We start from the raw sequence: 57,671 nt of genomic DNA, 5'->3' as shown, positions 1-57,671 counted from the left end.
CAGCCACGGCGCACAGCCGGGTGGTTTTTGGACACCAAGCACACCACTTCATCGCCCAACAAGCGGCCCATGTGCAAGTCATCAGGCGGCTTGGGCCAGTTGCCAATGACCACATCGATCTCGCCCTGCGCCAGTTGGTGGCGGTAATCGACACTGGCGTACAGCGGGTGTATTTCCAAGTGCGCCATGGGCGCTTGCTCTTTCACGCGGGCTACCAAAGTGGGCAAAAACAGCGGATCCAAGTAGTCGCTGGCCGCTATGCGAAACGTGGTGCGTGCCGTCGTCGGAGCGAAGCCGCGCACGTCGGTAAAGAGCATTTCTGCAGCGCGCAAGATGCTGGCACTGGGCTCAATCATGCGCAGCCCCGTCACCGTGGGCACCATACCCGAGCCCGAGCGCACCAGTAGCTGGTCATCGGCCAGCATGCGCAGGCGTTTGAGGGCGGCACTGACTGCCGGTTGGTGCATACCCAGTTTGATGGCTGCACGAGAGACACTGCGTTCGGTCAGCACCGTGTGCAGCAACCGAATCAGGTGCAGGTCTATCTTGTCAAACAGCTCTTGGTCTCTCATGCAGGGCATCCGGCGGATTGTTCTTGTCTTGTGCAGGGGCTGTCATATACCCCTATCCATGAAAGGCATATCCTACTGCTTATAAAGCCATGCAAAACCTGCCTGTAGCCTTGCTTGATCCAAGGAATTGCCCTATGACCAGCCACGAGAACAGCCCCACGAGCCGCGATTTGCGCACCACCACCCCTGTGCTGCGCTTCGTGCACCGCAACCGCATCGTCACCCTGCACGACGTGCCTGCCCAGCGCACCGTGCTGCAACTGCTGCGCCAAGACCTGCAGCACACCGGTGCCAAAGAAGGCTGCAACGAAGGCGACTGCGGTGCCTGCACCGTGGTGGTGGGCGAAGCCTTGGGTGGCAAGCTGCACACCAAGGCCGTCAATAGCTGCATCCACCTGGCCCATGCGCTGCACGGCAAAGTGCTCTGGACCGCGCAAGACATCGGTAGCAGCGATGGCCACCTGCACCCCGCCCAAGAAGCGTTGGCGCAGTGCCACGGCTCGCAATGCGGCTTTTGCACCCCCGGCTTTGCCATGAGCTTGTTTGCCCTGTACCGCGACCATGCACAGCAGGCTAAACCCATCAGCCGCTGCGATGCGCAGCAGGCCCTGTCCGGCAACCTGTGCCGCTGCACCGGCTACCGCCCCATATTGGACGCCGCCCAAACCATGCAGCGCTACCCCGCCCTGCCGCTGGATGAAGAAGATTTGCTACAAAAATTAGAGCAGCTCCAGCAAGCCCCATCTGCTCTACAGCCCGATTTGGCTTACAAAGCCCCCACCACCCTACCCGCCCTGCTGCAAGAGCGCGCCGCCAACCTACAAGCCCAACTGGTGGCTGGCTGCACGGACGTGGGCTTGTGGATTACCAAGCAGCAGCGCGAGCTAGGCCCCCTGCTCGATGTGACCCGCGTGCGCGAACTGCGCTGCGTGGAGGACTACCCGCACCACATCGCCATCGGCGCAGCGGTGACGCTGACCGACGCCTGGGCCGCATTGGCGGCCCTGCGCCCGCAGTTGGACGAATTTGGCCAGCGCTTTGCCGGCAAACCGGTGCGCAATGCGGGCACGCTGGGCGGCAACGTGGCCAACGGCTCGCCTATTGGCGACTCTATGCCGCTGCTCATAGCCCTGGGTGCCAGCGTGGTGCTGATGGCTTGGCGCGGCAACAAAGCCGCGCACCGCGAGCTGATGCTGGAGAATTTTTACCTCGGCTACCGCCAAACCGCGCTAGCCCAAGACGAAGTGCTGGCGTGGATCAAGGTGCCCAAACCCGTGGCGGGCGAGTACAGCCAAGCCTACAAAGTATCCAAGCGGTTTGAAGACGATATATCCGCCGTCTGCCTGTGCCTGAACCTGCAGCTTGCTGGTGGCGTGGTGCGCGCCGCCCGCATAGGCGCTGGCGGCGTGGCCGCCACCCCGGCGCGGGCACGCCAGACCGAGGCCGCCTTGCTGGGCCAACCGTGGAACGAGGCCACCGTGCAAGCCGCCGCCCAGGTGCTGCGGCAGGAGTTCAACCCCATCAGCGACATGCGCGCCAGCAGCGACTACCGGCGCACCGTGCTGGGCAATTTGTTGCAACGCTTTTGGCTGCAAAGCCAAGGACATGAGGTGACTGTATGACTGTGAATATGACCTCGCCCGCCGCAGGCCGCAACGTGCTGCACGAAAGCGCCATCGCCCAAGTGCGCGCGGGCGTGAGCTACATCGACGACCTGCCCGAGCTGCGCGGCACGCTGCACGCCGCACCCATCCTCAGCCCCGTAGCGCACGGCCAACTCCAAGCCGTGCGCACCGACGCAGCACTGGCCCTGCCCGGCGTAGTGGCCGTGCTGCTGGCGCACGACATACCGGGTGACCCCATGCTGGCCAGTTTTGCGGGGGACGAACCCATCTTCGCCCGCGATACGGTGCAGCACGTGGGCCAAGTGGTGGGTTTGGCCGTGGCCACCACCATGGAGCAAGCGCGCCGCGCCGCCAAGCAGGTGGTGCTGGACATAGCCCCCCTGCCCGCTGTGCTGGACGTGCGCACCGCGCTGGCCCAGCACAGCTTTGTGCTGCCGCCCGTGCGTGTGCAGCGCGGCGACGCGGCCAAAGCGCTGGAGAGCGCCCCGCACACGCTGCAAGGCCAACTGGAGGTGGGCGGGCAAGAGCACTTTTATCTGGAAGGGCAGATTGCCTACGCCATCCCGCAGGAGCAAAACCAGTGGCTCATCCACAGCAGCAGCCAACACCCCGGCGAGGTGCAGCACTGGGTGGCGCACGCCTTGGGGCTAGACAACCACGCCGTGCGCGTGGAGTGCCGCCGCATGGGCGGAGGCTTTGGCGGCAAAGAAACCCAAGCCGGCCATGTGGCCGTGTGGGCCGCCATTGCTGCGCAGCACTGCGGCTGCCCGGTCAAGCTGCGGCTGGACCGCGATGACGACTTCCTGATCACCGGCAAACGCCACCCGTTTGAGTACGACTACCGCGTGGGCTTTGACGACACAGGCCGCCTGCTGGGCTTGGAGCTGACCATGCTGGCCAACTGCGGCTTTAGCGCCGACCTGTCCGGCCCGGTGGCCGACCGCGCCATCTTCCACAGCGACAACGCCTACTACCTGCCGCAGGTGGACATACGCTCTTACCGCCTCAAGACCAACCTGCAGAGCCACACCGCGTTTCGCGGCTTTGGCGGGCCGCAGGGGGTGATCGTCATCGAGACCATCATGGGTGACATCGCCCGCCACCTGGGGCTAGACCCGCTGGATGTGCGCCAACGCAACCTGTACAGCGACGAACTACTGCCCGACAGCAGCACTGAACGGCGCGACACCACCCACTACCAGATGAAGGTGGAAGACAACATATTGCAGCCGCTCATCAGCACCTTGGCCGAGAGCAGCCGCTACCGCGAGCGCCGCAAGGCCATCGCCGCGTGGAACGCCAGCAGCCCAGTGCTGAAAAAAGGCCTGGCGCTCACGCCCGTGAAGTTTGGCATCAGCTTCACGGCTACGCTGTTCAACCAAGCCGGGGCGCTGGTGCATGTGTACACCGACGGCAGCGTGCTGGTGAACCACGGCGGCACCGAAATGGGGCAAGGCCTGCACACCAAAGTGGCGCAAGTGGTGGCCAACGAACTGGGCGTGCCCTTTGAGCGCGTGCTGTGCAGCACCAGCGACACCAGCAAAGTGCCCAACGCCAGCGCCACAGCCGCCAGCAGCGGCACTGACCTGAATGGCCGCGCCGCCCAGTTTGCCGCCCGCCATGTGCGCGACAACCTGGCCGCGTTTGTGTGCGGGCTGGACAACTGCGGCGCTGGCGCGGTGCGATTTGAGGGGGGGCAAGTCATCACCCCCAGCAGCACCCGCAGTTTTGACGAGGTGGTGAAGCTGGCCTACGCCAACCGCATCCAGCTGTGGAGCGATGGCTTTTACCGCACGCCCAAAATCCACTACGACAAAACCACCCTGACCGGGCGGCCGTTTTACTACTTCAGCTACGGCGCAGCCTGCACCGAGGTGGTGATAGACACCCTGACCGGCGAGAGCCGCGTGCTGGCCGTGGACATCCTGCACGACGTGGGCCGCAGCATCAACCCGGCGCTGGACATAGGGCAGATAGAAGGCGCGTTTGTGCAAGGCATGGGCTGGCTCACCACCGAGCAACTGGTATGGAACGACAAAGGCCTGCTCACCACCCACGCCCCCAGCACCTACAAGATACCCACCGCAGGCGACGTGCCCGAACACCTGACCGTGGCCCTGTGGCCCGAACCCAACCGCGAAGACAACGTCTGCGGCAGCAAAGCCGTGGGCGAACCCCCGTTCATGCTGGGCATCAGCGTCTACGAAGCCCTGCGCGACGCCATCGCCCAAGCGCGGGGGGATGGTAAGGCGCAGTTAACAGCGCCAGCTACGGGGGAGAATGTGTTGAGGGCGTTGGGGTGAGTGCAGGCGCTAGGTGTGGTGATACAGCGAAAAAAGGGCAAAGACGTAAAAAAGCCCGCCGAAGCGGGCTCTGGCAACTAGCGGCCAAACAACTCGGAGTGCGTTCCAGCGCGAACAAAAATCACGCTGTCTGCCTCCAATTTGTAAATCAACAGCAAATCGCCCTTTGCATGGCATTCACGATGATCAGCCCAATCGCCACTCAGCTCGTGGTCTAACCACTCCGCAGGCAGCGCCCCATCATTAGCAATCAGGAGCAGCATGACTTCTTTGAGACGCCCCATATCCTGTTTGCCTGAGTGGGTCAGCTTCTCCCAGTCTTTGCCAAATTGTCGCGTGTAATCAGCCCTTCTTGGCAGAGGCGCGCGCTTTGCCTTTGCCGGCTTGTTTGTCGAGACCATCAAAAAGTTCTTTCGCAGAGCCGTAGCGCGCCGCCGACATTGCGCGGGCCTCCGTCATTGCCGCAACCGTTTCTGGCGTGGGTTTGCGTACCTCAAAAGGCAACCCCCCTACTTCCACCACCTGCCGCAGGAACAACCGGATAGCACCGCTTAGATCCAGACCCAAATCGGCGAGCACTTCGGTAGATTGTTTTTTTAAGTCAGGTTCAATCCGCGAACGGACTTCTGCTGACTTGCCATTCGATACTGCTTGCATAGATAGTGTTTATGTAAGGATAAATTTATATATATCTAAAAATTAATAGTTCATTTAATCGTGTGCATTGGATGGAAATCTAGATTGAATAATGAGCAGCACGTAGCTACATTGTAGCCACAAAAACATTATTGACAATACCCCCATGCCCTTCACCCCCTACCCCCAACTCCCTGCCCTGCTCGCGGCTGAGCAAGCCGCCTACCGCGAGCGCAATCCGCTGTCGGCGGCGCTGGCGCAGCGCAGCAGCGCGCATTGGTTGTTTGGGGTGCCGCTGCACTGGATGCAGGACTGGGGCACGCCGTTTGCGCTGCACGTAGCGCAGGCGCAAGGGGCGCAGGTGGTGGATGCCGATGGGCACACGCTAGTGGACTTTTGCTTGGGGGACACGGGGGCCATGTTTGGCCATGCGCCAGCAGCAGTGGTGCAGGCCATAGCGGCGCAGGCTGCGCGGGGCAGCACCGCCATGATGAGCTGTGCCGATGCCGCTTGGGTGGGCGCAGAGCTGGCACGCCGCTTTGGCTTGCCACAGTGGCAAATGGCCTTGTCGGCCAGCGATGCCAACCGCTTTTTGCTGCGCTGGGTGCGGGCGGCCACGGGGCGCAGCAAGGTACTGGTGTTCAACGGCTGCTACCACGGCACGGTAGACGATGTGTTGGTGGACTTGGTGCAAGGCCAGCCGCAGCTACGCGACAGCCTGCTGGGGCAGGTGTACGACGTGCGCGAGCACACGGTGGTGGTGGAGTTCAACGACCTGGACGCGCTCCGCGCTGCGCTGCAGGAGAACGCGGTGGCCTGCGTACTGGCCGAACCGGTGATGACCAACGTGGGCATGGTGCTGCCTGAGCCGGGCTACTGGCAGGCGGCGCAGGCGCTGGTACGCGAGCACGGCGCGTTGCTGGTGCTCGATGAAACGCACACGATCAGCAGCGGGCCGGGCGGCTATGCACAAGCGCACGGCCTGCAGCCCGATGCGCTGGTGCTGGGCAAACCCATAGCGGGCGGCCTGCCCTGCGCGGTGTATGGCATGAGTGCGGAGCTGGCCGAACGCGCCATGCAAGCCAAGCGCGCAGCGCCACCGGGCCACAGCGGCATAGGCACCACGCTGAGCGGCAACCTGCTGGCCATGGCCGCCATGCGCGCCACGCTGGAGTATGTGGCCACGCCTGCGGCCTACGAGCACATGCTGGCGCTGGCGGGTGAGTTGGCTAAAGGCCTGGAGGCTGTGCTGCACCAACACGGCTTGCCTTGGTGTGTGACGCAGGTGGGCGCGCGGTGCGAGTTCCAGTTCGGGCTACAAAGCCCGCGTGACGGCAGCGAGGCGCAAGCCCTATTTGCGCCGGAGCTGGAGCACTACATCCACCTAGCACTGCTCAACCGGGGCGTGCTGATCACGCCGTTTCACAACATGCTGCTGGTCAGCCCTGCAACCACGCAGCAGCATGTGCAGCAACTGCTGCAGGCGCTGGACGAGGTGCTAGCACCCTTGCGGGTGTAATGGGTGGTGCCGTGCAGGGAGGCGCTAGACACCAGCCAGCAAGCGCAGTCCGCCCACATCCACCAGTTCCACCAAACGGCCAGACCCGGCAATCAGGTGCTGGTCGCGCAGGTGGCGCAACACGCGGGAGAAGGTTTCGGGCGCTATGCCCAGTTGGGCGGCAATTTGGCGTTTGCGCTGCTGCAGCTCTACCGCGCTGCCTTGGGCGGTTTCACGGGCATGCTGCAGCAACCATTCGGCGCAGCGGGCTTCGGCATCCTTGACCAAACGGCTGAGCGCTTGTTCGGTTTGTTTGCGATGGGTTCGGGCCACTTGGTGCAGTACGGCATAGGCCACTTGTCCTTGGCTTTGCAAAAGCTGCAGCAATGCGCTGCGGGCTATAACACGCACTTGAACCGAGGTTTGTGCAATCACGTCCACGCAAGCTGGCAAACCAAGCACAACCGAACTGAGATCCACCCAATCAGGGCCGACCAATGTCATCCACTGCTGATCCATCTCGTGCAACGCTGGGCCGGGGCCAGTGGGGGCAGAAGGATTGGCGGTCAACACGCCGGCAACCAGCGTGCCGTGCTCTAGAAACAGGGCTTCTTGTGGCAACTGGCCTTTGTGTACTAGCACAGCATTGGCACCTACAGTGCGCAAAGGACTGGCTTGTAGCAGTTGCTCCAGATCGTGACAGCTTGAGGTGGGCATGGCGCAACTGTGGCAAGAGCGGGCACTTTGCACCTTGCGCCAAGTCAAAAAAAGCATTCCCAAAAGAGGAGAAGTAGCATGCCGAACACACAATTTGCCAAAAGTGCATCCTTCAATGCAAGCAACTTCTAACCGTGTAACAGGCAGAAAAACATTTCTGATGAAGGCGTAGACTGGGAAACTTTATCTAGACTTAAGCGCAATCATCGTTGGATTCCCAAATGTTTTTCGGTGGCTCAAAATTTTGGTTGATGGGGCTGTTTATCCTGCTCAATGCAAGCCATGCTCTTGCTGCACCATGGCGCTTGTGGATTACGCAACCCCTTGGGCATCCCGCTACTTTAGCCAGTGAGCAGTTTGCCAATGAAGTCAATCAGGCATTGCAGCACAACCACGGCAAAATATACGTCTATCCCAATGCTGTATTGGGTGACAGCGGTAAGGCCGTGCACATGTTGCAAAGCGGGCAACTGGACTTTGCCGAAATCAGCTTGGGGCCTATTGCTGAGCGACTAGATGCGCTGCAGTTGATCAAACTGCCTTTTTTGTTCCGTGATGAACATCACCTGCAGCACGTCATGAATGGATCGGTTGGGGAGCGTTATCGCCACACCATCGAAGGCACCGGCATCGTGGTGCTGGCTTGGTACAGCGGTGGTACACGGTCTTTTTACTGCACAGACAGCACCATAAAAAGTGTGCAGGATTTGCGGGGGAAACGCATTCGGGTGCAAGGCAGTATCCATGTGGAGATGGTCAAACTGCTGCATGCCATTCCACTCGTGGTGCCTTATCAAGATGTGCACAAAGGCTTGTCTATTGGTGACTTCGATTGTGCCGAAAACAACATCGTTTCCTTTGTGGAAAACCAGCATTACCAATTTGCCAAAACGTGGCTTGAGACCAAGCACATGATTTCGCTGGAAGCACTTGTGGTGTCACAGAAAATATGGAAAGACCTCTCCCCATCTGAGCAACAAACGCTGCTGCAAGCAGCGCAAAAATCAGCCACCTATATGCAGCAGTTGTGGGAAAAGAAAGCCAGCGATGCCTTGGCAATAGCCAAACAGCATGGCGTGCGTGTGGTAGTCCCCAAGGATTTACCCAAAGCCATCAAGCAAATGGAGCCTCTGTATCGGCAAGTGGTCGATGACACGGCAAGTCGGCAAGACCTATTGACTATTCTTGCGCCATAAATTCTCGATTCATCATGCATCACAAAGAAAAAAAACCGCCGTATTGGACGGGGCAGTGGTCTCCCATCGGTCTGCTACTGGCATGCATGCTGTGGCAAGTGCCTGTAGCAGAGGCATCCAACACATGGAAGGTATGGACTACCCAACCTCCTGAGCATCCGGTGTCTGCAGGGATCAAACGTTTTGGCCAACTGCTGCGCCTAAAAATGCCACAGATTCGCTTGGACATTGGCTACAACGCCAGCCTAGCTCCACAGAAAGAAGCCATACAGCAGCTACACAAGGGCGACATTGAGTTGGGGGTATTCGGTATCAGCCCCTTAAGCGACACCATTACCGAGATTCGACCGCTGGCACTGCCTTTTTTATTCCACAACAGCACACACTTATTTCGCGTGCTGGAAAGTCCCATTGGCTCGCGCTACGCACACAAGTTTTACGATGCTGGCTACGTGGTCTTGGGTTGGTATGACGGTGGCACACGCTCGTTTTACTGCACAGACCCCAGCATACGCACTTTGCAAGATTTGGAAGGCCGTCGCATACGCGTGCTCGGCATGCAAGTGCCCATGGTGCAACAGCTGGGTGCGACACCTGTGCCGGCACCTTACAAAGAGGTGCTATCTGGCTTGCAACAAGGCATCTTCGATTGCGCCGAAAACAATGTCGTTTCCTACTACACCACTGGCCACTACAAAGTGGCACCCACACTGTTGATGAGCAATCACTCCGTCAGCCCCGAACCATTGCTGATGGCGCGCAAGGTATGGGATGGCTTGACAACTGAACAGCAGAAAATCGTTCTGACGGCTGGTGAAGAGTCTGCACGCTACATGCGCAAACTATGGTCTGAGCAAGTGACACAAAGCATGCAAGCCATTAAAAAAGCCGGGGTTCGCATCACCCCATTAGGCGAGATCACCGAGATGGTCAAAAAGATGGAACCTCTGTACAAATCGGTGCTGCGCACAACCAACGCACGCCAAGAAATGGTGGAAATTCTGTCTTACCAGTGACCTTGATAGGGTCGGTGCAGCGCACGCTGGATGCCAGCATGCACACGATGCTGGACACCCTAGAGAAAATTAAGACGGCAGGCGCAAGTAGTTGCCACCACCGGAAGCATCTTGCACCGAGAAAGCGCCCATGGAGTCGAGCAAACGGTTGGCTTGGCTCTTCAAGCTCTCGGCCGCAGCGTGCGACTCTTCCACCAAAGCTGCGTTTTGTTGGGTCATGTTCTCCAGATCCGAGATCGCCAAACTGACGCGGCCCATTTCGCTGCTCTGACTTTGCAAGGCAGAGGCTACATCGGCAATCAGGCTGTTGACCTTTTGTACCGAGTCCACGATTTCTTGCATGGTGGCACCTGCTGTTTCCACCATTTGTGAACCCGTTTCAATGCTGCGCACCGAGGTACCAATCAGGTTGGTAATCTCTTTGGCCGCTTCCGCAGAACGCTGTGCCAAACTGCGCACTTCGGAAGCAACCACGGCAAAACCACGCCCCTGCTCACCCGCACGGGCAGCTTCCACCGCTGCATTCAGCGCCAAGATGTTGGTTTGGAAAGCGATGCCATCGATCACGCTGGTGATGTCAGAAATCTTGCGCGAGCTGGCAGTAATTTCCTGCATATTGCCCACCACCGATGTCACGACCTCGCCACCACGGCGCGCAATAGCCGAGGCGCTGTGCGCCAATTCACTGGCATTGCGGGCGGAAACAGTGGAGTCGTCCAACGCCGTTTGCAACGCTGTCATGGCGGAGTTGGTTTGCTGCAAGTTGCTAGCACTCACTTCCGTGCGATTGGCCAAATCTTTGTTGCCGGCGGCAATTTCCACACTCACGTGGGTCACGCTCTGGGCACTTTCCTTCACGCCCGAAATGAGGTCATTCAAAGAGCCTTTCATCGCTATCAAGCCGCCTTGAAGTTGGCCGATTTCGTCATGGCGATTGCGCACCACATCCACTCGCAAGTTGCCTTGACCAATTTGCTCCATTTGGGCCACCACTTCGCCCAATGGGCGGCTGATGCTGCGTGTCATGGTCAACCCCACCACCGTCACGGCTATGGCACTGAGCACAATCAAGGACAAGTTCAGATAAATAGATTTTTTGTAAGTGTCTTGGGCTTTGCTTTGCGCTTCATCCGCCCCTTTGGAATTAAGGGTAATGAGGTCACCAATACCGTTGGCCAAGGTACCCATCTTTTTACCCAAGGCACCTTGAAGGTCAGACAGTTCTTTATGGTCTCGCTCGGGACTCTTGCGCATGAATGCAATCACCCCAGTACCGCCATCGAACGCATCCAGAAAACTCTTCTTGATAGAGCCCAAAAGCTGCTTTTCTTCATCCGTTTGGCCTGGAATTTTTTCGTATTCGGCCACGGTTTTGAGGAAGTTATCTTTGTGACGATTGACATCGCCTTCGGTTTTATCCACCACTTCCATCGAAGCCAGTGGGTTATTCAAATTCAACTGCGCACGGCGCATGCTGTGCATATAGTGACGCAGGTCACTGGCGACGCTCACCCCTTGCAACCAACGGTCGCCAATTTCGATAGTGCCATCGTTCACTTTCTTGATTTGGTACAGACTGACCAACGATGTGATCACCGTTAAGAGGAGCACCAAAAAGAAAGACATCATCAGTTTGAAACCGATGGAATGGACATTGAATTTATTCATGAAGCAACCCTTGACTAGAGAAACGGCTCCGCATGGGAAGCCTTTCTCGAACCTTACTAATAATTATGGATTTGGAAAAGAGGAAAAGCGCAAGTAAGGTAGCGCAAACTTTTTTTCAGCGGGCTGAATTATCAATCCAATTCTTAATTTGCTCACGTTCGGTATCGGTAATGCCTGTCGCATTGTTCAGCGGCATCACTTTGGTGATGACGGCTTGCTGGTAGATAGCTTGCAGGTGTTTGCGCACATCTGCCTCACTGTCCAGACGCACCCCTTTCATCTGCACAGCCTCACCATGGCACATGACGCAGCGCTGTGCAAACACAGGTGCCACTTGCGCGTAAGTAAGCACCGGGGCTGCAACGCTTGCTGCACCTGCTGATGCAGCTATATTTTTTGTAGCATCAACTGACGGACGTAAAGCCACGATCAACAACAGCAAAACTGCCACACCGGCCACCGCATAAGGCCAAGGATGGCGATTGCGACCGAGTTTGTAGCCGTGGCGCAGCACAAAGAACTGTCGGATGGCGGCACCAGCGGCCATCATGGCTATTAACAGCGCCCAATTGAAGGCATGGCTGTACACAAAACTGTAGTGGTTTGACAACATTGCAAAGACCACAGGCAGCGTGAAATAGGTGTTGTGCACACTGCGTTGCTTGCCACGCTGACCATGAATGGGGTCGACCGGTTGACCTGCTTTCAGCGCAGCCACCACTTTGCGTTGCCCGGGAATAATCCAATGCGCCACATTGGCCGTCATGGTGCTGGCCAGCATGGCCCCGATAAGCAGGAACGCCGCACGCCCGGCAAACCAATGACACGCCAGCCATGCCGCCAATGCCACCAGCAAAGCAAGCAACAAACCCACTTTGCCCTCCGACCCCGGTTTGCTGCCCACAGTGCGGCAAATGGCGTCATAGGCAAACCAAAAAACCACCAAAAACCCCAACGCCACCGCAATGGCTGCATGCGGGTGCCACGCATGCACCTGTGGATCGACCAAATACATGGTGGGGTTCCACAAATACGACACCGTGAACAGCGCAAAGCCTGTCAGCCAAGTGCTGTAGCTCTCCCAGTAGAACCAATGCAACTTGTCCGGCAAGCTCGGAGGAGAAACGGCGTACTTCACCGGGTGGTAAAAGCCCCCACCGTGCACCGCCCAGAGTTCCCCTGTGACGCCATCACGGCGCAATGCTTCGTCCACGGGTGGAGTCAGACTGCTATCGAGAAAAACAAAGTAAAACGACGACCCAATCCACGCAATGGCCACCACCACATGCGCCCAGCGCAGCAGCAAGTTGGCCCAATCTAACAAATACGCTTCCATGTTCTGGTTCTCCTAATCGTGCGTGCAAAGTGCGGTGGATGCGACAGTTGCCGACACCACTTGCAAAAGTTGGGCCGCTACGGCCACGGCGATCACTTCGGGGCGCTTGTCATGGATACCGGCTACCCCTATGGGGCAAGTCACGGCATCGAGTTCAGTTGGTGTGAAACCCCGTGCCTGCAGGCGATGGGCAAAGCTGGCCCACTTGCTGCGGCTCCCTATCAAACCGATGAAGGGCAAATCAGCCCTTTCGCGCTGGCGCTGCAAACAGGCCGCCAATATTTCCAAATCTTCGGCATGGCTAAAGCTCATGATGAGCACCAAACTGCCCGCAGGCAGATGGGGAACAGCGGCCTGCACCGGGTCACTGTGTTCTGTCTGCACAGCCAAGGAGGCCTCCTCTGCAGCTAGGCACTGCGGTGGAAACACCTCGTCGCGGCTATCGACCCAATGCACCCGAAATGGCAAGGGCTGCAACACCTGCACCACGGCACGCCCCACATGGCCACCGCCAAACAAAGCCACCGTGGGGAGCTGCACCTGCCAGCGCTCTTGCAAGATGGATACATCGGCGGGGCCTACACATTCAAAACGCAAATGCACCTCCCCACCGCAGCACTGGCCTAAGCTCGGCCCCAATGCAAAACGCTGCACCAGTGGGTGGGCCAGTGTGGGCTGCTGGTCAGCAGGTGCGCGCAGCCACTGGCAAGCTTGCTGCCATGCCTGCCACTCCAGTTGCCCACCACCGATGGTGCCCAGCATCTGGGTAGACGGCAGCACCGCCATCCAAGCCCCCACCTCACGCGGGGCCGACCCGCGCACCGCATGCACCGTGACCACTACCGCGACTGGAACGGTTTGGCTAGACAGGGATTTCAGCAGTGTGTCTTTAGCCCGCAACAACATAGGCCCCAGTCGATAATGCACCGCACGGTTTTTGCCCTATCTCTGACTCTGTACAGGACTTGCTATGCAGCATTTTTCCCCCAGCCGACAGACATCGGCCCACGCGCGTGCCTCTCTGTGGGCGCTGGCCATAGCTACCGCCACTTGGCTGGCAGGCTGCAGCACCCCTGCGCCTCAACCCGCCCCTGCTCCAGCCCCCACACCGGCTCCTATCCCCACACCGCCTCCCGCCCCCAAACCGGTGCCAGAGCCTGCGCCCAGCAAAATTTCCCAAGCCACCAACGAACGCGCTTACCGTACCGATGGCGCCAAACACATTTATGCGCGCTGGGGCGACAAGGTGTACTCCGGCAAAATGCCACCCTTGCTCTATGCAGTGGGGGTTTTGCAGGTGCACATTGACCGCCGTGGCAACGTCACCAACGTCACTTGGATGCGCGCCCCCAGCCATGTACCCGCAGTCATGACCGAAATCGAACGCATGGTGCGCGCTGCAGGCCCCTTCCCTGCCCCCGTGAATTTGGGCAGCGTGACCTACACCGATACATGGCTGTGGGACAAAAGCGGCCGCTTCCAGCTGGACACACTGACCGAAGGCCAGCGCTGACCGAGCCGACGCTGCAGCACGCACGACATGGTGCTGCAGCAATCAAGACCCCCGGTAAGTGGAATAACTCCACGGGCTGACCAACAGTGGCACGTGGTAGTGCTGCTGCGGGTTGGCAATGCCAAAGTCCACACTCACCCGACCCAAAAACGGGGGTTCGGGCAATGCCACGCCTTTAGCAGCAAAGTAGGCAGACACCTCAAACACCAGCCTGTACGTGCCCACCTGCAAACTGGCGTTATCCAGCAGTGGGCCGTTGGGGTTGCGGCCATCGGCATTCAAGGTGCAGCGCAGTACCAAGTCTGCGTGCTCGGCACCGCCAGCCGTGGACTGGGTTCGGTACAAGGCCACGGCCATGCCCCCAGCGGGACAACCATGCATGGTGTCCAAAACATGTGTGCTCAATCCCATCAACAGTCCTCCACTGCGCATCTACGCTATCACATGGGCTGGCAGTCTAAACAGGCTGCATGCCGTGGGCATAAGTATTGCTGCATAGCCGCTATGGATTGCCCTTTAAAGCCACAGCACAGGCTCGCACTATCATGAACCGTATGAGCACCACCCAACGCCCCCCCCGCAACACAGCCTTGTTTGACACCACCGCGGCCTACCCCCGCGATCTAGTGGGTTATGGCGAACACCCGCCGCATCCACTGTGGCCGGGACAAGCCCGCATCGCAGTGCAATTTGTGCTGAACTACGAGGAAGGTGGTGAAAACAGCGTGCTGCATGGCGACGCAGGCTCCGAGCAGTTCTTGTCCGAAATGTTCAATCCCGCAGCCTACCCCGATCGCCACATGAGCATGGAAGGCATTTACGAGTATGGTTCGCGTGCCGGTGTGTGGCGCATCCTGCGCGAGTTTGACAAGCGTGGCCTGCCACTCACGGTGTTTGGCGTAGCCACCGCACTGCAGCGCCACCCCGAACTCACAGCCGCCTTGGTCGCACGCGGCCACGAGATCGCCTGCCATGGCCTCAAGTGGATCCACTACCAAAACGTGCCCGAAGATGTGGAACGCGCCCACATGCATGAGGCCATGGCCATCATTGAACACATCACGGGCGAACGCCCCCTGGGCTGGTACACCGGGCGCGACAGCCCCAACACCCACAAGCTGGTGGCCGACTACGGCGGGTTTGAGTACGACAGCGACTACTACGGCGACGACCTGCCCTTTTGGATGCAGGTGAAAAAAACCGACGGCACGCTGGCGCAGCAACTCATCGTGCCCTACACACTGGACTGCAACGACATGCGCTTTGCGCTGCCGCAGGGCTATTCGCACGCCGACCCGTTTTTCCAGTACATGAAAGACACCTTTGACGCGCTGTATGCAGAGGGTGACCCCAACGGCCTGAACGCGCCCAAGATGATGAGTATCGGTATGCACTGCCGCCTGCTGGGCAGGCCGGGGCGCATCACCGCGCTGCAGCGCTTCTTGGATCATATCGGCCAGCACGAGCATGTGTGGGTAGCCCGCCGCATCGACATTGCCCGCCACTGGAAGACCCACTTTCCCACCCCCGCGTTATGAGCCACCCTAGCACCATCACCCTGGAACAGCTCAACACCGCCAGCCCCGCCCAAGCCTTGGCTTGGCTGGATGGGCTGTACGAACACTCGCCCTGGATCGCCGAACAAGCACTGACGCAGCGCCCTTTTGTGAGCGTGGCCGCCCTCAAATGGGCACTGGTGCAGGTGGTGCGCCAAGCGGGGCGCGAAGCGCAACTGGCGCTCTTACGCGCCCACCCCGAACTGGCAGGCAAGGCCATGGTGAGCCAAAACCTGACCGCCGAGAGCAGCAACGAGCAAAGCACAGCGGGGCTGACCCACTGCAGCCCGGAAGAATTCGCCCTCATCCAGTCGCTCAACGCGCAGTACAACCAGCGCTTTGGCCACCCCTTCATACTGGCCGTGCGCGGCCCGCGTGGGTTGGGCTTGAGCCGCCAAGCCATCATCGCTACGCTGCAGCGCCGCCTGCACGCCCACCCCGACGACGAGCTGGCCGAGTGCCTGCGGCAAGTGCACCGCATTGCCGAGATTCGTTTGAACGACAAACTGGGCCTAAGCCCTAGCCAAGGCCAGCAGGTGTGGGACTGGCAAGAAACCCTGGCCCAGTTCAGCGAACCGGACTTTGCCGAACAAGGCCAGTTGACCGTCACCTACCTGAGCGACGCGCACCGCCAGTGCGCCCAGCACATCGCCGCCACCATGCAAGCCTGCGGCCTGCAGGATGTGCACGTGGATGCGGTGGGCAATGTCGTCGGGCGCTATCCGTCTTGCTATGAAATTGATAGCTGCTCCAGCAATACAGATAAGCTGTACAAGCCAAAAACATCGGTAAAAACCTTGCTCACTGGCAGCCACTACGACACCGTGCGCAACGGCGGTAAATACGATGGCCGCTTGGGCATTTACGTGCCGCTGGCCGCCATTGCCGCGCTGCACCAAGCGGGCCAGCACCTGCCCTTTGGCATCGAAGTAGTGGCCTTTGCCGAAGAGGAAGGCCAGCGCTACAACGCCACCTTTTTGGGCAGCAGCGCGCTGGTGGGGCGGTTTGACGCCGCTTGGCTGGACCAGCAAGACGCCCAAGGCATCCCGCTGCGCCAAGCCATGCAGGATGCCGGGCTGCGCATAGACGACATCCCGGCTTTGCGGCGCGATCCAGCGCAATACCTGGGTTTTGTGGAAGTGCACATCGAACAAGGCCCGGTGCTGCATGGGCGCGATTTGCCACTGGGCGTGGTCACCAGCATCAACGCCAGTGCGCGCTACCAGTGCGAAGTGCGCGGCACCGCCAGCCACGCAGGCACCACCCCCATGGGCCAGCGCCGCGATGCCGCCGCTGCCGCGGCCGAGATGGCGCTGGCCGTAGAAGCACGCGCCAGCCAAGACGGCGATTCGGTGGGCACTGTGGGCATGCTGCAGGTGCCCAGCGGCTCCATCAACGTGGTGCCGGGGCGCTGCCTCTTTAGCCTAGACCTGCGCGCACCCAGCGACGCGCAGCGCGACGCCCTGCAGCGCGACGTGCTGGCGCAGTTGCAGGCCATTGCCGAGCGCCGGGGTGTACAACTGGGCATCACCCCGGTCATGCAAGCCAGCGCAGCGCCCAGCGATGCTACTTTGCAAGCCCACTGGGAACGCGCCGTAGCCACCACGGGCCTGCCCGTGTTCCACCTGCCCAGCGGTGCCGGGCACGATGCCATGATGCTGCACAACGCGATGCCCCAAGCCATGCTGTTTGTGCGCGGGCAAAACGGTGGTATCAGCCACAACCCACTCGAATCCACCACCTGCGACGACATGCAACTGGCCGTAGAAGCCTTTGGGCATTTGCTGCAGCAACTCTCCCACACTTCCAAACCATGACCGACAACCAAACTCCATCCGCCCAATTTGCCCAATTCGCCCCGCTCTACCAGCAACTGGATAGCTGGATTAACCAGCACTTTGACGAGCAAGTGCAGTTTTTGCAGGCCCTCATCCAAGTGCCTACCGACACCCCGCCCGGCAACAACGCCCCGCACGCCGAGCGCACCGCCGAACTGCTGGCCGCCATGGGCCTGCAGGCCGAACGCCACAGCGTGCCCACGGATGACGTGCAGCGCTACGGCATGCAAAGCATCACCAACCTGATCGTGCGCCGCCAGTATGGCCAAGGAAAAACCATAGCCCTGAACGCCCACGGCGACGTGGTGCCGCCTGGCGAAGGCTGGACGCGCAACCCCTACGGCGGCGAGGTGGTCGATGGGGTTATTTACGGCCGCGCCAGCGCCGTGAGCAAGAGCGACTTTGCCACCTACACCTTTGCCCTGCGCGCCCTTGAAGCGCTGGGCGTGCCACTGCATGGCGCGGTGGAGCTGCTGTTCACCTACGACGAAGAGTTTGGCGGCGAACTCGGCCCCGGCTGGCTGCTGGACAAAGGCCTGACCAAGCCCGACCTGCTGCTGGCAGCGGGCTTTTCCTACGAGGTGGTGACCGCCCACAACGGCTGCCTGCAAATGGAAGTGACCGTGCACGGCAAAATGGCCCACGCCGCCATTCCCCACACCGGGGCCGATGCGCTGCAAGGCGCGGTGCACATCCTGCAAGCGCTGTACGCGCAAAACGCGCTGTACCAAGGAATCACCTCGCAGGTGGAGGGCATCCAGCACCCCTACCTGAACGTGGGCCGCATAGAAGGCGGCACCAACACCAACGTGGTGCCCGGCAAAGTCAGCTTCAAACTAGACCGCCGCATGATCCCAGAGGAAAACCCCGCCGAGGTGGAGGCCAACATCCGCCAAGTGATTGCCAGCGCGGCAGCCGAGGCCGCCGAGCGCATACCGGGCCTGAGCGTGGAAATCAAACGCCTGCTGCTGGCCAACTCCATGCGCCCCCTACCCGGCAATGCACCGCTGGTAGACGCCATCCAGCGCCACGGCCAGCACATCTTTGGCCAAGCCCTGCCCGCAGTCGGCACGCCGCTGTACACCGACGTGCGCCTGTTCGCCCAGCGCGGCATTCCCGGCGTCATCTACGGCGCAGGCCCGCGCACCGTGCTCGAATCCCACGCCAAACGCGCCGACGAGCGCCTGGTGCTGGAAGACCTGCGCAAAGCCACCCAAGTGGTGGCGCGCACGCTGTTGGATTTGGTGGGGTCAGGCCTGCGCTGACCACGTCATAGGCTCAAGTATGCCATTTGCCCCCATGCTGAGTTGATGGATAGGGCGACCCGCAAATACGTGCGTGCGTAAATCGTTCATCACCTCTTGCGTTCCACCAAAAGGTACGAATAAATCAACGATCCAGACTTGATCTCCAGATTGCCAATCCGATGCTATCAATTGGTGTGGAGCCATTGCATAACGTTGCGCCACGGCCTCTGAAAGCAACGCCCACGATACATAAGCGATCGGAAAATCATCACGCATATAAAGTTTGGCCTGATCCAGTACCAATGCTGGCATGACACGCCACTCCAGCTCACTGAGCAGGGTATGGCGTGTGGCTGTCTGCTGCATCATCAGCCAATTCACAGCCCCTAAGAGAGGCAACTTGCCAACCACACGTTGCGCCTGCTTTTTCAGCATAGCGGCTAAATTTTCCATTTCCGCAGAGTGTGTTTGGTCAGGTTTATTCATTGTTTTCGTTCCTCGTCAGAGTTAGTAGGAAGAGTTGCGGGAAGCTTCTGATCGCTAGCAATCAATCGATCTAGATCCATCAAATCCGCCTGCGTCAAAGTACCGCTAGCAGCCTTGAGTTTCAGATGATGCATGACCATCTCTGCATGCGCCTTAGATAAATCTCGCATGGATGCATACAGCTGTTGCTCCGCGCTCAATACATCCGGGGTAATGCGGGTTCCAATGCGCAACCCGATTTTGTTGGATTCCACAGCATTGCGGGCCGCTTCCACAGCAGTTTGCAATGCTGCGATCTGTGCTTGACCACTCAGAATGCCTGAATGTGCTTGCCTCACCTGATTCGCAACGGTGCGCCGCGCGAGTGTGAGTTCATCCTGCGCCTTGGCAGCCAAGGCGAGTGCCTCACGCACACGAGATTGTGTTGCTCCACCGGCGTACAGTGGAATTGTCATTTGCAATCCCACTTGGTTTGAATTCACGTGTGTCGCGATATCCGCCGGAGAGCTCAAAGAACCCGAGCTGTAATTAGTTCCTTTGCTCAAAACCATATCCAATGTGGGTAAGTGCGCAGCATCGCTCTTAGCAACCTCTTTGTTCGCCACCTCTAGCGCCGCTTGCTGCATCTGGATTTGCATGCTTTTCGTATCAGCAAGCGCAAGCCAATCAGCGAGAGACATCGACGACTGAAAAATCAGGTATGGCTTCCGCTGAAAAGTACCATCCAGCAAGCCCACTGATTCCCCGACCATTCGCTCCAATTCTGCGCGCTTGAATTCTAGGTCTTGGGTTGCAGCCACAGCTTGAGCTTGGCTCTGAGCCAACTTCGCTGTGGCTTCATGCACATCCGTGATAGTGCCAGTTCCTACCGAATAGGTACGCTGCGCCAATGTCAACTGCTCCTCCAAAGCTGCAGACTGGGACAGCATCACCTCCCTGCCCTGAGTTGCCACCAGCACATCCATATACGCCTGCGCGACGCGCAAAACCAAATCCTGCTCAGCCACCGAGAACTGTGCCATCGCCTGACGTGTGGCGGCGTTGGCTTGCTGGTATCCCACCCAATTAGCCCAACGGATCAGGGGCTGTGTTAACTGCACGCTCCACGACCACGACTGTGCATCTCGATCCACCGCATCCGCCCCAGAAAAAGAGGCCGTACCAAACTGACGATTCTTGTTGGCAGACAGACTCACCGTGGGCAACAAGCCTGCGCGCGCCTGTGGCAATTTTTCCAGAGCAGCCTGCAGAGCATTACGAGATGCTTGGAACTGCGCATCCTGAGTCCTAGCCTTTTCGTAGATGTCCATTAGCCCTTGTGCAGAAGCTATTCCAGCATTAACAAACAAACATACAGCCAACACCGAACGACCAAGGCAGCACAACTTTAAGTACTTATCGCTCACGCAATGCCTCCTGCTTGTACCGCAGCATCGGGGCAAGGAAATAGTCCAGCAGTCTGCGTTGGTCTGTTCGAATGTCTGCAGTCACGCTCATACCCGCCTTAATCATCCCTGTCTGACCATTCACAGACGAAGGAGTCTGCAAACTATTGAGCTTGATGCGCACTGGAAACACCGGCCCCAGTTTCTGATCTTGCACTGCATCCGTACCCACCCACAGCACCTCTCCCTCAATATAGCCATAGCGAGTGAAATCAAACGTCTCCACCTTGTTGATCACCCGTTGCCCGACCCGCACATGACCAATATCACGGTTCATCACCTGAGCCTCTAATTCCAGTGGAGTATCTGCAGGAACAATCGTCATCAAAGATTGCGCAGCAGTGACAACACCGCCAACAGTAGTAACCGCCAATTGCTGCACCACGCCATCGATAGGCGAGCGTAACGTTTGCAAAGCCAAACGCTGGCGCACCTTGATAAGCTCCTGCTCGGCTGCATCACGTCGCTTAGTTGCATCCAACAATTCACCGCTGGCCTTGGCACGAAACTCCGCCACAGCCTGCGCACGTTGTTCCTGCACTGCGGCAAAACTGGCCTGCGACTCTTGCAGTCTATTGCCCTGCACAGCCAACTCCTTCTCTGCGTTAATCAACTCCATCTTGGCCTCAATGACTCCCGTCTGCGCTACATGGCCCGTTTTGGCTAACTCCTCCCGCATGGCGTACTTCTGCTGAATCAAAGGCAAACTGACACGTTGCTGCGCCAAGCCGCTACTAATAGCAGCCGCATCCGCCTTTCGTTTACTCAAGTCGGCATCCAATGCTGCAAGCTTGGCTTGCTGCTCTGCCAAGCGACTTTGCAGCACGGCAAGCTGATTGGTTGCCACCTCTACAGGCATGCCTGTAGGAGGAACAAACTGAAGTCGCTCAGCCAACAACGCCGAAGCACGCAATACCTCAGCTTTAGCCTCCCACCACTCCCGCTGTATTCGGTCTCGATCTGCACTGCTATTTGTCACATCCAGCTCCAACAGCACATCGCCCGCTTTCACATACTGCCCATCACGTACTGCAATCGTGCGCACTACACCTGCCTCAAGCGGCTGCACCACTTTGCTCTTACCGGCAGGAATCACCTTACCCTGTGCACTCACCACCACATCCATCTGCGCCAGATAAGAAAACACCAAAGCAAGCCCAGCCATGACACAAATCGCAAGCGAAGCCATGCGCACCACATACGAAGGAGGCTGCGCCATAGCCGCCAACGCTGCCGAACTAAATTGGTTGAACGCCAACTTTTCCTCACCGCCACTCATGCTGCTACTCCTTGCACTTGCAACACTTGGTGCGCGTGGTACAGCAATGCATAGCGCCCCCCTCTAGCCAAAAGTTCCGCGTGGTTACCCGCTTCCACCAGCCTGCCATCCTCTAGAACCAAAATGCGGTTCGCCAAACGCAGGGTGGACAAACGGTGCGCCACCACAAACACCGTGCGTCCCTGCGCAATAGCCGCCATGTTGTCCTGAATCAAACGCTCACTTTCGTAGTCCAGCGAAGCCGTTGCCTCGTCCAGCAACAGCATGCGAGGGTTGGTCACCAGTGCACGTGCAATCGCAATGCGCGCACGTTGACCACCACTGAGTTTGCTGCCGCGCTCACCAATGACTGTGTCATATCCATCTGGCAGTTTGAGGATGAAATCATTAGCCCCCGCCAAACTAGCTGCAGCCATGACTGCCTCCATGTCCAAGCTAGGATCAGCCAATGCAATGTTGTCGCGCACACTGCGGTTAAAGAGCAACGTATCTTGCCCCACCACCCCTATTTGCCTGCGCAGCCACGACGTATCCACCAGATTGATATCCACCCCGTCGATCAGAATACGGCCCGACTCTGGGGTGTACAGCCTTTGCAACAAACGCATCAAAGTCGTCTTGCCCGCACCCGAAACGCCCACAACACCAATCACCTCACCAGGCTGCACATCAAAACTGACGTCATTCAATATTGCTGGCCCATTCGGGGTGTACTTAAAAGTCACATGCTCCAGCGCAATATGCCCTTTAACTTCCGGCGGCACCGACCGATGAGGCCTAAACGCCGGCTCAGGCGTCGCATCCAAAATATCTGCCAAACGCTTGATGCTCACCTTCATCTGAGTAAAGTCCTGCCACAACGACGACAGCTTCAAAATCGGCGCGTTTACCCGGCCACTGAGCATATTGAAGGCAATTAGACCTCCCACCGTCAACGCGCCATCAATGACCAGCCGAGCCCCCAACCACAGCAGCAACACTGTCAACACCTTGCTCGCCATGCTAATGAACTGATTGGTGGCATTGCCCAAGTGCCCCCCCTCGAACGAGGTATTCACATAGCTTGCTAGGCGTCGCTCCCACGCACCCTGCCACTGCGGCTCCACCGCGTGGCTTTTGAGCGTTTCCATGGACGTCACAGTCTCCACCAGAAAGGCTTGGTTCTCCGCCCCCAGTGCAAACTTGTCTTCCAGCTTCTTGCGCAGCAACGGCGTGATGATGGCCGAGGCCCCAAAAAACACCGGCAACGCCGCCAGTACGACCAGCGTCAAAGCCACGCTGTAATAAAACATCACCCCGATATAGACCAGTGCAAATAGCAAATCCAACCAGCTTGTCAGCGCTTGGCCCGTCAGGAAATTGCGCGCGTTGTCCAGCTCTCGCACACGGGCCACTGTGTCGCCGCTGCGCCGACTCTCAAAGTAGGACAGCGGCAAATGCAACAGATGACGAAACAACTTAGCACCCAGCTCCACATCCACCCGGTTAGTGGTATGGCTTAACAGGTAGTGCCGCATGGCACCCAACATCACCTCAAAAATACTCACCCCCAATAGCGCAATGACCATCACATCCAGCGTGGACAGCGTTCGATTGGTCAGCACCTTGTCAATGACCACCTGAAAAATCATCGGCGTGACCAGTGCAATGATCTGCACAAACAAGGATGCCAGCAGCACCTCCGCCATCAGCCCCTTGTACTTCTTGAGCGACTGCCAGAACCAGCCCACACCAAATTTCCCCGAGTCGTTGGCAGCAGTAACGCCCGGCGTATTGGGTACTGCGTCAACCAGCCGCGCCACAATCCACTGCCGTGCAAACAGCGCCTCAAACTCCGCCAACGAGACCTGACGCGGACTTGACTCCCCCGCCATTTGCAACACCACAGCACCTGCCGGGCCGGTGGCATCTACCTTGCCCACCAGCATCCAAGAACCATCGCGCGTAGGCATCAAAGCAGGTAAGGCGACTTGCGAAAGAGCCTTGACCGCCCCATGGCTCAACTTAGTTTCAAAACCCAACTGCTGCAATATTCGGAGCACATCGCCCATAGCAAACGAAGGCGATCCATCGCTTTGCCCATAGCCACCGAACTGGTGATTTAACTGCGCAGCATCAAGGTGAACGTGGTGAAGTTTGGCGTAAAGCCCAATCAGTTGTAGCGTAGCTTGCACACTAAAGTTTCCTATTGTTTTTTCATCATGCAGCTTGCAAAGCCTGCTGTTCCTCATGGACGACAACAACCTCATGCGGTTGCGTCGGCACAAAGCCCAAGGGTTCGACATCTGGAGTCACGGCGGTGTTGGCCATCTGGTTAAACAACAGCGCCATGCGTGCCAAATCAGCCTCTGCAGCCTGTGCATGCACACCCGACTGGTAAGCCAACATGGCATCCGCTGCCACGCCTGTGCTGCCATCGGTGCGGGTGAACGTGGTGTCGCCCATCACAGTCACATCCGTCTGGCCAGTTGCACTATTGGCCAAAGTCGTACCCTCTTGATGCGATTGACCATTGGAATGCAGATTCACGGACATGATCCCCCACTCCGTGAGTGACTTGAATTCCCCGGCGTCTGTTACGCCGTTTCCATTCTCATCTCGCCAAACACCAAATTCCGCAAAATTGGCATCCCCTGCATCCAACACTCCGTTCTGATTCGTATCCAATACCTGTAGCCCCTCCAAATCGGTTTGGGCGCCTTCTTTTAAATGCTGGAAGCTGAACTCCGACACATCAGAAACGATGCCATCCTGGTTCTTATCCCAAGCTAAAACACCATCTTCAGTTCCTACCCAAGCCATCTGATCTAGCACACCATCATGATCGACATCAAACTGCACATTGCTTTGGGTCACAGATTGATAAGTCAGCCCATCACCCATCAGATCCAGCAGCACAGGTGACACAAACAGCCCCGTGTGCTCATGCGTCACATTAAAGGATCTGAGTGGAGCGCCAATGACTCCCAAGTCATAGCTAGCAAAGACATGCGCAACATTGACCAAACCATTGCCATCGGTCAGGGTTATGTCAAAGCGAATCTGTTCACCATCAGCCCCCCAGCCGTCGTATAGGTTGTACTGAAAAGCATTGGAGCCCAAATTGATGGGCGTCTTCGACCCGAATGGCCCAACAGACACTGGCGTTGCAAGCACACTCCCCCCTCCGATTGGAGTAATACTCATTGTGACTGAGCCAGGACTTTCGTCATTAATGGAAAAACTAAAGTTTTGCCATATTTCCACCGCGTTGTAATAAGCAGAGTTGCCGTACCATACCTGATAAGTATGACCAGCACTCAATGTGATGGTGGGATACAAATTCGGTGGTGCCTTCACCTCCACAAACGCTGTGGCCCAAGTCTGCCCGCCATTGCCATCGTCTGCTAGGTAGTCAAATGACGCTGTACCCTTGAATCCAGCCGTGGGCACAAACTCCACCTGCCCATTCACGATAGACACCACCCCGTGGGATGCATTGCCCACGTTCACCAAACTCAGCGTGTCGTTCTCCACGTCCGAGTCGTTACTCAGCAGCTGGGTAAAGCCAATCGTCATCGTGCTGTTGGTGTAGGTCTGAAACTGGTCATCCACCGCCAGCGGCGCATCGTTGACCGCTGCCACCGGCATCACCACCGGCACCACTGGTGACAGCAGGCCTGCAGCGTCCACCGTTCTGTACTCAAACTCAGCGTTGCCATTGAAATTAGTACCCGGCACAAACACCACGTTGCCATTGGCATCCAAACTTACGGTGCCGTTCACAGCATTGCCCACCCAGCCAATGCCTAGGGCGCTTGCAGGGTCGTCCACATCCCCATCGTTGGCCAGCAGTACCGCCTTATCTATCATGAAGGCGGCATCCTCGCTGGCACCACTAACCACCTCACCTTGCGCATAGGGCGCATCGTTCACGTTTTGCACCTGCAAAGTGGCTGTAGCCGTGGTAGACAGACCATAGGCATCAGTCACTGTGTAGCTAAAACTCGCCGTGCCAAAGTAGTCCGGGTCAGGCAAAAACACCACCTCCGTCACGATCTGCCCGGCACTATCAACGCTGGTTTGCAAACTCACCTGCCCGTGGGTAGCGTTACCCACCTCGCTGATGTGCAATGCTGCATCTGCATTGGACGTGCGATCGTTGGCCAGCAGTAGCGCAGTGTCCATGCGCAGCACCGTATCCTCACTGCCCGACAGCACTTCCCCACTCACAATAGGCATGTCCAGCAGCACCTCCGTGTTGCCACTAGGGCTGTCTGCAACGGTGTTAGCTGCTGGCTCCACCGTAGCAGCCCCACTGCTCACTAACACGGCGCGCATCTCGCGCAACGGTGTCTGAGTTGCCGTGTAAGCAGACAAGTCCAACCCCGTGCGCTGCAAGGCATCCGCATCAGCCAGCACACCGGGCGGCGGCGGGGCATCAACCACCTGCCGCGGCTCATCCTGCCAACTACCATTTAGCACAGCCCCCTGAACAGTCTCGACAGCAGGCGACAGCACCGAGCCCAAGAGTCCTGCATGCCGCGCATCCAGTACCTGCATGCCCTGTTCCGGTATCCGCACACGCTCGTTGTCGGGCACATAGTCAGCGAACACGCGCTCCGCAGCAAATGCTGTCGTTTGCACCGCCCCCACGCCCACCAAGGCCAGTGCGCCCAAGCCTGCCCCCATGCCCCCGCCCAGCAAAGAACTTTCCTCTGCACTGCGCACCATCTGCGCAGTAGCACTGTCCACGCGTTCATTACCCAGCAAAGCCGTAGATGGCACAAACACCACCCGCTGCGGGCTCAGCACACTGGCACTAGCGCCATTGGCCCGCTTGACCTCACCCAAACTCACCGCCCCCGTAGCACTGGTCTGCGTAGGCGCACTGGCTACGTTAGCCCCACCATGGCGATGTTGGTCTTCCTCTGCCGTCCCTTCCCAATCCCCCGTACGCAACGCGTTGTGCTCAAACGTAGCCTCACGCACACTCCCCCAGCGTGTCACCCCCGGTTGGTCCGTCACCTGCACCTGGCCTTGGTATCCCTCATGCTCCAGCATCTGTCCAGCGTCAATGGTGTGCAGCTTGCCCTGTGCATCAGCCTCTTGCATTTGCGTGTAGCGCACGCCTTCGGTGTCAGACTTTAGTGTGGTGCTGCTCAGTGCATCGCTGTGACCATCGGCATAAGTCACCTGCCCGGAGCTGAAGTTGATACTGGTGATCTGCAAACTATCAAGGCTGATCTGCTCTCCCTCATCCAGCTGCGCATCTTGGTTCACATCCACCCACAGGCGGATGGCTGCAAACGCCGGGTCGCTCTTGTCCAGCACGCCGTCTCCATTGGCGTCGAGCCACTGCACGTTGTTGCGCTGCAGGTGGGCGTTGGCGCTGGCAGCTTGTGCGTCGGCAGCGTTGTTACCTTCTTGCCCCGCATTGCCCCCCAGGTTCAATATGTCGCGGGTCTCTATCTGGCCGTTGCCGTTGTAGTCCAGTACCAGCATGCCTTGCAGATTGCCTTGTGCATCGGTAGCGCTGACCCACTCTGTCTTCTCAAAGTAGCCATCCCCCTCGGTGTCGCGGTATAGCTCGCTGGTGGCTACTCGGTTCTGGGTTTGTTGCTCTTGCAAGCTTTGCAGGGCTTGGGTGCTGGCCTGTACTGCCCCTGTGCCTAGGTGCACCACCAGCGCCCCAAAGCTTTGGCTCTTGAAGTCAGCGCTCTCGGTGGCGTTGCCTTCCAGCGCATACGCTTGGTTGCCTTGGTAGGCATGGCCTCCTGCTCCAGCACCTAGCTCTGCGGCTATCTGGGCTTGGCTGGCTCCTTGCTCTAGCAGTTGTTGCATGTGCCCCATCTGGGTTTGCACTTGCCAGACGGGGGCTATGCCACCGTTTTCGGTCAATATCTCAAAGAGGCGTTGGGCTAGGTTTTCGCTCTGTATAGTTTCGCGGTAACTGTCTCCATCAGGTGTAGTGATCTCTATCCATGCGTCGCCTCCGGAGTAGCCCACCTTGGGCAACAGATAGGGGTTAATGGCTACGTTGTCGCTGGTATCAACCGTCTGATCGTTGATGCTCTGCACTATGCTTTGCAGCAGGCTTTGTACGCTTTGCGCGGTGCTTTTCGCGATCTCTCCACCTTGGCTTTGGTTTCGATCAATGTGAATTTGGATGTTGCCCTCTGCATCCCATTCGTAGTGGGTGGCGCCATCGGGTGGTGGTGGGGCTTCTTTGCCACCAAATACCCCTGCTTGGTCGAGCATGCCGCCTATCATGCCGCCCAGTGCGCTGCCGACTGGGCCGAAGTACATGCCTACGAGCGAGCCTATGCTTTGCCCGGGGTGGTGCTCAAAGTCATTCAGTGCCAAGGCTATGCCTACGTAGGGTACGCCTGTGCTGCCTAGGGCGTTGTTCAGGGCTGCATCTACTGCTTGGTCACTCAGGCCGTTGATGCTGGAGAGTGTCCCCAGTAGGTTGTGGTTCTCTATGTTTTGGATGAGGCCTATGCTGCTTGAGAGGGTGTTCAAAGTACCCAAGTTGCCCAAACTGCCTTCGCTCAGGCTGTTGATGTTGTTGGCCAGACCCAGCAGGCTGTTGAAGTGGCCTAGGTCGTCCATCTTGTCCCAGTGCTGCAAGCCGTCTAGCCCTTGCAGCAGGCTGAGGGTGGCGAGGTAGGGTTGTAGGGCGGCGTTGTACCCTGAGCCGTGTTGGACGTAGGGTGCTTGGGTGGTAGGTTCTGGTTGGTGGCTGAAGTGGGCGTCGCTGCCGCTGTAGTCCTCTGGCAGGGAGCTGTCGGTGGTAGTGGTTGGCTCTGTGGTTGCGCCCCCTACTGTGTAGCCGGGGCCTGCGTCGCTGACTACTTCGCCGTTGCTTGCATCGGCCAGTTGCACGCCCTCGCCTACTGGGCTGGTGTCGGGGTTGGTGGTGGCGTTGTTGAAGGCGTCTACCAGTTGTTTGTAGGCGGCCGCTTCTGCTTCCCCGTTGCTGCTGCCGGGCTTGTAGTCGTTGTCGGCGCTGGGGGCTTCAATGTCTGGGGAACTGCGGATACTGGGTGTGCTGCCTGCATAGGGCGCGTCTGCGGGCACAGGCAGTTCTCTCCCGGCTACTATGCTGTTGAGGTCGGCATCGGGGCCGTATACGGACTTGAGGTAATCGCCGTACTGTTGGGGGGTGAGTCCCAGTTTGTGGGCTATGGCGCTTACGGTGTCGCCGCTTTGCACTACGTAGTTGGGGGTGCTGCTGTCACTGGCTGGGGCTGTCGGTAGAGCGGTGTCGCGGTTGAAGTAGCTGGGCTCGGGGGCATCTGCGCTAGCTTCCGCTGAATCATCGGCCATGTACACAGATCCTACCGGGCGTATGCGTGGATTGATGTTTTCAGAGATGTCGCCTTGAGTACGAATCTCATTGACCATCCGCTGGTATTGCTCGTAGTCGCTGGCACTGAAGGTGCTCTTGGCCAACTGGTCTGTGAGGGCAATGCGCTCACTGGCTGTGAGTGCGACCACTGCTCCTGAATGCTGCCCAAACGATGAACGGGTGTCGCCTTCGTATGTATCAATGCGATACCAGTCCCGTTTGCCATCGACCGTCACGCCCAGTCCATAGCGCTGTCCACCCAAGGTTGCTACTTGCTGGACGACCTGCCCTGGTGCCAGTGGGGCGGTGGTGTCTAGTGCGTTGATGGCGGAGGCAGTGAGGTCTTTGCCGGTGTTACTTCCTATGTAGGCGCCAAATGTTGCAACACCAAACTTGAGAGCCGTTCCTGTTGGAGTTGTACCGACTACAAGACTGGTCACACCATATCCAATCGCAGCACCGCCACCCTGCCCAACCACGCCACCAAACTCAATGGCAGCATCCTCCATACGTCCTTGAATGAGGTGCTGCACTACAGCAATACCGTCATTAGCCACTCCCAGTCGGCCCGTGAGAGCCTCAACAGGTCTGGAATGCCATACGTTGCTTGGCAACTTGCTGGCTGTCTGTTCTATGCCCGCATTGACAGAATCAAAGCTGCCCAGCGGAGTCCATGTGTCTGGCTGTTTAACGGGTAGTGATGGAACTGTGATGCCTTGCGTCAAATTGGCAGGCGCAGAAACTGCCGAGAGTTTGCTCAAGTCGAACTTAATTCCAGCAAAAGGATTATTTTTATCTTCAGCCATGATTATTTACTTCCAGTGATTACGAGTTTTCCACGAAAGAATGCTTGAATCATCCAAAACCATGACACCAAAAACATGCCAATAGAAAATATAAAAATGGGGATAAACACACTACGCCCAACTGCGCCGATAAACAAAACACGACCTACCCGGCTACCTTCAGCAGGGTCAGTAGGAATCGACCAATATCCAAAATAGCAGAGCAGCGGCAAACCAAATAAACCAACAAAAAATGAGATGGAGGATTTCACAGAGAAACTCCCATCTGGATAAGTTTGAGACATCCCCCGAAAGTGAAAAATAAGAGCAATCGGTGCCACACACCATAAAACCGAAGAACAAAACCTATTGGCTTGATTTGCAGGGCCGCTGATTTCACCCAACCGCCGTATCTGCATATTCCAACTCGCCATGAAATCAGTAAACGGTACAAACTGCGGATAGCGGTCAAGCACATCCAATGGCGTCAGCCATACGAATGCCATGCTGGCAAAATAAAACGCCCACCAAAAAAAGTGCTCCTTTGGCCAGGTTGCTGGGTTCCAAGGGTCATAAGCGGTTTTTGCTATCTCTGTGCTCTCACTCATGCTGCTTGTCTCCACATTGATTCGTTCATGCTGGAGCCGACCTTGGGCAGCAGGTAGGGGTTGAGGGCTGCATCTACTGCTTGGTTGCTCAGGCCGTTGATGCTGGAGAGTGTCCCCAGTAGGTTGTGGTTCTCTATGTTTTGGATGAGGCCTATGCTTGAGAGGGTGTTTGCGATTGTTCTGCGTGCCATCGAAGTTGATATTGAGTACGGTGGCTGCTGCGGAAATGACCGTTGGTGCTGACTTTGCCGGAGCGTTGGCGAAAGATAGGGTTGCGATTTATCAGTCATTGTTTGTGCCCGTTACTAAATTCCCAATGCTTCTCAAAGTCAATGCCTACGGTCGGTGTACCTTTGATGGTGGTGACGATGTGTTCTTCGTATTCAAACTTCCATGGGTTAGCCACCATATCTTTGGTAAACCTCTCATTCGGAGAAGTCTTTAAGGTGGTGATCAACCATTTGAGAATTACCGTGTCGTCTTTGAGTTCATGAACCAATGTTGGATCGAAATCCCCATTCGCCGAATAAGTGCGACCTTCTTTCTGATAGGGCAGAACAATTCGGTGCGTCTTGAAGTACTCCTGCATCACGGCACGCACATCGATGTTTTCGGCAATGAATTGGTGACCGTCCTTCAGCTGCCATCGCACGTGCAGTAGGTAGTACTGCTGGAGGAGGTTCAGCGTGCCAGAAGACCTGCCGGGCTTATCGTCAGTCCAGTAGCGCCTACCTTTGTAAAGACTGTAGTCCGACTGCGCTCGTTCAATATTTGCAAAGTTCTCCTTGCTTTGCGACACGCCATAGCTGTAGAACTTGGCATTACCGGGCAAGAAATCTGTGCCACGCGCAACGGATGCAAAGCGCTCATCGCTGTTGGAACCCACTGGCGCATTGGCACATGCGGCAAGGCACACGGTCAGCAAAATTGCTGCTATCCGTGTAACAAAGCTTGCCATGCTGCGCCTCTTTATAAACAAAATATAACAATATGAATTGTAATGTTTCATTCTAGAGGAATGTGGTAGCAATTGGTAGATTTGCCATGCAAAATTCATGTCATGCAGCCGCCAATTGGCTGGATCACTTCTATGCGACGCTACCTAGTGTCAGAAAACCTGCGGCTGCAAGGCGTAACTCCCGCCAACACACCACCGCTATGATCCCTAACCGCTGGGCACAGAACTTGCCTAGTTTTTTGCGTCAGGAGAATAGGTTTACCCATGTCGATTCACGCCGCGCTGCACCACGTCACCAGTTACGAGTACGACCGCCCCGTTAACTTAGGTCCCCAAATCATCCGCCTGCGCCCTGCCCCGCATTGCCGCAGCAACATCATCAGCTACTCGCTCAAGGTCGAGCCAGAGAACCACTTCATCAACTGGCAGCAAGACCCGTTTGCCAACTACCAAGCCCGCTTGGTGTTCCCTGAAAAAACCACCCGCTTCAAAGTCACGGTGGACTTGGTGGTGGAAATGGCGGTCTACAACCCGTTTGACTTCTTCTTGGAGCCCGGCGCAGAGACGGTGCCGTTTGCCTACAAAGACAGCCTCAAACAAGAGCTGGCGCCCTACTTGGTGGCCGATCCGCTCACGCCCTTGCTGAAAAAGTTTTTGGCCAAGGTAGATCGCAAAGAACAGCGCACCATCGACTTTTTGGTGGGCCTCAACCAGTTGGTTCACCACGCGGTGAACTACACCATCCGCCTAGAGCCCGGCGTGCAAACGCCTGAGGAAACGCTCAAGCTCGCCAGCGGTTCCTGCCGCGACTCGGCTTGGCTCTTGGTGCAACTGCTGCGCAACCTGGGTTTGGCAGCGCGCTTTGTGTCGGGCTACCTGATCCAACTGGCACCCGATGTGAAGTCGCTCGACGGCCCCAGCGGTACCGAGGTGGACTTTACCGACCTGCACGCCTGGTGCGAGGTCTACCTGCCCGGCGCGGGCTGGATTGGTTTGGACGCCACCAGCGGCCTGCTGGCGGGTGAAGGCCACATTCCGCTGGCCTGCACGCCCCAGCCATCGAGCGCAGCCCCCATCGAAGGGGGCGTGGACAAATGCGAGGTGGAGTTTGGCCACGAGATGCGCGTGACCCGCGTGTACGAGTCGCCCCGCGTGACCAAGCCCTACAGCGCCGAGCAGTGGGATGCCATCAACCAACTGGGCCACACCGTAGACCGCGAACTGCAACAGAGCGATGTGCGCCTGACCATGGGTGGTGAGCCCACCTTTGTGGCGGTGAATGACCGTGACGCCCCCGAATGGAATACCGATGCACTGGGCCCGACCAAACGCGGCTTTGCCACCGAACTGACGCACAAACTGCGCAAGGAATATGGCGAAGGCGGCTTTTTGCACTTTGGCCAAGGCAAGTGGTACCCCGGTGAGCAACTGCCGCGCTGGGCGCTGTCCATTTACTGGCGCGAGGACAAGCAGCCCATCTGGAGCAACCCGGCGCTGTTTTGCGATGAGCGCTACCCCACCCAGTACACCAGTGCGGATGGGCAGCGCTTCATCCACGAACTGGCGCAGCAGTTGCAAATCACGCCCGACTTCATCCAGCCGGGCTACGAGGACACGTGGTACTACCTGTGGCGCGAGCGCCGCTTGCCGGTCAACGTAGACCCGTTTGAATCGCGCCTGAGCGACCCCATGGAGCGGGCTCGCTTGGGCCGCGTGTTCCGCCAAGGGCTGGAGCACGTGGTGGGCTATGTGCTGCCGCTGCGTGCCGACAGCTCTAACCACACGAGCAATACCCCGCTGGCAGGCACGCGCTGGGTGACGGGCCCTTGGTTCTTCCGCGATGAGCGCATGTACCTCATCCCCGGCGACTCGCCCATGGGCTACCGCCTGCCGCTCGATTCTCTGCCATGGACCAGCAAGGGGGACTACCCCTATATGGTGGAGCGCGACCCCACCGAGCCACGCCAGCCACTGCCTCCGCGCCAGCAGATTGCCCACATTCCCGCGCCGGGACTGCGCGAGAGCACGGCCATGCCCGCAGCACAGGAGTCCGCCCACTGGGTGACGCGTACGGCCTTGTCGGTGGAGGTGCGCGACCCCCGCCGCGCCAATGGCCCCAAGGCCGAGGCTCAGGGCAGTGCATCGGGCGTGCTGTATGTATTCATGCCCCCGCTGGAGCGGCTGGAGGACTACCTGAACCTGCTGGCTGCCGTGGAGCGCACGGCGGCTACGCTGGGCATGCAAATCGTGCTGGAGGGCTACCCGCCCCCACGCGATCCGCGCCTCAAGCTGCTGCAAGTCACGCCCGACCCCGGTGTGATCGAGGTCAATATCCACCCCGTCGCTACCTGGGGCGATTTGGTCTACAACACCGAGTTTTTGTACAAAGCTGCTTTTGAGTCGCGCCTGTCGGCCGAGAAATTCATGCTCGATGGCCGCCACACCGGCACAGGCGGCGGCAACCACTTCGTGCTGGGCGGGGCAACGCCTGCAGACAGCCCCTTCCTGCGCAAGCCCGAGATGCTGGCCAGCCTGCTGCTGTACTGGCACAACCACCCGGCGCTGAGCTATTTGTTCAGCGGTATGTTCATCGGGCCTACCAGCCAGTCACCCCGTGTGGACGAAGCACGCAATGACCAGTTGTACGAACTGGAGATTGCGCTGCAGCAAATCCACGCCAACCGCGAGAAATACGGCCAAAACATGCCACCGTGGTTGGTGGATCGCACGCTGCGCAACATCCTCATCGACGTGACGGGCAACACCCACCGCAGCGAGTTCTCCATCGACAAGATGTTCTCGCCCGATTCGTCCACTGGGCGTCTGGGCCTCTTGGAGTTGCGTGCGTTTGAAATGCCGCCCCACGCCCACATGAGCTGCGTACAGCAGTTGCTGCTGCGCGCTTTGGTGGCCCGCTTCTGGAAAGAGCCCTACCGCGCCCCGGCCACCCGCTGGGGCACGGAGTTGCACGACCGCTTCATGCTGCCTACCTTCATCCAGATGGACATGGCCGATGTGGTGGCCGACATGCGCTCGGCAGGCTATGACTTTGACACCAGCTGGTTTGCCCCGCACTTGGAGTTCCGCTTCCCGCATGTGGGCAGCTTCACCACCAGTGGCGTGCAAGTGCACCTGCGCAATGCCTTGGAGCCGTGGCATGTGATGGGCGAGGAAAGCACCGCTGGCGGCACCGCCCGCTATGTGGATTCGAGCCTAGAGCGCATCGAAGTGCGCGTGACGGGCTTTAACCAAAGCCGCTACGTGCTCACGTGCAATGGCCGTGCTGTGCCCCTGCAGCCTACGGGCGTGGCGGGTGAATACGTGGCCGGGGTGCGCTTCAAAGCGTGGAACCCGCCCAGCAGCTTGCACCCCAGCATTGGCGTGCACGCCCCGCTCACGCTGGACGTGGTGGACACTTGGAACAAGCGCTCGGTGGGCGGTTGCCAGTACTTCGTGGCCCATCCCGGCGGGCGCAATTACGACAGCTTCCCCATCAACAGCTACGAGGCCGAGAGCCGCCGCCTGGCGCGCTTTGCGGCCATGGGCCACACGCCATCCACTATGGTCATCCCTCCAGCCACCATTGGCGTGCCGGGCAGCAAGGAGTTCCCCTTCACGCTGGACTTGCGCGAGGGCGCTTAAAACAGGATAGATGGTACACAAAGGGCATTAGCAAATGTGAAAATCGAGCTACTACCCTAGCTCACCGGAGAGCGGCAAGCGTTTCACAGGCGCATAATTGCCGCTCTTTTTCTTCCTAACAGGAGGCCGTTCCACGGCAAACACCATGTTGATTTCCCGTCGTATCGCTTTGTCTCTGGCTGCAGCATCTGCTGGTATTTTGTTGGCCGCTTGCAGCAAGCCCGCTCCCGAAGCCGCTGCCCCTGCTGCAGCCCCAGCACCCGCAGCAGCTCCCGCTCCTGCAGCCCCTGCTGCACTGAAGGTTGGCACTGATCCCACTTACGCTCCCTTTGAATACCAAAATGAAAAGGGTGAAATCGTTGGTTTTGATATCGATGTGGTCAAAGCCGTGGCTGCCAAAGCTGGCTTGAACGTGGAATTTGTCTCCACCCCATGGGAAGGTGCTTTCAACGCGCTGTCCCAAGGCGACCGCGACATCTTGGTTTCTGCCGTCACCATCACCGACGAGCGCAAACAGACGCTGGACTTCTCGGATCCTTACTTTGATGCCCACCAGTTGATCGCAGTGCCCGAAAAGTCCAAGGTCACCAAGCTGGCCGATCTGAAAAAAGCCAAGGTGGGCGTGCAGACCTCCACCACCGGTGAAGAAGTGGTCGTCAAGCTGCAAGGCAAGGACAGCGCCAATATCAAGCGCTTTGAGTCCATCCCCTTGGCTTTGAGTGAATTGGCCGCTGGTGGCGTGGACGCTGTGGTGGCGGACAACGGCGTGGTGGAAAACTACGTGTCCAACAACCCCGACGCCAAATTCAAGTCCATCAACGACAAGACTTTCGCTTTGGAGCAATACGGCATCGTGGTGAAGAAGGGCAACGCTGATTTGCTCAAGAAACTCAACGAAGGTTTGGCTGCAATCAAGGCCGATGGCACTTACCAAAAGATTTACGAGCAGTACTTCAAAGGCGCAGCCAAGTAAGCGTTGGCTGTAAAAAGGGGCAGTTGTTAGGAGGTACGCAGAGATGAACATGCGCTGGGATATTTTGGCTGGCTATGGCCCTTTGTTTGTCCAAGGGTTGTGGATGACGGTGCAATTAACCGTCATTGCCATTGCCGCAGGCCTGGTGCTGGGCGTCGGGGTTGGCTTGATCAACACCGACGCGCTGCGTCCCTCCCGACCCAACCTCTTGCTGCAGTGGGGCATGCGCTTGCTGCGCGTGCTGACCACTGCCTACGTCACGTTCTTTCGTGGCACACCCTTGTTTGTGCAAATTTTGCTGGTGCACTTTGCACTGATGCCCGTGCTCATCCACCCCGATACGGGGCTGCTGTTGCACGGCGATATAGCCCGCGAATTCCGCCAAAACCACGGTGCCTTCTTTTCTGGCGCGTTGGCTTTGAGCTTGAACGCGGGGGCCTACATCTCTGAAATTTTCCGCGCTGGTATCCAAAGCATCCACGGCGGCCAAACGGCGGCTGCCCTGAGCTTGGGCATGACGCCTTGGCAAGGCATGCGCTTTGTGGTGTTGCCCCAAGCCTTTCGCCGCATGGTGCCTGCGCTGGTGAACGAATCCATTGCGCTAGTCAAAGACTCGTCGCTGGTCTCGGCCATTGGCCTGCTGGAGTTGGCCATGGCCGCCCGCACGGTGGCTGGCGCGTATTCGCGCTACTGGGAACCGTACTTGGCCATATCGGCCCTGTACTTGCTGCTGACATGGGTCTTGTCCATGCTGGCCAAACGCCTAGAAGCCCCCTCTTACGCCCGTGGCCGCTAAGGCACGCTGCAACCCCGTTTTTTCATGCACGCTATTCAAGAATTTCTGAGCCGCCGTCCTTTGTTGATTTTGGACGGCGCACTGGGCACCGAGCTAGAGCGCCGGGGCGCGGACATCAAAGACCCACTGTGGTCCGCCAAGCTCTTGCTCGAACAGCCCGACCTGATTCGCCAAGTCCACTACGACTACTTCCAAAGCGGTGCCGATGTGGCCACCACATCGAGTTACCAAGCCACTTTCGAGGCCTTTGCCCGCCGTGGCCTGAGCGATGCAGACACCGCCAAGCTGATGCGCTTATCGGTCGAGTTGGCCGCCCAAGCGCGCGATGCTTTCTGGGCCGAACCCGCCAACCGGGTAGGTCGCAACAAGCCTTTGATCGCCGCATCGGTGGGCCCCTATGGAGCCATGCTGGCCAATGGCTCCGAATACACCGGCAACTATGGGTTGGACGAAGAAGCGCTGATGGCCTTTCACCGCCCGCGCCTGAAAGTGCTGGCCGAGGCTGGCGCCGACTTGCTGGCGTGCGAGACCATTCCGTGCCTGGCCGAAGCGCGTGCCATCGCCCGCTTGCTGGCAGAGTTCCCACAAGCCAGCGCGTGGATCAGCTTCTCTTGCCGGGATGGCCAACACAACAGCCAAGGCGAAAGCATGGCCGAGTGCGTGGCAGCCCTTGATGGTTTTGCCCAAGTGGTTGCCGTGGGCGTGAACTGCACCGCCCCCGAGCACATACCAGCCCTCTTGGAACATATGCAAGGCCACACCAGCAAGCCGCTCTTGGTCTACCCCAACACGGGCGAGCACTACGACGCCACCAGCAAAACCTGGCATGGCGACGCCAGCGCCTCGCACTTTGCCGAGCAAGCCAGCCGCTGGCACGCCAAGGGGGCTCGCCTGATCGGCGGCTGCTGCCGCACCCGCCCCGACGACATTGCTGCCATCCAGCAATGGGCCAAAACCACCCTGAAATGACCATGACCACTGCAGTTGCACCGGGCTCATCCGCCCCCATGATCGACATCCGCAACGTCAGCAAACGCTACAGCAGCTTCCAAGCCTTGTCCAACTGCTCGGTACAAGTGTCCAAGGGCGAAGTGATTGTGGTGTGCGGCCCCTCGGGTTCAGGCAAATCCACACTCATCAAAACGGTGAACGCGCTGGAAGGGTTTGACGAAGGCGACATCATCGTCAACGGCCAGTCGCTGCGCGACCCCGCCACCCACTTGCCCGCCTTGCGCGCCAAAGTGGGCATGGTGTTCCAACACTTTGAGTTGTTTGCCCACCTGACGGTAGAAGAAAACCTGACCTTGGCACAAAAACAGGTGCTAGGCCGCAACAGCGCGCAGGCGCAAGAACGCGCCAAGCAAACGCTGGAGCGCGTGGGCATGCTGGCGCATTTGCACAAGTTCCCCAGCCAACTCTCGGGTGGTCAGCAGCAGCGCGTGGCCATTGCCCGCGCTTTGTGCATGGACCCGACCGTGATGCTGTTTGACGAGCCCACCTCTGCCCTGGATCCCGAAATGGTGAGCGAAGTGCTGGACGTGATGGTGCAACTGGCCCGTGAAGGCATGACCATGATGTGCGTGACGCACGAAATGGGTTTTGCCCGCAAAGTGAGCAGCCGCGTGATCTTCATGGATCAAGGCCGCATTTTGGAAGACTGCGCGACCGAAGCCTTTTTTGGCAATATCAGCGAGCGCCCAGCCCGCGCCCAAGAATTCCTGTCACGCATCTTGGCCCACTAAACCTTGGCCACTGCGCCTTCGCGCATTGACATGCATCAACACCACATACCCAGCCGGGTATTAGACTGGACATACCCAATCTGATACCCGGGGGTTTGTGTGAGCGATTCTATTGAGCCAAAAGTCATTCCTATTCAAGCCGTCGTGCCTGACGACGATGGGGTCTCGCTCTACGCTGCCCAGCAGAAAATTTACCCCCGCAGCGTCATGGGCACGTTTGCCCGCTGGCGCTGGGTCATGGTGTGGATCACGCAAATCGTCTTTTACGGCCTTCCATGGCTGGAATGGGGCCAACGCCAAGCCGTGCTATTTGATTTGGAGGCGCGTCGCTTCTACATCTTTGGCTTGGTGCTGTATCCGCAGGACTTCATCTACCTCACGGGCCTGCTGGTCATATCGGCGTATTCGCTGTTCCTGTTCACTGCCGTAGCAGGCCGCCTGTGGTGCGGCTACGCCTGCCCACAAACCGTGTACACCGAGCTCTACCTGTGGATGGAAAAAATCACCGAAGGCGACCGCTCGGCCCGGATGCGACTTGATGCGGGGCCATGGAATGCCAATAAAATTGGGCGCAAAGCAGCCAAGCAGTTGCTGTGGATTGTGTTCGGGCTGTGGACCGGATTCACGCTGGTGGGCTACTTCACCCCGATTGACCATTTGGCGGCTGAAGTGCTAAGCCTGTCCACCGGCCCATGGGAAACGTTTTGGATTTTGTTTTACGGCTTTGCCACCTATGGCAACGCAGGCTATATGCGTGAGCAGGTGTGCAAATACATGTGCCCCTATGCCCGCTTCCAAAGCGCCATGTTCGACAAAGACACCCTCATCGTCACCTACGACGAGGAGCGTGGCGAACCGCGCGGTGCCCGCTCCAAAAAAGCCGACCCGACAGCACTGGGTTTGGGTTCCTGCGTGGACTGCAGCCTGTGTGTACAGGTATGCCCCACAGGCATCGACATTCGCAAAGGCTTGCAATACGAGTGCATTGGCTGTGGTGCCTGCGCCGACGTGTGCGACACCGTGATGGACAAGCTGAACTACCCACGAGGCTTGGTCAAATACTCGACCCAAAACGCGGTACGCCAGCACTGGACGCGGGGACAAATCCTGCGCCATGTGCTGCGTCCACGGGTGCTGATTTACAGCGCCATTCTGTGGCTCATCATCATCGCCATGGGCGTGAGCCTGTGGCTGCGCAGTCCGTTCAAAGTCGACGTGGTGCGCGATCGCGGCGCACTGGCCCGCATTGCCGAAGGCGGCAATCTGGAAAACGTGTACCGTCTTCAAATCATGAACGCTACCGAGAGCGCGCAAGAATTCACCCTGCAGGTGCACGACCTGCCGCAAGGCAGGGTGCTGACGGACTACGCCCACATCACCCTAGAGCCCACCGAGGCACGCTGGGTTGCCGCACGGGTACAGATACCCTATGACAGCCTGCCTGCCGGTTCGCACAACTTTCACTTTGTAGTAACTGCACAGGGCAACCAAGCCCAAGTGGTAGAGAAATCGGTCTTTATCGTGCCGCGCTAGCGCATTTTTCGCGCTAGCCTGCCCTGCAGGCGGGTGCTGCTGGCATACTTGGTGCCCACATGGATAAACCGTTGGACACCCCTTCTGCTGCGCAAGAGGCCGCTTTGTGGCCTAGTCCCGACACCGATTCGGTGCTGGCGCAGGCGCGTGCCTGCCGTTCAGCCCCCGGTCGTTGGGATGAAATGCGCGCCAGCAACCCCGCAGCCAGTGCTGCAAGCGCTACACAATCGATAGCAGCCTCAGCAAGCCCCACGGGCGCTTGGGGCCAATTTTTCAACCAAATCGAGAGCCTTACCCGAACCGATTTGGATGCCCAAGCGGCCAGCTTGCAGCGGCAAATCCGCGACAACGGTGTGACCTACAACGTGTACGCCGACAGCAAAGGCCCACAGCGGCCATGGTCACTGGATTTGTTTCCGCTGATCGTCGAGCCGCAGGAGTGGCAAAAGCTGGCCAGCGGCGTGCAGCAGCGCGTGCGCTTGCTCGAACATGTGATGCAAGACGTCTACGGCCCACAGCAGTTGCTGCATGAGGGCTTGTTGCCCGCTGCCTTGGTGCATGGCCACCCCGGCTACCTGCATACCATGGCGGGCGTAGAGCCGGTGGGCGGGGTACGCCTGCACGTGATGGCCCTCGATTTGGCACGGGGGCCAGACGGCCACTGGTGGGTAGTGACCCAACGCTGCCAAGCTCCCAGTGGCTTGGGCTATCTGCTGGAAAACCGCTTAGCCATCTCGCGCCAGTTTCCGCAGGCTTTTGCAGCGCTCAAGGTGCAGCGCTTGGCCGGCACTTACACGGCCTTGCTGGAGAGCCTTAAAGCGCACAGCCCTGCGGGCAGCGACGCCCATATCGCCCTGCTGACGCCCGGCCCCTACAACGAAACCTATTTCGAACACGCCTACCTAGCCCGCTACTTGGGTATCAGCTTGGTCGAAGGACACGACCTGCTGGTGCGCGACGAAAAAGTGTTCCTCAAAACCCTGCGCGGCTTGGTGCCTGTGCACGGCCTGCTCAAGCGGGTGGACGACGACTTTTTGGATCCACTGGAGTTGCGGGCCGACTCCACCTTGGGTGTGCCCGGTTTGCTACAAGCCATTCGGGCAGGCAACGTGCTGGTGGCCAATATGCCGGGTAGCGGCTTCCTCGAATCACCCGCGCTGCTGGGCTTTTTGCCCAAACTGGCTGAGCATGTGCTGGGCCAGGCTTTGGAGTTGCCTTCTCTGCCCACCTGGTGGTGCGGCGAGCGCAGTGCCATGGACGAAGTGCTGCCGCGTTTGGCCGAAATGAGCATCAAGCCGACCTACCCGGCTGGCGCCCAGCACAGTAGCTGGGACGCGGTGTTGGGGCCGCACACCAGCCAAAGCCAGCTCGATACTTGGGCTGGGCGCATCATGCGCCAACCCGAGGAACACACTGCACAAGCCTTTGCCCCGCTGTCCCAAATGCCCATTTGGCTGCCCGGCAATGCCTCGCAGCAAGGTCGCATGACCACCCGCTCCGTGTTGTTGCGGGTGTTTGCCGTGTCCAATGGTTTGGATGCCCAAGGCCACCCCCAATGGCGTGTGTTGCCCGGTGGTTTGGCCCGCTTGGCCGACCCGCAAGACCACACCGCCGCCATGCAACGCGGCGGCAGCAGCGCCGACGTATGGGCGTTGACCGATGGCGAACTGGACTACAGCAGCCGCTTTCCACAGCCCAACAGCCTGCTACATACCCAAAAGCGCGATGTGATTACCAGTCGCGCAGCTGAAAATCTGTTTTGGCTAGGCCGTTACACCGAACGCGCCGAAAACTCGGCCCAGTTGGCACGCATCACACTGGAAACCCTCAACAGTGAGCACCAAACCAACCCCACTTTGCTGCAGTGGCTCAGTGAATTGGCCGAGTACAACACTTTGGTACCCGTGGGCACCCCGTCGGCCCACTTGGCCAAGCGGGTGTTTGAACGCAGTGTGGTAGCCCATTTGGGCTCCAACGATGTGACGGGCGTGGGCTTTAACGTCCGCGCCTTGCGCCAAGCGGCAGCCAATGTGCGCCAGCGGCTCTCCCCCGAACACTGGAACACCATCGTGCGCATGGAGCAGCAGTTCAGCGGCCAGTGCGCAGAGCTGCTGCGCCAAGGTGATTTTTCCACCCACCAAGCCCTGCGCACGCTGCGCCAACTGTGCGACGAGTTGGCAGCCGTCACCGGTGGCCAAACTGACCGCATGACACGTGATGACGGCTGGCGCTTGCTCAGCATTGGCCGCCATTTGGAGCGCTTGGCCTTTTTGGCACATGTGCTTGATACCGGCATGCAATCGGGTGCTCTGCAGTCCGAAGGAGGCTTTGACACCCTGCTGCGCCTGTTTGACAACCTCATCACCTTCCACAGCCAGTACCAGCAGCGCCGCCACATGGGCGCTTTGCTAGACTTGCTGCTGCTGGACACCGATAACCCACGCTCACTGGCATGGGTGGCCAAAACCCTGCGCTCGCGCTTAGCCAAGCTCAGTGACAGCGACAGTACCGATGAATGCTTGCTGGCCCAACGCATCAACAACCCACGCCAGTGGGAGCAATTGCTACAGTTGCATGAGCAACCCACGCTGCCTCAGTTGCCATCGCTGCAGCAGGAACTGACGCAGTTGCTGCAAACGCTGATCCAATCGGCCTACACACTGTCCGATGACATCAGCGCCACCTACTTCACCCACATTGGGTTGGACAACCAAAGCCTGTCCTCCTAACGATGCTGCTGCACATTACCCACCAAACCCAGTACCACTACCAGTCGGCCGTGCAAATGGCGCAGCACATTGCCTGCATGCATCCACTGGAACACGCGGGCCAACAGGTGCTGGAACACAGCCTTCAGGTGCAACCCCAACCCGCCATGGTGCGCGAACACGCCGACAGCTTCGGCAACACGCGCAGTTACTTTGCCCTACACACCCCACACACCGAACTGGATGTGATGGCCTCTAGTTTGGTGCAAACACACGCGCTGGAATTGCCACTGGCACCTCCAAAGAGTCTGCCGTGGGAAACCCTGCGCGATGCCATGCGTTACCAAACTCACCAAGCAGCCCATCCAGCCGCAGCGTTTGTGTATGCATCGCCTTATGTGCCTCGGCAAACTGAGTTTGTGCAATACGCTTTGCCCAGTTTTGCCAGTGGAACTCCCTTGCTGGAAGTGGCCGTAGGATTGATGCAGCGCATCCACCACGAATTCACCTACCAAAGCCAGAGCACGCAAGTGAACACCCCAGCCGTAGAGGCATTGGCTCAGCGCAAAGGCGTCTGCCAAGACTTTGCCCACATACTGCTGGCATGCTGGCGCAGCATGGGCTTACCAGCGCGGTATGTGAGTGGCTATCTGCTCACCCACCCTGCACCAGGACAAGAAAAGCTGGTGGGCAGTGATGCCAGTCACGCATGGGCCAGTGTTTACGTGCCGGACTTGGAACATTTGCCTCCAGCACAGCGCTGGGTAGACCTAGACCCCACCAACGACCGCTGGGGGTGGGCCAGCCCGGGCGAGGACTATGTCACCGTGGCGGTAGGGCGTGACTTTGGCGATGTGTCTCCCCTGCGCGGCGTCATCCACGGAGGCGGCAGCCATACCTTGCATGTGGGGGTCACGGTGATGCCGTTGGAGCAAGAAGCCTTGGCATGACCAATGGGCTGCTACAGCTGGGCAACCCTGCTAGCAGGTGACAATACGTGCTTTCCCCTGTGTTAATGAAAGAGGACATTCATGAGCGTTTACGACAAGCTGAACCAAATGGGCATCACCCTGCCTCCCGTGGCAGTGCCCGCAGCAGCCTATGTGCCATTCGTGCAAACAGGCAATTTGGTGTTTTTGAGCGGCCACATCGCCAAAAAAGATGGCAAACCTTGGGTGGGTCAGCTTGGCAAAACCATGGCCACTGAAGAAGGCAAGGCCGCGGCACGCGCCATCGCCATCGATTTGCTGGGTACTTTGCACGCGGCTGTGGGTGACCTCAATCGCATCAAACGCATTGTCAAAGTCATGTCTTTGGTCAACTCTACCGGCGAATTCACCGAACAGCATTTGGTCACCAATGGCGCCAGCGAATTGTTCGGCGAAGTATTTGGCCCCTCGGCTGGCACCCACGCCCGCAGCGCTTTTGGGGTTGCGCAAATTCCGATGGGGGCATGCGTAGAAATTGAACTGATTGCCGAAGTGGCTTGATGCAGTTGGCCTGCCCGGAGGGAATCGAACCCCCGACCCACAGCTTAGAAGGCTGTTGCTCTATCCGACTGAGCTACGGGCAGGTAGCACGCGATTATTGCGTGAAACCAGAAAGCACAAAGGCCCTCGAAGGGGCCTTTGTTTTTGAATGATTGGTCGGGGCGGCGGGATTCGAACTCGCGACCCTCTGCTCCCAAAGCAGATGCGCTACCAGGCTGCGCTACGCCCCGACAAGCTGGTATTCTAACCTTATTTCTGCAGCCTCTTGACCAGAGACACTGCATTTTTTCTGAGACAGTCCTTCCGTGCGCGCTGAACCACCGCTTCCTTGGCTAGAGCCTGGGGATTCATTCCCTACACCATACACTGCATGGGGGCCCCACTCCCCTGCACCCGGGCTGTTGGCAGCCGGAGGCAGCTTGGACGTAGCCAGCTTGCTTGCGGCTTATCGACAAGGCACCTTTCCGTGGTTTAGCGATGGGCAACCAATTTTGTGGTGGAGCACCGATCCACGCATGGTGTTGGCCCCCACACAGTTTCGCCTGCACCGTAGCCTGCGCAAGCGCATCGAACAGCGCTGTGTCAAGCAGCCAACATGGCACATTCGCATAGACAGCGACTTCGCCCAGACTATCTACCATTGCGCCAACACGCCCCGCCAAGGCCAAAATGGCACATGGATAGTGCAAGCCATGCAAGAGGCTTACACCGATTTGCACCAAGCAGGCTATGCGCACAGTGTAGAAGTATGGGAAGACAGCCGCATGGTGGGTGGCTTGTACTGCGTGGCCATAGGCAAGGCCGTCTACGGCGAATCCATGTTCGCCCATACCGATGACGCCTCCAAAGTGGCTCTGGCCGCCTTGGTGGGGCTGTGCTTGCACCATGGCGTGGACTGGATTGATTGCCAACAAAATACCCGGCATTTGGCCTCGCTAGGCGGCGCCGAAATGGATCGTGCAGAGTTTTTGGCACACATCGCTACGGCTTGTCTGCAAGCTCCTCTAGTATGGCAATTTGACCCCGTATACTGGAACGCGTTGTACCAACTCACCCGCCAATGACCAAACCGCATGACCTGCCGACTATCACGCTGCAGTTCTACGCCACCGCGCCGTATGAATGCAGCTACTTGGAAGGTCAGGTAGCGCGCTCACAAGTGGCAACCCCCAGCCACTTGATAGACAGTTCGGTGTACTCGCAGTTGGTGCACCACGGTTTCCGTCGCAGTGGAACATTCACCTACCGCCCACATTGCGATACCTGCCAAGCATGCACTCCTCTGCGCTTGCCTGTGCACGATTTCCAACCCAATCGAACGCAGCTTCGCACATGGCGCAAGCACCAGCATTTGTCTGTACGAGAAAAACCATTGGATTTCGATGCTGAGCATTACGCGCTGTACCAGCGCTACCTGCAAACGCGACACAGCGGGGGGGGCATGGATGAAGACAGTCCTCAGCAGTACACCCAGTTTCTGCTGCAAAGCGGTGTGGACACCCGCTTGCTGGAATTCAGGGATAGCGATCAGTTGGCGATGGTCTCGATAGTGGACATATTGGACGATGGTATTTCGGCTGTTTACACCTTTTACGAGCCTAGCCCCCAAGCGAGCTTTGGGGTCTACAACATACTGTGGCAATTGCAATTGGCGCGCGCCATGGGATTGGACTATGTGTACTTGGGTTATTGGATAGAACAAAGCCGCAAAATGCGCTACAAAACCGCCTTTCGCGGTTTCCAGCTTCTGCGCAATGGGCAGTGGCAAAGCGGCGGCGAATCACAGGGCGCAGAAGAATATGAGCAATAAGAACGACATCCCATCCACCCCCAGCATTCAGGTCATTGAGCGCATTTTTCAGCTCATTGACATTCTGGCAACCAAAGAAGAGGCCATGCCGCTGAAAGAAATCAGCGAAAAGGCGGGACTCCACCCATCCACAACCCATCGGATCTTGAACGACTTGGTTGCTGGACGCTATGTCGAGCGCCCGCAATCGGGCAGCTATCGCTTGGGACTGAGACTTTTGGAGCTGGGCAATCTGGTCAAAGCACGCCTGAACGTGCGCGAAGTCGCCATCCAACCCATGCGTGAACTGCATCGCCAAATTCAGCAGCCCGTCAACCTGAGCGTGCGCCAAGGTGATGAAATCATCTATGTGGAGCGTGCTTACAGTGAACGCTCGGGTATGCAAGTAGTACGCGCTATTGGTGGTCGTGCACCACTGCACCTTACCTCTACAGGCAAACTCTTTTTGGCCGCAGACGAACCGCAACGCGTACGCGCCTATGCCACCCGCACCGGCTTGCAAGGCCACACCAAAAACAGCATCACCCACATCGACGCACTGGAAAAAGAGCTCAGCCGTGTGCGGCAATACCGCCAAGCACACGACAACGAAGAGTTGGAACTGGGCGTGCGCTGCATGGCTGCAGGCATTTATGACGACCAAGGCCAGCTGGTTGCTGGGCTGTCTATTTCTGCCCCTAGTTCTCGACTAGAAGACGCTTGGCTGGGCAAACTGAAAGAAACAGCTCACACGATTTCTCAGCAGTTGGGTTACCGCGGCAACCCCTAACTGCCAAGAGCAATCAACCTTTGGAGTTGTTGGTCCCCGACAAGCGTGGGGTCCAACTCACAGGAGGATTGTGCACGCGAGCACCACCCGCTTCTACCCAGCGGCGTACGCGTTCGGCGTCAGCAATGCGGCTCAGTTTGCCCGCTGAATCCAAGAAAACCATGATCAGCTTGCGTCCCGCAACTTTGGCTTGCATCACCAAACACTGGCCTGCCTCAACGATATAGCCGGTTTTTTGCAAACCGATTTCCCAAGCGGGACTCTTTACCAGACGGTTGGTGTTGTTGAACTGCAAAGTACGCTTGCCCACTTCAACCTGGTAACCCGTCGAAGTAGACAACTCACGCAAAACTGGGTCAGCTGATGCGTAATTCACCAACGTAGCCAAGTCTTTGGCGCTCGATTGGTTCTTGCTATTGAGACCCGTAGGCTCTACATAGCGCGTGTCTTGCATACCCAAGAAGGTGGCTTTGGCATTCATCAAGGAGACAAAGTGCTCCAAACCACTTGGAAACGTTCGACCCAAAGCATGCGCGGCACGATTTTCACTGGACATCAGGGCCAAGTGCAGCAACTCACCTCTGCTCAATTGAGTACCAACGCTCAAGCGCGAACTACTGCCTTTTTCCGTATCAACATCTGCCTCGGTGATCGTGATCATCTCATCCATAGACAGCTTGGCCTCGCTAATGATCACGCCTGTCATCAACTTGGTGATAGAAGCTATGGGCAACACGACGTTTTCGTTTTTGCTCAGCAGCACTTCGTGGGTGTCCTGATCGACCACAAAAGCCACACTGGAGCGCAATGCCAAAGGATCACTGGACTTATTCAAACCTGCAATGCTGCCGTAAGAAGGACGCGCCTGCACTGGAATGATCGCTGCAGACGTACGTACTGACTTTCGCTCCGCCACAGCCAACTGATGCTTTGTAAGCTTGGCATTTTTGGATGCCTTTGCCTTAGTAGCCACCTGCTTCTTTTGCACATGCGCTTTGCTTGCGCTGGCTTTGCTGACTTTAGTAGCAACAGGTTTGGACTTCTTTTTGGTTTCCTTTGCTTGCACTGCAAGAGGAGACGACAGAGCACAAACCACCAAACCTGCTGCTAATGCAGCGCACAAACCTCGCAATTTCATGTGCTTTTCATCCTTTCAATGCCTGCTACGCAATAAACGTGCTAACCAGCAACAACTGGCACTGAGTTTACTCAAGATAATGATTAAAGATCAACAACTTGGAGTAAAAACTTCAAGTTAATTTAGATACATTTCTCAACCTTGGGCCGCAACGCGCTCCGATTTGCTATGCAGTTTGTTCAAGGCACTGAGATAGGCCTTGGCCGAAGCGACAACAATGTCAGGGTCTGCACCCACACCGTTGACCACCCGCCCACTGTTTTGCAGGCGCACGGTTACCTCGCCTTGGCTCTCGGTCGAACCACTGATGGCATTGACCGAGTACAAGACCATTTCAGCGCCACTTTGCACCAACGATTCAATGGCTTTGAGTGATGCATCCACGGGGCCATTGCCAGTGGCACTGCTGCGTTTTTCAGTACCGGCGACAGTGATGACGATAGAGGCTTTGGGTTGCTCGCCAGTCTCACTGGTTTGTGACAAGGAAACAAAACCGTACTCCTCTTGTTCACCCGCTGCGCTTTCATCGCTGACAAGTGCCAAGATGTCTTCATCAAAAATTTCACTTTTGCGATCCGCCAGTTCTTTGAAGCGGGCAAACGCATTGTTGAGCTCAGTTTCGCTATCCAAAGAAACGCCCAGTTCTTGCAAACGCTGCTTGAATGCGTTGCGACCACTCAATTTGCCCAACACGATTTTGTTGGCACTCCAACCTACATCTTCGGCACGCATGATTTCATACGTATCGCGGGCTTTGAGTACGCCATCTTGGTGGATACCCGATGCGTGGGCAAAAGCATTGGCACCCACCACGGCCTTGTTCGGTTGCACGACAAATCCTGTGGTCTGGCTCACCATGCGACTGGCTGCCAAGATGTGGGTGGTATCGATGCCCAACTCCAAACCAAAGTAGTCTTTGCGGGTTTTAACCGCCATGACAACTTCTTCCAAACTGCAATTGCCTGCCCGCTCCCCCAAACCGTTGATGGTGCACTCAATCTGGCGGGCTCCACCAATCTTCACACCAGCCAATGAGTTGGCTACGGCCATACCCAAATCGTTGTGGCAATGGACAGACCAGATGGCTTTATCCGAGTTGGGCACACGTTCGCGCAGCGTTTTGATGAAATTGCCATACAGCTCAGGCACAGCATAGCCCACCGTGTCCGGAATATTGAGCGTGGTGGCCCCCTCTTTGATCACCGCCTCCAGCACACGGCACAAAAAGTCCACATCGCTGCGGTAACCATCCTCAGGACTGAATTCAATATCGGCCACCAAATTGCGAGCAAAGCGCACCGATTGCTTGGCTTGCTCCAGCACCTGTTCTGGCGTCATGCGCAGCTTCTTCTCCATATGCAAAGGAGATGTTGCGATGAAAGTATGGATACGGGCCCGATTAGCCCCTTTCAACGCTTCTGCCGCACGGGCAATATCGCGATCATTGGCACGCGACAAGGAGCACACTGTTGAATCTTTGATGTTGTTCGCAATCAACTGCACGGCTTCAAAATCGCCGTTGGAGCTGGCCGCAAAACCCGCCTCGATAACGTCCACCTTCAAGCGTTCCAACTGGCGCGCGATGCGCAGCTTTTCGTCGCGTGTCATGGAGGCGCCGGGCGACTGCTCGCCATCACGCAAGGTGGTATCAAAAATAATCAGTTTGTCGGTCATAGGAATTCCTAGGCAATGTCTTACATGTGCAAGCCACGCTCATCGGGCTCGTCGGTCGAAGTACTGATCACACTGGTGTGCTGGCCTTTGGCTTTACGCCAGGCGTACACCACGTACCCGCTGAGGGCATAGACCACAAACAAGCCAAACAGTACCAATGGGGGATAAATATTGATCACTGCAATTCCCAGCGCGACCAACACAATGGCGGCAAAAGGCACGCTGCGCTTCATGCTCAAATCTTTAAAACTGTAGAACGGCACATTGGTCACCATAGTCAAACCAGCGAACAAGCACACGGCAAACATAGGCCATACCAGTTGTGGGCCTTGGTAGCCTTGATCGGTTGCCAAGCCAATAAAGCCGGCCACCAGTGCAGCAGCAGCTGGGGATGGCAATCCTTGGAAATAGCGTTTATCCACCACCGAGGTATTGACGTTAAAACGCGCCAAACGCAGTGCGGCACAAGCGCAGTACACAAATGCAGCAATCCAGCCCCATCGTCCGATATCGCGCAATGCCCATTCATACGCAATGAGCGCCGGTGCAGCACCAAAAGACACCATATCCGAGAGCGAATCCATTTGCTCACCAAAAGCACTTTGGGTATTGGTCATGCGGGCCACTCGCCCGTCTAGGCTATCGAGCACCATGGCACAAAACACCCCCACGGTGGCCAAGTCATAGCGGCCATTCATGGCCATCACCACCGCATAAAAACCACCAAACAAGGCTGCCAATGTGAACAAATTAGGCAAGATGTAGATGCCTTTGCGCCGAATCGACATGGCTGGTTCTACGGTGCTATCCAGAGGTGTGCTATCGCCATCGTGCATGAAAACTCCTTCTCAAGCCTAGTGCTTGGCTAACCAAACAGTTTAAGCCAAGCCACCAAAGAAAAAGGCCACCGAAGTGGCCTTTGCAAGTGAACGCTTGGTAAACGTTCGCCGTGCTTAGTTGCGGCTTTGATCCACCAACTTGTTCTTGGCAATCCAAGGCATCATGGCGCGCAGTTGGCCACCCACCACCTCGATAGGATGGTCAGCGGTATTGCGACGGCGTGCAGTCATGCTAGGGTAGTTCAGACGACCTTCTTGAATGAACATCTTGGCGTAGTCACCGTTTTGGATGCGCTTGAGCGCATTGCGCATTGCAGCGCGCGATGTCTCGTTCACGACTTCAGGGCCGGTCACGTACTCACCAAACTCCGCGTTGTTGGAAATGGAGTAGTTCATGTTGGCAATGCCGCCTTCGTAGATCAGATCCACGATCAGCTTGAGCTCGTGCAAGCACTCGAAATACGCCATTTCAGGTGCGTAGCCCGCTTCGACCAAAGTCTCAAAGCCCATCTTGATCAGTTCTACTGCGCCACCGCACAGAACGGCTTGTTCGCCGAACAAGTCGGTTTCCGTTTCTTCCTTGAAGGAAGTTTCGATGATGCCAGCCTTGCCACCACCGTTGGCCATGGCATAAGAAAGTGCCAAACCGCGGGCCTTGCCACTCTTGTCTTGATGGATAGCGATCAGGTGAGGAACACCGCCACCTTGGGTGTAGGTGTTGCGCACAGTGTGACCGGGAGCCTTAGGGGCCACCATCCACACATCCAGATCAGCACGAGGAACCACTTGGTTGTAGTGCACGTTGAAGCCGTGCGCGAACACCAACGAAGCGCCTTGCTTGATGTTGGGCTCCACGTTGTTTTTGTAAACCTCACCGATTTGCTCGTCGGGCAACAGAATCATGACAACGTCAGCAGCTTTCACCGCATCGTTTACTTCCATCACAGTCAGGCCAGCCTTGCCAACCTTGTCCCAAGAAGCACCGCCCTTGCGCAAACCCACCACGACTTTGACGCCGCTGTCGTTCAGGTTTTGTGCGTGAGCGTGGCCTTGCGAACCGTAGCCGATGATGGCCACTGTCTTGCCCTTGATCAGGCTCAGATCACAGTCCTTGTCGTAAAAAACTTTCATTGTTCTCTCCGTAGTAAAAATCAAACTCGCAAAATGCGCTCACCGCGGCCAATGCCGCTGGAACCTGTGCGCACTGTTTCCAAAATGGCGCTGCGATCAATCGCTTGCAAGAACGCATCGTTCTTGGACTGATCACCCGTCAACTCAATGGTGTAGCTCTTGTCGGTAACGTCGATGATGCGGCCACGAAAAATATCCGCCGTGCGCTTCATCTCCTCACGCTCTTTGCCCACCGCACGGACTTTGACCATCATGAGCTCACGTTCGATGTAAGCCCCTTCGGTCAGGTCCACCACTTTCACGACTTCAATCAAGCGATTCAAGTGCTTGGTGATTTGCTCGATCACATCGTCCGAGCCGCTGGTCACGATGGTCATGCGAGACAGGCTCGCATCCTCAGTCGGTGCAACGGTCAAAGATTCGATGTTGTATCCGCGTGCAGAAAACAAACCCACCACGCGCGACAAGGCGCCGGGCTCGTTTTCCAACAAAACTGCAATGATGTGTTTCATGTGTCGATTCCTCTTTTCGCTGCCCTCCCCCTGCGGCGGTAACCGCAGGGCTTGGCAGTCAATAGATTCGTCAAAAAAGTGACGTGTGGGACTGTCAGAGGTCTTCAGACCCCAAGAGCATTTCGGTGATGCCTTTGCCGGCCTGCACCATGGGGAAGACGTTCTCGGTCGGATCGGTGCGGAAGTCCATGAACACCGTGCGATCTTTGAGCTTGCGTGCTTCGCGCAAAGCAGGCTCCACGTCTTGGGGACGCTCAATGAGCATACCCACGTGACCATAGGCTTCAGCCAACTTCACGAAGTTGGGCAAAGCATCCATGTAGCTGTGGCTGTAGCGGCCAGAATATTCAATCTCTTGCCACTGGCGCACCATGCCCAAATAGCGGTTGTTAAGCGACAGCACCTTGATGGGGGTGTTGTACTGCAAGCAAGTGGACAGCTCTTGGATGTTCATCTGCACCGAACCTTCTCCGGTCACACAGAACACCTCGCTCTCGGGACGCGCCATCTTGATGCCCATGGCATAGGGAATGCCCACACCCATGGTGCCCAAACCACCGGAGTTGATCCAACGGCGGGGTTGGTCAAAACGGTAAAACTGGGCCGCCCACATCTGGTGTTGGCCCACATCGGAAGTGATGTAGGTATCGGCATCCTTGGTCATGTTCCAGAGCGTCTCGATCACGTACTGGGGCTTGATGACGTCGGTATTGTTGCGGTCGTATTTCAGGCAATCGCGACTGCGCCAGCCATTGATGGTGTCCCACCAAGCAGCCAGTGAAGGCCCATCGATGCGGGCTGGCGCTTCTTTGAGCATGCCGATCATTTCGGTCAGTACATCTTTCACATCGCCCACGATAGGGATGTCGACCTTCACGCGCTTGGAGATGCTGGAGGGATCGATGTCGATGTGGATGATCTTGCGTTCGTTTTGTGCAAAGTGCTTGGGGTTGCCAATCACGCGGTCATCAAAACGGGCTCCGACAGCCAGCAACACATCACAGTTTTGCATGGCATTGTTGGCCTCTACCGTGCCGTGCATGCCCAGCATGCCCAAGAACTTAGAGTCCGACGCAGGGTAAGCACCCAAACCCATGAGGGTGTTGGTCACTGGCACACCCAGCATGTCCACCAAGGTGCGCAGCTCGTTGCTGGCATTGCTGAGCAGCACGCCACCGCCCGTATAGATATAAGGACGCTTGGCCGCCAGCAGCAACTGCAAGGCCTTGCGAATTTGACCGCCGTGGCCTTTGCGCACGGGGTTGTAGGAGCGCATTTCCACCGACTCGGGATAGCCTTCGTACGGAACCTTCTTAAAGGAAACGTCTTTGGGGATATCCACTACCACAGGACCGGGGCGGCCTGTGCGAGCGATGTGGAATGCTTTTTTCAGCGTCATGGCCAAATCACGCGCGTCTTTGACCAAGAAGTTGTGTTTGACGATGGGTCGGGTAATGCCGACGGTATCGCACTCTTGGAAAGCATCCAAGCCAATGGCGGGCGTGGGCACTTGGCCACTGATCACCACCATAGGAATACTGTCCATGTAGGCAGTAGCAATGCCTGTAACCGCATTGGTCAAACCGGGGCCTGAGGTCACCAGCGCGACACCCACATCGCCAGTCGCACGGGCATAGCCATCGGCTGCGTGCACTGCAGCTTGTTCATGGCGAACCAGGATGTGCTGAATAGTTTCCTGCTTGTACAAAGCATCGTAAATGTGCAAAACCGCACCACCAGGGTAGCCCCAGAGGTACTTCACATTTTCTGCTTGCAGGGCTTTGACAAGAACCTCTGCACCACGCAATTCGGGTACAGATGATTTAGCGGCAGGAGCCGTAGCTGCCATTTCGGCTTTGGATATTTCCATGATCAACCTTTGTGAATTTCTCTAACGAAAAACCTTCGGTGCTCCTTCCCAGACCCTTATGGGGCAGCGTCGGAACTTAAGGCCAAAGCCATGGGCACATTTCATGTTGCGCCGGACAGTGACCCGTTTGCCTTTTGAGAGTAAACCCCTGCATTATGGCACTGCTTTGCAGCGCCACGGTTAGAGGCCATTCTCAAACTGCAGTCGCAAGACTTTCTGCGGCGTCTTCGCGTGCTTGCAGGTAGCGCGCCAGAAACGCACCTACCGCCGACTGCGGCAGTGGCAACCACACCGTGTGTCCGCTACCGGGCGCCACGTCCATAGGCTGTGCATCGGCGTTTTCCATGCGCTGCAGTTGCACGTCGTGATTGCCAGCAGGGTGAATCACCTCCAGCCAGTCGCCCACAGCGAATTTGTTGCGCACATTGACCTTGCACAGTTGGCGCGTGGTGTCGAACTCCAATACATCGCCCACGTACTGGCTGCGGCCGCTTTCGCTGTAGCCACGCAGGTAGTTTTGGGTTTCTTGGGGTGTGTGGCGCTGGAAGAAACCGCTGGTATAGCCCCGGTTAGCCAAGCCTTCCAATTGCCCCAGCAGCTCTGGATTAAGGCCGTGACCATTGACCGCATCGTCAATCGCGCGACGGTAAGACTGGGCCGTGCGCGCCACGTAGTACGGACTCTTAGTGCGCCCCTCGATTTTGAGTGAATCCACACCGATTTCCACCAAGCGCTGCACGTGCTCAATGGCACGCAGGTCTTTGGAGTTCATGATGTAAGTGCCATGTTCATCTTCCTCGATGGGCATGAACTCCCCGGGGCGATTGCTTTCCTCGAGCAAGTAAGAAATGGAGTCGCGTGCTTCTTGCGGCAAAGACTGACCATTTCCACTACCGCAGCTATGCCCCGCTGCCGCTGGTGGTGCCAGCACATCGCCCGAAGCATCGACCTGTGCCGCGTGGGTTTTGTAGTCCCAACGGCAGGCATTGGTGCACGTACCTTGATTGGGATCACGGTGATTGAAGTAGCCCGACAAGAGGCAACGCCCCGAGTAGGCAATGCACAGCGCACCGTGGACAAACACCTCCAGCTCCATGTCAGGGCAATCTTGGCGAATCTGCGCCACTTGGTCGAGCGACAACTCGCGCGACAAAATCACACGGGTAATACCCACCCGCTGCCAAAACTTCACCGCTGCCGAGTTCACCGTATTGGCCTGCACCGACAAGTGCACCTCGGTGTCCGGCCAAGCCTCACGCGCCATCATGATCAAGCCGGGGTCGGACATGATCAGCGCATCAGGCCTGAGGTCGATCACGGGCTGCATGTTCTGCACGTAACTCTTGACCTTGTTGCTATGCGGATAAATATTGGAAACGAGGTAGAACTTTTTGCCCAAGGCATGGGTGTGCTCAATGCCTTGGCGCAGCACATCCAAATCACCAAAAGAGTTGTTGCGCACGCGCAAGGAATAGCGCGGCTGCCCTGCATAAACGGCTGTGGCACCAAACGCCAAAGCCGTCTTCAGCATGGTCAAAGAACCTGCTGGGGCCAGTAATTCGGGGGTTTTGTATGTCATAGGCGCAATTATCGCCAGTCGCGATTTTACATACCAAACCCAGTCCATATAATGAGAATCGTTTTCATTTAGAAATTAATTATGAACAAGCGATCACACATCAAAAGCCTACTGGCCATTGCTCTTCTGTGCAGCACAGCAGCCAACGCACTGGCTGCCCCCACCACTTTGCAAGACGTCATTGGCCGCAATGTCGAAGTAGACCTTCCTGCCAAACGCGTGCTGCTGGGTTTTTACTTTGAAGACTACATGGCTGTTGGTGGTGAAAAGGCTTTTGACAAGGTCGTCGGTATGTCCCGCGAAGCATGGGAAGGCTGGCGCAGTGCCAACTGGCAACTGCACACTGCGCACCGTCCGTCCTTGAAAGACATCCCGGATGTGGGCGAAGTCGAAGCACAGACCTTCTCGGTTGAAAAAGTGTTGGCACTCAAACCCGATGTCGTGGTGCTGGCCGACTGGCAGTACAAAGGCTTGGGCTCTGATATCAAGCGCTTGGAAGCAGCAAAAATCCCTGTCGTGGTGGTGGACTACAACGCCCAAACCCTAGAGCGTCACTTGGCGAGCACCAAGCTGCTGGGTGAAATCACGGGCGAAACCACCCGTGCCGACAAGATCAATGCCGAGTACAAGTCCGCTATCGACCAAGTACAAAGCCGCATTGCCAAAGCGGGACTTCCCCAACCCAAGGTCTACGTGGAATTTGGCAACAAAGGCCCGGCTGAATACAGCTTCACCTACGGCAAAAATATGTGGGGTGCCATGCTCAAGAATGCTGGCGGCAACAACATTGCAGCGCCTTTTGTCGAATGGTGGGGCCCTATGAACCCTGAGCAAGTGCTGGCTGCCAAGCCCGAGGTGGTGTTCATTTCCGGTACCGAAGCGGCCAAGAACCCAACCGCCATGCAAATTGGCCAAGGCGTGGATAAGGCTGTCGCCCAACAGCGCCTAGCAGGCTTTGCCAACCGCAATGGCTGGGCTGACCTGCCTGCCATCAAAAACAAGCGCCTCTTGGGCGTGTACCAAGGGGCATCGCGCACGGTATCGGACTACACCATGGTGCAGTTCATGGCCAAAGCCATTTATCCCGATTTGTTCAAAGACCTGCAACCCGAAGCCAACTACCTGTCCTTCTACAAGCGCTACCTGCCCGTCACCCCCAGCGGTAGCTTCATGGTCGATCTCTCCAGCAAATAAAACATGGCACATTCATCCCGTCGTTGGATGCAAGCGGCGCTTGCCGCTTGCACACTCTGCATAGCCGCCCTCACAGGTGCCCACGCTGCCCCCACCACCATTTCGGACGTTATAGGCCGCCAAGTGGTGGTGGATGTTCCTGCCAAGCGCGTTGTGCTGGGCTTTTACATCGAAGACTATTTCGCAGTCGGTGGCGATGCCGCTTACGACCGCCTGGTGGGCATGTCGCTGGGCTGGTTCAGCAAATCCCGCCCCGTGGTGTGGAAGCAATACACAGAGAAAAAACCCCAACTGCTCAAAGTACCCGACGTGGGCAACGTGCAAGACCAAACTTTCTCCATCGAGAAGGTGCTAGCAGCCAAGCCCTCAGTAGTCATCTTGGCCGATTGGCAATACCAAGCGCTGGGCAACGACTTGGCCCGCTTGGAGTCTGCAGGCATTCCCGTGGTGGTGATCGACTTCAACGCCCAAACGCTGGAGCGCCACGTAGCTAGCATCCGCGTGCTGGGCCGCATCACCGGAGAAACTGCGCGCGCGGAACAAATTGCCCGCGACTACAGCAATGGTGTCGAGCTGATGCAGCAACGCATCGCCAAAGCCAAACTGCCCCAGCCCAGCATCTACATCGAGCTGGGTGACAAAGGACCTGCCGACTA

46 protein-coding genes and 2 tRNA genes (2 of these 48 running past the window's edge) are annotated in these 57,671 nt (G+C 57.6%); 23 read left to right on the top strand and 25 right to left on the bottom strand.

Features of this window, described 5'->3' with window-relative positions:
* On the bottom strand, positions 1 to 572 hold the 5' portion of the coding sequence (locus KIK84_RS02110) for a LysR family transcriptional regulator (RefSeq protein ID WP_214121323.1). The gene continues 376 nt to the left of window position 1, outside the view; only the first 572 of its 948 coding nucleotides appear in the window; its start codon is at positions 570 to 572; the stop codon falls past the left edge of the window.
* A 134-nt stretch (positions 573 to 706) separates the two neighbouring features.
* Here KIK84_RS02110 and xdhA point away from each other — a divergent pair, with 134 nt between their 5' ends.
* Entirely contained in the window at positions 707 to 2,194 is a 1,488-nt protein-coding gene (gene xdhA / locus KIK84_RS02105; protein ID WP_214121322.1) for a xanthine dehydrogenase small subunit, read from the top strand.
* A complete protein-coding gene (xdhB, locus tag KIK84_RS02100) occupies positions 2,191 to 4,500 on the top strand; it encodes a xanthine dehydrogenase molybdopterin binding subunit (RefSeq protein ID WP_214121321.1) in 2,310 nt (769 codons plus the stop codon). Before xdhA ends, xdhB begins: the two co-directional genes overlap by 4 nt.
* Positions 4,501 to 4,577: 77 nt before the next feature.
* On the opposite strand, the gene KIK84_RS02095 is transcribed toward xdhB, so the two are convergent.
* Both KIK84_RS02095 and KIK84_RS02090 read right to left on the bottom strand, forming a co-directional pair.
* Positions 4,578 to 4,901 carry a type II toxin-antitoxin system YafQ family toxin gene (locus KIK84_RS02095; protein WP_214121320.1) on the bottom strand — a complete coding sequence of 108 codons (324 nt, stop codon included), beginning with the start codon at positions 4,899 to 4,901 and terminating at the stop codon, positions 4,578 to 4,580.
* Positions 4,843 to 5,157, bottom strand: coding sequence for a type II toxin-antitoxin system RelB/DinJ family antitoxin (locus KIK84_RS02090; RefSeq protein WP_214121319.1), 315 nt, complete (start codon positions 5,155 to 5,157; stop codon positions 4,843 to 4,845). Before KIK84_RS02090 ends, KIK84_RS02095 begins: the two co-directional genes overlap by 59 nt.
* 145 nt (positions 5,158 to 5,302) lie before the next feature.
* On the opposite strand from KIK84_RS02090, the gene KIK84_RS02085 reads away from it, so the two are divergent.
* Positions 5,303 to 6,655, top strand: coding sequence for an aspartate aminotransferase family protein (locus KIK84_RS02085; RefSeq protein WP_214121318.1), 1,353 nt, complete (start codon positions 5,303 to 5,305; stop codon positions 6,653 to 6,655).
* A 24-nt stretch (positions 6,656 to 6,679) separates the two neighbouring features.
* On the opposite strand, the gene KIK84_RS02080 is transcribed toward KIK84_RS02085, so the two are convergent.
* Positions 6,680 to 7,351 carry a Crp/Fnr family transcriptional regulator gene (locus KIK84_RS02080; RefSeq protein WP_214121317.1) on the bottom strand — a complete coding sequence of 224 codons (672 nt, stop codon included), beginning with the start codon at positions 7,349 to 7,351 and terminating at the stop codon, positions 6,680 to 6,682.
* Between the two features lie 251 nt (positions 7,352 to 7,602).
* Here KIK84_RS02080 and dctP (KIK84_RS02075) point away from each other — a divergent pair, with 251 nt between their 5' ends.
* Both dctP (KIK84_RS02075) and dctP (KIK84_RS02070) read left to right on the top strand, forming a co-directional pair.
* Positions 7,603 to 8,547, top strand: coding sequence for a TRAP transporter substrate-binding protein DctP (gene dctP / locus KIK84_RS02075; protein ID WP_214121316.1), 945 nt, complete (start codon positions 7,603 to 7,605; stop codon positions 8,545 to 8,547).
* A gap of 14 nt (positions 8,548 to 8,561) precedes the next feature.
* Entirely contained in the window at positions 8,562 to 9,563 is a 1,002-nt protein-coding gene (gene dctP / locus KIK84_RS02070; protein WP_214121315.1) for a TRAP transporter substrate-binding protein DctP, read from the top strand.
* 69 nt (positions 9,564 to 9,632) lie between these two features.
* Here dctP (KIK84_RS02070) and KIK84_RS02065 read toward each other — a convergent pair whose 3' ends face one another.
* The 3 genes from KIK84_RS02065 to xdhC form a co-directional block, all read right to left on the bottom strand.
* On the bottom strand, positions 9,633 to 11,231 hold the full coding sequence (locus KIK84_RS02065; protein WP_214121314.1) for a methyl-accepting chemotaxis protein: 1,599 nt from the start codon (positions 11,229 to 11,231) through the stop codon (positions 9,633 to 9,635).
* A gap of 115 nt (positions 11,232 to 11,346) precedes the next feature.
* Positions 11,347 to 12,567, bottom strand: a complete 1,221-nt coding sequence (locus KIK84_RS02060; protein ID WP_214121313.1) for a urate hydroxylase PuuD — start codon at positions 12,565 to 12,567, stop codon at positions 11,347 to 11,349.
* A gap of 12 nt (positions 12,568 to 12,579) precedes the next feature.
* Complete coding sequence (gene xdhC / locus KIK84_RS02055; RefSeq protein WP_214121312.1) at positions 12,580 to 13,473, bottom strand: xanthine dehydrogenase accessory protein XdhC; 894 nt, start codon at positions 13,471 to 13,473, stop codon at positions 12,580 to 12,582.
* 64 nt (positions 13,474 to 13,537) lie between these two features.
* Here xdhC and KIK84_RS02050 point away from each other — a divergent pair, with 64 nt between their 5' ends.
* The gene (locus KIK84_RS02050) at positions 13,538 to 14,080 is read left to right on the top strand and encodes an energy transducer TonB (protein ID WP_250207680.1); all 543 of its coding nucleotides are present in this window, start codon (positions 13,538 to 13,540) and stop codon (positions 14,078 to 14,080) included.
* 42 nt (positions 14,081 to 14,122) lie between these two features.
* Here the strand turns inward: KIK84_RS02050 and uraH are convergent, their stop codons facing one another.
* Positions 14,123 to 14,491 (bottom strand): hydroxyisourate hydrolase, encoded by a 369-nt coding sequence (gene uraH, locus KIK84_RS02045; protein ID WP_214121311.1) that lies wholly within the window; start codon positions 14,489 to 14,491, stop codon positions 14,123 to 14,125.
* A 143-nt stretch (positions 14,492 to 14,634) separates the two neighbouring features.
* Between uraH and puuE the strand changes: the two genes are divergently transcribed.
* Genes puuE through KIK84_RS02030 form a run of 3 tightly spaced genes read left to right on the top strand, consistent with a single transcriptional unit; the run spans position 14,635 to position 18,739 of the window.
* Positions 14,635 to 15,618, top strand: coding sequence for an allantoinase PuuE (gene puuE, locus KIK84_RS02040; RefSeq protein WP_214121310.1), 984 nt, complete (start codon positions 14,635 to 14,637; stop codon positions 15,616 to 15,618).
* Positions 15,615 to 17,453 carry a 2-oxo-4-hydroxy-4-carboxy-5-ureidoimidazoline decarboxylase gene (uraD, locus tag KIK84_RS02035; protein WP_214121309.1) on the top strand — a complete coding sequence of 613 codons (1,839 nt, stop codon included), beginning with the start codon at positions 15,615 to 15,617 and terminating at the stop codon, positions 17,451 to 17,453. The genes puuE and uraD overlap by 4 nt, the downstream gene beginning before the upstream one ends.
* Positions 17,450 to 18,739, top strand: a complete 1,290-nt coding sequence (locus KIK84_RS02030; protein ID WP_214121308.1) for a M20 family metallopeptidase — start codon at positions 17,450 to 17,452, stop codon at positions 18,737 to 18,739. The genes uraD and KIK84_RS02030 overlap by 4 nt, the downstream gene beginning before the upstream one ends.
* On the opposite strand, the gene KIK84_RS02025 is transcribed toward KIK84_RS02030, so the two are convergent.
* From KIK84_RS02025 to KIK84_RS01990, 8 genes are all read right to left on the bottom strand, one after another.
* A complete protein-coding gene (locus KIK84_RS02025) occupies positions 18,725 to 19,207 on the bottom strand; it encodes a toxin-activating lysine-acyltransferase (protein ID WP_214121307.1) in 483 nt (160 codons plus the stop codon). The genes KIK84_RS02030 and KIK84_RS02025 overlap by 15 nt on opposite strands.
* Positions 19,204 to 20,613, bottom strand: coding sequence for a TolC family outer membrane protein (locus KIK84_RS02020; RefSeq protein ID WP_214121306.1), 1,410 nt, complete (start codon positions 20,611 to 20,613; stop codon positions 19,204 to 19,206). Before KIK84_RS02020 ends, KIK84_RS02025 begins: the two co-directional genes overlap by 4 nt.
* Positions 20,603 to 21,931, bottom strand: a complete 1,329-nt coding sequence (locus KIK84_RS02015) for an HlyD family type I secretion periplasmic adaptor subunit (protein ID WP_214121305.1) — start codon at positions 21,929 to 21,931, stop codon at positions 20,603 to 20,605. Before KIK84_RS02015 ends, KIK84_RS02020 begins: the two co-directional genes overlap by 11 nt.
* A complete protein-coding gene (locus tag KIK84_RS02010) occupies positions 21,928 to 24,105 on the bottom strand; it encodes a peptidase domain-containing ABC transporter (RefSeq protein ID WP_349815886.1) in 2,178 nt (725 codons plus the stop codon). The genes KIK84_RS02015 and KIK84_RS02010 overlap by 4 nt, the downstream gene beginning before the upstream one ends.
* Before the next feature lie 25 nt (positions 24,106 to 24,130).
* A complete protein-coding gene (locus KIK84_RS02005) occupies positions 24,131 to 30,070 on the bottom strand; it encodes an SPM autocatalytic domain-containing protein (RefSeq protein ID WP_214121303.1) in 5,940 nt (1,979 codons plus the stop codon).
* Between the two features lie 2 nt (positions 30,071 to 30,072).
* Positions 30,073 to 30,657 carry a hypothetical protein gene (locus tag KIK84_RS02000; RefSeq protein WP_214121302.1) on the bottom strand — a complete coding sequence of 195 codons (585 nt, stop codon included), beginning with the start codon at positions 30,655 to 30,657 and terminating at the stop codon, positions 30,073 to 30,075.
* Positions 30,654 to 30,848, bottom strand: a complete 195-nt coding sequence (locus tag KIK84_RS01995) for a hypothetical protein (RefSeq protein ID WP_214121301.1) — start codon at positions 30,846 to 30,848, stop codon at positions 30,654 to 30,656. Before KIK84_RS01995 ends, KIK84_RS02000 begins: the two co-directional genes overlap by 4 nt.
* A gap of 95 nt (positions 30,849 to 30,943) precedes the next feature.
* Positions 30,944 to 31,615: a hypothetical protein gene (locus tag KIK84_RS01990; protein WP_214121300.1), complete on the bottom strand. Its 672-nt coding sequence runs from the start codon at positions 31,613 to 31,615 to the stop codon at positions 30,944 to 30,946.
* 264 nt (positions 31,616 to 31,879) lie between these two features.
* On the opposite strand from KIK84_RS01990, the gene KIK84_RS01985 reads away from it, so the two are divergent.
* The 9 genes from KIK84_RS01985 (at position 31,880) to KIK84_RS01945 (ending at position 44,499) form a co-directional block, all read left to right on the top strand.
* Entirely contained in the window at positions 31,880 to 35,257 is a 3,378-nt protein-coding gene (locus tag KIK84_RS01985) for a transglutaminase family protein (protein ID WP_214121299.1), read from the top strand.
* A gap of 145 nt (positions 35,258 to 35,402) precedes the next feature.
* Complete coding sequence (locus KIK84_RS01980; protein ID WP_214121298.1) at positions 35,403 to 36,230, top strand: basic amino acid ABC transporter substrate-binding protein; 828 nt, start codon at positions 35,403 to 35,405, stop codon at positions 36,228 to 36,230.
* A 43-nt stretch (positions 36,231 to 36,273) separates the two neighbouring features.
* Complete coding sequence (locus KIK84_RS01975; RefSeq protein WP_214121297.1) at positions 36,274 to 37,026, top strand: amino acid ABC transporter permease; 753 nt, start codon at positions 36,274 to 36,276, stop codon at positions 37,024 to 37,026.
* Positions 37,027 to 37,050: 24 nt separating this feature from the next.
* Positions 37,051 to 37,995: a homocysteine S-methyltransferase gene (gene mmuM / locus KIK84_RS01970; protein WP_214121296.1), complete on the top strand. Its 945-nt coding sequence runs from the start codon at positions 37,051 to 37,053 to the stop codon at positions 37,993 to 37,995.
* 38 nt (positions 37,996 to 38,033) lie between these two features.
* Positions 38,034 to 38,768: an amino acid ABC transporter ATP-binding protein gene (locus KIK84_RS01965; RefSeq protein ID WP_214121576.1), complete on the top strand. Its 735-nt coding sequence runs from the start codon at positions 38,034 to 38,036 to the stop codon at positions 38,766 to 38,768.
* Positions 38,769 to 38,867: 99 nt separating this feature from the next.
* Positions 38,868 to 40,301: a cytochrome c oxidase accessory protein CcoG gene (ccoG, locus tag KIK84_RS01960; RefSeq protein ID WP_502757530.1), complete on the top strand. Its 1,434-nt coding sequence runs from the start codon at positions 38,868 to 38,870 to the stop codon at positions 40,299 to 40,301.
* Between the two features lie 59 nt (positions 40,302 to 40,360).
* Complete coding sequence (locus tag KIK84_RS01955; RefSeq protein ID WP_214121295.1) at positions 40,361 to 43,030, top strand: circularly permuted type 2 ATP-grasp protein; 2,670 nt, start codon at positions 40,361 to 40,363, stop codon at positions 43,028 to 43,030.
* Between the two features lie 2 nt (positions 43,031 to 43,032).
* On the top strand, positions 43,033 to 43,959 hold the full coding sequence (locus KIK84_RS01950) for a transglutaminase family protein (RefSeq protein WP_214121294.1): 927 nt from the start codon (positions 43,033 to 43,035) through the stop codon (positions 43,957 to 43,959).
* 81 nt (positions 43,960 to 44,040) lie between these two features.
* Positions 44,041 to 44,499 (top strand): RidA family protein, encoded by a 459-nt coding sequence (locus tag KIK84_RS01945; protein WP_214121293.1) that lies wholly within the window; start codon positions 44,041 to 44,043, stop codon positions 44,497 to 44,499.
* A gap of 6 nt (positions 44,500 to 44,505) precedes the next feature.
* Here KIK84_RS01945 and KIK84_RS01940 read toward each other — a convergent pair.
* A tRNA-Arg gene (locus tag KIK84_RS01940) sits at positions 44,506 to 44,582 on the bottom strand.
* A gap of 70 nt (positions 44,583 to 44,652) precedes the next feature.
* A tRNA-Pro gene (locus tag KIK84_RS01935) sits at positions 44,653 to 44,729 on the bottom strand.
* A gap of 75 nt (positions 44,730 to 44,804) precedes the next feature.
* Here KIK84_RS01935 and aat point away from each other — a divergent pair.
* From aat to KIK84_RS01920, 3 genes are read left to right on the top strand one after another with little or no spacing between them, the layout of a single operon-like run.
* Positions 44,805 to 45,563, top strand: a complete 759-nt coding sequence (gene aat / locus KIK84_RS01930; protein WP_214121292.1) for a leucyl/phenylalanyl-tRNA--protein transferase — start codon at positions 44,805 to 44,807, stop codon at positions 45,561 to 45,563.
* Complete coding sequence (locus KIK84_RS01925; protein ID WP_214121291.1) at positions 45,560 to 46,309, top strand: arginyltransferase; 750 nt, start codon at positions 45,560 to 45,562, stop codon at positions 46,307 to 46,309. The genes aat and KIK84_RS01925 overlap by 4 nt, the downstream gene beginning before the upstream one ends.
* Positions 46,299 to 47,078 (top strand): IclR family transcriptional regulator, encoded by a 780-nt coding sequence (locus tag KIK84_RS01920; protein ID WP_214121290.1) that lies wholly within the window; start codon positions 46,299 to 46,301, stop codon positions 47,076 to 47,078. Before KIK84_RS01925 ends, KIK84_RS01920 begins: the two co-directional genes overlap by 11 nt.
* Before the next feature lie 13 nt (positions 47,079 to 47,091).
* On the opposite strand, the gene KIK84_RS01915 is transcribed toward KIK84_RS01920, so the two are convergent.
* The 7 genes from KIK84_RS01915 to trhP all read right to left on the bottom strand — a co-directional run bounded on the left by KIK84_RS01915 (position 47,092) and on the right by trhP (position 55,821).
* On the bottom strand, positions 47,092 to 48,144 hold the full coding sequence (locus KIK84_RS01915) for a D-alanyl-D-alanine carboxypeptidase family protein (protein WP_349815892.1): 1,053 nt from the start codon (positions 48,142 to 48,144) through the stop codon (positions 47,092 to 47,094).
* 207 nt (positions 48,145 to 48,351) lie between these two features.
* Positions 48,352 to 49,890 carry a 2-isopropylmalate synthase gene (locus tag KIK84_RS01910; RefSeq protein ID WP_214121288.1) on the bottom strand — a complete coding sequence of 513 codons (1,539 nt, stop codon included), beginning with the start codon at positions 49,888 to 49,890 and terminating at the stop codon, positions 48,352 to 48,354.
* Positions 49,891 to 49,910: 20 nt separating this feature from the next.
* Positions 49,911 to 50,726: a CDP-diacylglycerol--serine O-phosphatidyltransferase gene (gene pssA / locus KIK84_RS01905; RefSeq protein ID WP_214121287.1), complete on the bottom strand. Its 816-nt coding sequence runs from the start codon at positions 50,724 to 50,726 to the stop codon at positions 49,911 to 49,913.
* Positions 50,727 to 50,843: 117 nt separating this feature from the next.
* Positions 50,844 to 51,860, bottom strand: coding sequence for a ketol-acid reductoisomerase (gene ilvC / locus KIK84_RS01900; RefSeq protein ID WP_214121286.1), 1,017 nt, complete (start codon positions 51,858 to 51,860; stop codon positions 50,844 to 50,846).
* 20 nt (positions 51,861 to 51,880) lie between these two features.
* Positions 51,881 to 52,372: an acetolactate synthase small subunit gene (gene ilvN, locus KIK84_RS01895; RefSeq protein WP_214121285.1), complete on the bottom strand. Its 492-nt coding sequence runs from the start codon at positions 52,370 to 52,372 to the stop codon at positions 51,881 to 51,883.
* Positions 52,373 to 52,466: 94 nt separating this feature from the next.
* Positions 52,467 to 54,242, bottom strand: a complete 1,776-nt coding sequence (locus KIK84_RS01890; protein ID WP_214121284.1) for an acetolactate synthase 3 catalytic subunit — start codon at positions 54,240 to 54,242, stop codon at positions 52,467 to 52,469.
* Positions 54,243 to 54,435: 193 nt separating this feature from the next.
* Positions 54,436 to 55,821 (bottom strand): prephenate-dependent tRNA uridine(34) hydroxylase TrhP, encoded by a 1,386-nt coding sequence (gene trhP / locus KIK84_RS01885; protein ID WP_214121283.1) that lies wholly within the window; start codon positions 55,819 to 55,821, stop codon positions 54,436 to 54,438.
* A gap of 81 nt (positions 55,822 to 55,902) precedes the next feature.
* On the opposite strand from trhP, the gene KIK84_RS01880 reads away from it, so the two are divergent.
* Positions 55,903 to 57,015, top strand: a complete 1,113-nt coding sequence (locus KIK84_RS01880; RefSeq protein ID WP_214121282.1) for an ABC transporter substrate-binding protein — start codon at positions 55,903 to 55,905, stop codon at positions 57,013 to 57,015.
* A gap of 3 nt (positions 57,016 to 57,018) precedes the next feature.
* A protein-coding gene (locus KIK84_RS01875) for an ABC transporter substrate-binding protein (protein ID WP_214121281.1) crosses the window boundary here: on the top strand, positions 57,019 to 57,671 show its 5' portion. The gene runs 469 nt beyond the window's last position; the window shows 653 of its 1,122 coding nt (coding positions 1–653); the start codon lies at positions 57,019 to 57,021; its stop codon lies off the right edge, out of view.

The sequence above is a fragment of the Curvibacter sp. CHRR-16 genome (genome assembly GCF_018474005.1).
Lineage (GTDB): Bacteria > Pseudomonadota > Gammaproteobacteria > Burkholderiales > Burkholderiaceae_C > Allorhodoferax.
The sequence above is the reverse complement of the archived record's forward strand: the minus strand, read 5'-3'. Positions and strand labels throughout refer to the sequence as shown.

What these genes read in the sequence shown, in the direction of transcription:
- xdhA (WP_214121322.1), top strand. Translation starts at nt 707, where the DNA reads ATGACCAGCCACGAGAACAGCCCCACGAGCCGCGATTTGCGCACCACC.
- xdhB (WP_214121321.1), top strand. Translation starts at nt 2,191, where the DNA reads ATGACTGTGAATATGACCTCGCCCGCCGCAGGCCGCAACGTGCTGCAC.
- KIK84_RS02095 (WP_214121320.1), bottom strand. Translation starts at nt 4,901, where the DNA reads ATGGTCTCGACAAACAAGCCGGCAAAGGCAAAGCGCGCGCCTCTGCCA.
- KIK84_RS02090 (WP_214121319.1), bottom strand. Translation starts at nt 5,157, where the DNA reads ATGCAAGCAGTATCGAATGGCAAGTCAGCAGAAGTCCGTTCGCGGATT.
- KIK84_RS02085 (WP_214121318.1), top strand. Translation starts at nt 5,303, where the DNA reads ATGCCCTTCACCCCCTACCCCCAACTCCCTGCCCTGCTCGCGGCTGAG.
- KIK84_RS02080 (WP_214121317.1), bottom strand. Translation starts at nt 7,351, where the DNA reads ATGCCCACCTCAAGCTGTCACGATCTGGAGCAACTGCTACAAGCCAGT.
- dctP (WP_214121316.1), top strand. Translation starts at nt 7,603, where the DNA reads ATGGGGCTGTTTATCCTGCTCAATGCAAGCCATGCTCTTGCTGCACCA.
- dctP (WP_214121315.1), top strand. Translation starts at nt 8,562, where the DNA reads ATGCATCACAAAGAAAAAAAACCGCCGTATTGGACGGGGCAGTGGTCT.
- KIK84_RS02065 (WP_214121314.1), bottom strand. Translation starts at nt 11,231, where the DNA reads ATGAATAAATTCAATGTCCATTCCATCGGTTTCAAACTGATGATGTCT.
- KIK84_RS02060 (WP_214121313.1), bottom strand. Translation starts at nt 12,567, where the DNA reads ATGGAAGCGTATTTGTTAGATTGGGCCAACTTGCTGCTGCGCTGGGCG.
- xdhC (WP_214121312.1), bottom strand. Translation starts at nt 13,473, where the DNA reads ATGTTGTTGCGGGCTAAAGACACACTGCTGAAATCCCTGTCTAGCCAA.
- KIK84_RS02050 (WP_250207680.1), top strand. Translation starts at nt 13,538, where the DNA reads ATGCAGCATTTTTCCCCCAGCCGACAGACATCGGCCCACGCGCGTGCC.
- uraH (WP_214121311.1), bottom strand. Translation starts at nt 14,491, where the DNA reads ATGGGATTGAGCACACATGTTTTGGACACCATGCATGGTTGTCCCGCT.
- puuE (WP_214121310.1), top strand. Translation starts at nt 14,635, where the DNA reads ATGAGCACCACCCAACGCCCCCCCCGCAACACAGCCTTGTTTGACACC.
- uraD (WP_214121309.1), top strand. Translation starts at nt 15,615, where the DNA reads ATGAGCCACCCTAGCACCATCACCCTGGAACAGCTCAACACCGCCAGC.
- KIK84_RS02030 (WP_214121308.1), top strand. Translation starts at nt 17,450, where the DNA reads ATGACCGACAACCAAACTCCATCCGCCCAATTTGCCCAATTCGCCCCG.
- KIK84_RS02025 (WP_214121307.1), bottom strand. Translation starts at nt 19,207, where the DNA reads ATGAATAAACCTGACCAAACACACTCTGCGGAAATGGAAAATTTAGCC.
- KIK84_RS02015 (WP_214121305.1), bottom strand. Translation starts at nt 21,931, where the DNA reads ATGAGTGGCGGTGAGGAAAAGTTGGCGTTCAACCAATTTAGTTCGGCA.
- KIK84_RS02005 (WP_214121303.1), bottom strand. Translation starts at nt 30,070, where the DNA reads ATGGCTGAAGATAAAAATAATCCTTTTGCTGGAATTAAGTTCGACTTG.
- KIK84_RS02000 (WP_214121302.1), bottom strand. Translation starts at nt 30,657, where the DNA reads ATGAGTGAGAGCACAGAGATAGCAAAAACCGCTTATGACCCTTGGAAC.
- KIK84_RS01995 (WP_214121301.1), bottom strand. Translation starts at nt 30,848, where the DNA reads ATGGCACGCAGAACAATCGCAAACACCCTCTCAAGCATAGGCCTCATC.
- KIK84_RS01990 (WP_214121300.1), bottom strand. Translation starts at nt 31,615, where the DNA reads ATGGCAAGCTTTGTTACACGGATAGCAGCAATTTTGCTGACCGTGTGC.
- KIK84_RS01985 (WP_214121299.1), top strand. Translation starts at nt 31,880, where the DNA reads ATGTCGATTCACGCCGCGCTGCACCACGTCACCAGTTACGAGTACGAC.
- KIK84_RS01980 (WP_214121298.1), top strand. Translation starts at nt 35,403, where the DNA reads ATGTTGATTTCCCGTCGTATCGCTTTGTCTCTGGCTGCAGCATCTGCT.
- KIK84_RS01975 (WP_214121297.1), top strand. Translation starts at nt 36,274, where the DNA reads ATGAACATGCGCTGGGATATTTTGGCTGGCTATGGCCCTTTGTTTGTC.
- mmuM (WP_214121296.1), top strand. Translation starts at nt 37,051, where the DNA reads ATGCACGCTATTCAAGAATTTCTGAGCCGCCGTCCTTTGTTGATTTTG.
- KIK84_RS01965 (WP_214121576.1), top strand. Translation starts at nt 38,034, where the DNA reads ATGATCGACATCCGCAACGTCAGCAAACGCTACAGCAGCTTCCAAGCC.
- KIK84_RS01955 (WP_214121295.1), top strand. Translation starts at nt 40,361, where the DNA reads ATGGATAAACCGTTGGACACCCCTTCTGCTGCGCAAGAGGCCGCTTTG.
- KIK84_RS01950 (WP_214121294.1), top strand. Translation starts at nt 43,033, where the DNA reads ATGCTGCTGCACATTACCCACCAAACCCAGTACCACTACCAGTCGGCC.
- KIK84_RS01945 (WP_214121293.1), top strand. Translation starts at nt 44,041, where the DNA reads ATGAGCGTTTACGACAAGCTGAACCAAATGGGCATCACCCTGCCTCCC.
- KIK84_RS01925 (WP_214121291.1), top strand. Translation starts at nt 45,560, where the DNA reads ATGACCAAACCGCATGACCTGCCGACTATCACGCTGCAGTTCTACGCC.
- KIK84_RS01920 (WP_214121290.1), top strand. Translation starts at nt 46,299, where the DNA reads ATGAGCAATAAGAACGACATCCCATCCACCCCCAGCATTCAGGTCATT.
- KIK84_RS01910 (WP_214121288.1), bottom strand. Translation starts at nt 49,890, where the DNA reads ATGACCGACAAACTGATTATTTTTGATACCACCTTGCGTGATGGCGAG.
- pssA (WP_214121287.1), bottom strand. Translation starts at nt 50,726, where the DNA reads ATGCACGATGGCGATAGCACACCTCTGGATAGCACCGTAGAACCAGCC.
- ilvC (WP_214121286.1), bottom strand. Translation starts at nt 51,860, where the DNA reads ATGAAAGTTTTTTACGACAAGGACTGTGATCTGAGCCTGATCAAGGGC.
- ilvN (WP_214121285.1), bottom strand. Translation starts at nt 52,372, where the DNA reads ATGAAACACATCATTGCAGTTTTGTTGGAAAACGAGCCCGGCGCCTTG.
- KIK84_RS01890 (WP_214121284.1), bottom strand. Translation starts at nt 54,242, where the DNA reads ATGGAAATATCCAAAGCCGAAATGGCAGCTACGGCTCCTGCCGCTAAA.
- trhP (WP_214121283.1), bottom strand. Translation starts at nt 55,821, where the DNA reads ATGACATACAAAACCCCCGAATTACTGGCCCCAGCAGGTTCTTTGACC.
- KIK84_RS01880 (WP_214121282.1), top strand. Translation starts at nt 55,903, where the DNA reads ATGAACAAGCGATCACACATCAAAAGCCTACTGGCCATTGCTCTTCTG.